52 protein-coding genes and 1 pseudogene (2 of these 53 only partly in view) are annotated in these 56,420 nt (G+C 65.3%); 33 read left to right on the top strand and 20 right to left on the bottom strand.

Translation table 11 applies throughout. The features are described 5' to 3' along the window. The 19 genes and pseudogenes from ftsL to recN form a co-directional block, all read left to right on the top strand. A protein-coding gene (gene ftsL, locus FBZ93_RS28865) for a cell division protein FtsL (RefSeq protein ID WP_074131547.1) crosses the window boundary here: on the top strand, positions 1-230 show its 3' portion. Its footprint begins 220 nt before the window's first position; 230 of the gene's 450 nt are visible here — the last part of the coding sequence; its start codon lies off the left edge, out of view; it ends in the stop codon at positions 228-230. Between the two features lie 11 nt (positions 231-241). Continuing rightward, positions 242-1,999, top strand: a complete 1,758-nt coding sequence (locus FBZ93_RS28860; protein WP_146990894.1) for a peptidoglycan D,D-transpeptidase FtsI family protein — start codon at positions 242-244, stop codon at positions 1,997-1,999. A gap of 123 nt (positions 2,000-2,122) precedes the next feature. Then, positions 2,123-3,592: a UDP-N-acetylmuramoyl-L-alanyl-D-glutamate--2,6-diaminopimelate ligase gene (locus FBZ93_RS28855; RefSeq protein ID WP_146990649.1), complete on the top strand. Its 1,470-nt coding sequence runs from the start codon at positions 2,123-2,125 to the stop codon at positions 3,590-3,592. Further along, the gene (locus tag FBZ93_RS28850; protein WP_146990647.1) at positions 3,589-5,022 is read left to right on the top strand and encodes a UDP-N-acetylmuramoylalanyl-D-glutamyl-2,6-diaminopimelate--D-alanyl-D-alanine ligase; all 1,434 of its coding nucleotides are present in this window, start codon (positions 3,589-3,591) and stop codon (positions 5,020-5,022) included. The genes FBZ93_RS28855 and FBZ93_RS28850 overlap by 4 nt, the downstream gene beginning before the upstream one ends. Before the next feature lie 10 nt (positions 5,023-5,032). Further along, on the top strand, positions 5,033-6,139 hold the full coding sequence (gene mraY / locus FBZ93_RS28845; protein ID WP_021077241.1) for a phospho-N-acetylmuramoyl-pentapeptide-transferase: 1,107 nt from the start codon (positions 5,033-5,035) through the stop codon (positions 6,137-6,139). Between the two features lie 8 nt (positions 6,140-6,147). Beyond that, positions 6,148-7,548, top strand: a complete 1,401-nt coding sequence (murD, locus tag FBZ93_RS28840; RefSeq protein WP_146990645.1) for a UDP-N-acetylmuramoyl-L-alanine--D-glutamate ligase — start codon at positions 6,148-6,150, stop codon at positions 7,546-7,548. A gap of 327 nt (positions 7,549-7,875) precedes the next feature. Beyond that, positions 7,876-9,027, top strand: a complete 1,152-nt coding sequence (gene ftsW, locus FBZ93_RS28835; RefSeq protein WP_074131542.1) for a putative lipid II flippase FtsW — start codon at positions 7,876-7,878, stop codon at positions 9,025-9,027. Positions 9,028-9,138: 111 nt separating this feature from the next. Beyond that, entirely contained in the window at positions 9,139-10,239 is a 1,101-nt protein-coding gene (gene murG / locus FBZ93_RS28830) for an undecaprenyldiphospho-muramoylpentapeptide beta-N-acetylglucosaminyltransferase (protein ID WP_146990643.1), read from the top strand. 37 nt (positions 10,240-10,276) lie between these two features. Beyond that, a complete protein-coding gene (locus tag FBZ93_RS28825) occupies positions 10,277-11,116 on the top strand; it encodes a class I SAM-dependent methyltransferase (protein WP_146990641.1) in 840 nt (279 codons plus the stop codon). Between the two features lie 229 nt (positions 11,117-11,345). Next, positions 11,346-12,749 carry a UDP-N-acetylmuramate--L-alanine ligase gene (gene murC, locus FBZ93_RS28820; RefSeq protein WP_146990639.1) on the top strand — a complete coding sequence of 468 codons (1,404 nt, stop codon included), beginning with the start codon at positions 11,346-11,348 and terminating at the stop codon, positions 12,747-12,749. Between the two features lie 271 nt (positions 12,750-13,020). Further along, complete coding sequence (murB, locus tag FBZ93_RS28810; RefSeq protein ID WP_146990637.1) at positions 13,021-13,938, top strand: UDP-N-acetylmuramate dehydrogenase; 918 nt, start codon at positions 13,021-13,023, stop codon at positions 13,936-13,938. Then, entirely contained in the window at positions 13,938-14,924 is a 987-nt protein-coding gene (locus tag FBZ93_RS28805; protein WP_146990636.1) for a D-alanine--D-alanine ligase family protein, read from the top strand. The genes murB and FBZ93_RS28805 overlap by 1 nt, the downstream gene beginning before the upstream one ends. Positions 14,925-14,995: 71 nt before the next feature. After that, positions 14,996-15,317: pseudogene (locus tag FBZ93_RS41430) on the top strand (D-alanine--D-alanine ligase); the annotation flags it as partial. Beyond that, positions 15,257-16,264, top strand: coding sequence for a cell division protein FtsQ/DivIB (locus tag FBZ93_RS28795; RefSeq protein WP_146990634.1), 1,008 nt, complete (start codon positions 15,257-15,259; stop codon positions 16,262-16,264). The pseudogene FBZ93_RS41430 and the gene FBZ93_RS28795, both read left to right, overlap by 61 nt. Then, positions 16,261-17,577 carry a cell division protein FtsA gene (ftsA, locus tag FBZ93_RS28790; protein ID WP_074131536.1) on the top strand — a complete coding sequence of 439 codons (1,317 nt, stop codon included), beginning with the start codon at positions 16,261-16,263 and terminating at the stop codon, positions 17,575-17,577. Before FBZ93_RS28795 ends, ftsA begins: the two co-directional genes overlap by 4 nt. An 89-nt stretch (positions 17,578-17,666) precedes the next feature. Further along, the gene (ftsZ, locus tag FBZ93_RS28785; RefSeq protein WP_146990632.1) at positions 17,667-19,457 is read left to right on the top strand and encodes a cell division protein FtsZ; all 1,791 of its coding nucleotides are present in this window, start codon (positions 17,667-17,669) and stop codon (positions 19,455-19,457) included. Between the two features lie 350 nt (positions 19,458-19,807). Continuing rightward, the gene (gene lpxC, locus FBZ93_RS28780; RefSeq protein WP_146990630.1) at positions 19,808-20,770 is read left to right on the top strand and encodes a UDP-3-O-acyl-N-acetylglucosamine deacetylase; all 963 of its coding nucleotides are present in this window, start codon (positions 19,808-19,810) and stop codon (positions 20,768-20,770) included. A gap of 258 nt (positions 20,771-21,028) precedes the next feature. Continuing rightward, positions 21,029-21,937 (top strand): outer membrane protein assembly factor BamD, encoded by a 909-nt coding sequence (locus FBZ93_RS28775; protein ID WP_050628362.1) that lies wholly within the window; start codon positions 21,029-21,031, stop codon positions 21,935-21,937. A gap of 13 nt (positions 21,938-21,950) precedes the next feature. Further along, the gene (gene recN / locus FBZ93_RS28770; protein WP_146990629.1) at positions 21,951-23,636 is read left to right on the top strand and encodes a DNA repair protein RecN; all 1,686 of its coding nucleotides are present in this window, start codon (positions 21,951-21,953) and stop codon (positions 23,634-23,636) included. Positions 23,637-23,728: 92 nt separating this feature from the next. Here the strand turns inward: recN and FBZ93_RS28765 are convergent, their stop codons facing one another. Then, a complete protein-coding gene (locus FBZ93_RS28765) occupies positions 23,729-24,016 on the bottom strand; it encodes a GIY-YIG nuclease family protein (RefSeq protein WP_146990627.1) in 288 nt (95 codons plus the stop codon). A 124-nt stretch (positions 24,017-24,140) separates the two neighbouring features. Between FBZ93_RS28765 and ligA the strand changes: the two genes are divergently transcribed. Next, positions 24,141-26,291: an NAD-dependent DNA ligase LigA gene (gene ligA / locus FBZ93_RS28760; protein ID WP_146990626.1), complete on the top strand. Its 2,151-nt coding sequence runs from the start codon at positions 24,141-24,143 to the stop codon at positions 26,289-26,291. Between the two features lie 95 nt (positions 26,292-26,386). Here the strand turns inward: ligA and FBZ93_RS28755 are convergent, their stop codons facing one another. Together FBZ93_RS28755 and FBZ93_RS28750 are read right to left on the bottom strand one after the other, a co-directional pair. Then, positions 26,387-27,664, bottom strand: coding sequence for a multidrug effflux MFS transporter (locus FBZ93_RS28755; protein WP_146990624.1), 1,278 nt, complete (start codon positions 27,662-27,664; stop codon positions 26,387-26,389). 302 nt (positions 27,665-27,966) lie between these two features. Beyond that, complete coding sequence (locus FBZ93_RS28750; RefSeq protein ID WP_146990622.1) at positions 27,967-29,796, bottom strand: aminopeptidase P family protein; 1,830 nt, start codon at positions 29,794-29,796, stop codon at positions 27,967-27,969. Between the two features lie 186 nt (positions 29,797-29,982). On the opposite strand from FBZ93_RS28750, the gene FBZ93_RS28745 reads away from it, so the two are divergent. Next, positions 29,983-30,168 carry a hypothetical protein gene (locus FBZ93_RS28745; RefSeq protein WP_146990621.1) on the top strand — a complete coding sequence of 62 codons (186 nt, stop codon included), beginning with the start codon at positions 29,983-29,985 and terminating at the stop codon, positions 30,166-30,168. A 17-nt stretch (positions 30,169-30,185) separates the two neighbouring features. Here the strand turns inward: FBZ93_RS28745 and FBZ93_RS28740 are convergent, their stop codons facing one another. Both FBZ93_RS28740 and FBZ93_RS28735 read right to left on the bottom strand, forming a co-directional pair. Next, the gene (locus tag FBZ93_RS28740; RefSeq protein ID WP_146990619.1) at positions 30,186-30,692 is read right to left on the bottom strand and encodes a hypothetical protein; all 507 of its coding nucleotides are present in this window, start codon (positions 30,690-30,692) and stop codon (positions 30,186-30,188) included. A 1-nt stretch (position 30,693) separates the two neighbouring features. Then, positions 30,694-31,578: a 50S ribosomal protein L11 methyltransferase gene (locus tag FBZ93_RS28735; RefSeq protein ID WP_146990617.1), complete on the bottom strand. Its 885-nt coding sequence runs from the start codon at positions 31,576-31,578 to the stop codon at positions 30,694-30,696. A gap of 171 nt (positions 31,579-31,749) precedes the next feature. Here FBZ93_RS28735 and FBZ93_RS28730 point away from each other — a divergent pair, with 171 nt between their 5' ends. Beyond that, on the top strand, positions 31,750-31,914 hold the full coding sequence (locus FBZ93_RS28730; protein ID WP_146990615.1) for a Flp family type IVb pilin: 165 nt from the start codon (positions 31,750-31,752) through the stop codon (positions 31,912-31,914). 276 nt (positions 31,915-32,190) lie between these two features. Here the strand turns inward: FBZ93_RS28730 and FBZ93_RS28725 are convergent, their stop codons facing one another. Then, positions 32,191-33,798 carry a phytoene desaturase family protein gene (locus tag FBZ93_RS28725; protein ID WP_146990614.1) on the bottom strand — a complete coding sequence of 536 codons (1,608 nt, stop codon included), beginning with the start codon at positions 33,796-33,798 and terminating at the stop codon, positions 32,191-32,193. Positions 33,799-33,968: 170 nt separating this feature from the next. On the opposite strand from FBZ93_RS28725, the gene FBZ93_RS28720 reads away from it, so the two are divergent. From FBZ93_RS28720 to FBZ93_RS28710, 3 genes are all read left to right on the top strand, one after another. Beyond that, entirely contained in the window at positions 33,969-34,688 is a 720-nt protein-coding gene (locus tag FBZ93_RS28720; RefSeq protein ID WP_146990612.1) for a hypothetical protein, read from the top strand. A 6-nt stretch (positions 34,689-34,694) separates the two neighbouring features. Next, the gene (locus FBZ93_RS28715; protein WP_146990610.1) at positions 34,695-35,090 is read left to right on the top strand and encodes a DUF6915 family protein; all 396 of its coding nucleotides are present in this window, start codon (positions 34,695-34,697) and stop codon (positions 35,088-35,090) included. A gap of 105 nt (positions 35,091-35,195) precedes the next feature. Then, complete coding sequence (locus FBZ93_RS28710) at positions 35,196-37,460, top strand: spermidine synthase (RefSeq protein ID WP_146990609.1); 2,265 nt, start codon at positions 35,196-35,198, stop codon at positions 37,458-37,460. Between the two features lie 22 nt (positions 37,461-37,482). On the opposite strand, the gene FBZ93_RS28705 is transcribed toward FBZ93_RS28710, so the two are convergent. Next, positions 37,483-38,070, bottom strand: a complete 588-nt coding sequence (locus FBZ93_RS28705) for a TetR/AcrR family transcriptional regulator (RefSeq protein ID WP_146990607.1) — start codon at positions 38,068-38,070, stop codon at positions 37,483-37,485. A gap of 135 nt (positions 38,071-38,205) precedes the next feature. On the opposite strand from FBZ93_RS28705, the gene FBZ93_RS28700 reads away from it, so the two are divergent. Beyond that, positions 38,206-38,763 (top strand): DUF308 domain-containing protein, encoded by a 558-nt coding sequence (locus tag FBZ93_RS28700; RefSeq protein ID WP_146990605.1) that lies wholly within the window; start codon positions 38,206-38,208, stop codon positions 38,761-38,763. A gap of 48 nt (positions 38,764-38,811) precedes the next feature. On the opposite strand, the gene FBZ93_RS28695 is transcribed toward FBZ93_RS28700, so the two are convergent. Next, on the bottom strand, positions 38,812-39,657 hold the full coding sequence (locus FBZ93_RS28695) for an alpha/beta hydrolase (RefSeq protein ID WP_246667690.1): 846 nt from the start codon (positions 39,655-39,657) through the stop codon (positions 38,812-38,814). Positions 39,658-39,916: 259 nt separating this feature from the next. Further along, positions 39,917-40,711, bottom strand: a complete 795-nt coding sequence (locus FBZ93_RS28690) for a L,D-transpeptidase (protein ID WP_146990603.1) — start codon at positions 40,709-40,711, stop codon at positions 39,917-39,919. 283 nt (positions 40,712-40,994) lie between these two features. On the opposite strand from FBZ93_RS28690, the gene FBZ93_RS28685 reads away from it, so the two are divergent. Next, positions 40,995-41,324, top strand: a complete 330-nt coding sequence (locus tag FBZ93_RS28685; protein WP_146990601.1) for a hypothetical protein — start codon at positions 40,995-40,997, stop codon at positions 41,322-41,324. Positions 41,325-41,435: 111 nt separating this feature from the next. On the opposite strand, the gene FBZ93_RS28680 is transcribed toward FBZ93_RS28685, so the two are convergent. The 7 genes from FBZ93_RS28680 to FBZ93_RS28650 all read right to left on the bottom strand — a co-directional run bounded on the left by FBZ93_RS28680 (position 41,436) and on the right by FBZ93_RS28650 (position 47,557). Then, on the bottom strand, positions 41,436-42,197 hold the full coding sequence (locus FBZ93_RS28680) for an ABC transporter permease (RefSeq protein ID WP_146990599.1): 762 nt from the start codon (positions 42,195-42,197) through the stop codon (positions 41,436-41,438). Next, entirely contained in the window at positions 42,194-43,117 is a 924-nt protein-coding gene (locus FBZ93_RS28675; RefSeq protein WP_146990597.1) for an ABC transporter ATP-binding protein, read from the bottom strand. The genes FBZ93_RS28680 and FBZ93_RS28675 overlap by 4 nt, the downstream gene beginning before the upstream one ends. Positions 43,118-43,238: 121 nt before the next feature. Continuing rightward, the gene (locus tag FBZ93_RS28670) at positions 43,239-43,529 is read right to left on the bottom strand and encodes a type II toxin-antitoxin system HicB family antitoxin (protein WP_146990595.1); all 291 of its coding nucleotides are present in this window, start codon (positions 43,527-43,529) and stop codon (positions 43,239-43,241) included. A gap of 7 nt (positions 43,530-43,536) precedes the next feature. Beyond that, complete coding sequence (locus tag FBZ93_RS28665) at positions 43,537-43,731, bottom strand: type II toxin-antitoxin system HicA family toxin (RefSeq protein ID WP_146990593.1); 195 nt, start codon at positions 43,729-43,731, stop codon at positions 43,537-43,539. A gap of 77 nt (positions 43,732-43,808) precedes the next feature. Further along, entirely contained in the window at positions 43,809-44,489 is a 681-nt protein-coding gene (locus FBZ93_RS28660; protein ID WP_146990591.1) for an OmpA family protein, read from the bottom strand. Continuing rightward, positions 44,486-44,899 (bottom strand): hypothetical protein, encoded by a 414-nt coding sequence (locus FBZ93_RS28655; protein ID WP_146990589.1) that lies wholly within the window; start codon positions 44,897-44,899, stop codon positions 44,486-44,488. Before FBZ93_RS28655 ends, FBZ93_RS28660 begins: the two co-directional genes overlap by 4 nt. A gap of 63 nt (positions 44,900-44,962) precedes the next feature. Continuing rightward, a complete protein-coding gene (locus FBZ93_RS28650; RefSeq protein WP_146990587.1) occupies positions 44,963-47,557 on the bottom strand; it encodes an ATP-dependent helicase in 2,595 nt (864 codons plus the stop codon). 284 nt (positions 47,558-47,841) lie between these two features. Between FBZ93_RS28650 and FBZ93_RS28645 the strand changes: the two genes are divergently transcribed. Further along, entirely contained in the window at positions 47,842-48,015 is a 174-nt protein-coding gene (locus FBZ93_RS28645) for a DUF1328 domain-containing protein (protein ID WP_074128779.1), read from the top strand. A gap of 11 nt (positions 48,016-48,026) precedes the next feature. Here the strand turns inward: FBZ93_RS28645 and FBZ93_RS28640 are convergent, their stop codons facing one another. Further along, positions 48,027-48,515, bottom strand: a complete 489-nt coding sequence (locus FBZ93_RS28640; protein ID WP_146990890.1) for a thioesterase family protein — start codon at positions 48,513-48,515, stop codon at positions 48,027-48,029. Positions 48,516-48,684: 169 nt separating this feature from the next. On the opposite strand from FBZ93_RS28640, the gene FBZ93_RS28635 reads away from it, so the two are divergent. Continuing rightward, entirely contained in the window at positions 48,685-50,100 is a 1,416-nt protein-coding gene (locus FBZ93_RS28635) for an FAD-binding oxidoreductase (protein ID WP_433995453.1), read from the top strand. A 32-nt stretch (positions 50,101-50,132) separates the two neighbouring features. Next, complete coding sequence (locus FBZ93_RS28630; protein WP_146990583.1) at positions 50,133-50,522, top strand: hypothetical protein; 390 nt, start codon at positions 50,133-50,135, stop codon at positions 50,520-50,522. A gap of 117 nt (positions 50,523-50,639) precedes the next feature. Here the strand turns inward: FBZ93_RS28630 and FBZ93_RS28625 are convergent, their stop codons facing one another. Together FBZ93_RS28625 and FBZ93_RS28620 are read right to left on the bottom strand one after the other, a co-directional pair. Then, on the bottom strand, positions 50,640-52,325 hold the full coding sequence (locus tag FBZ93_RS28625) for a SulP family inorganic anion transporter (protein WP_146990580.1): 1,686 nt from the start codon (positions 52,323-52,325) through the stop codon (positions 50,640-50,642). A gap of 247 nt (positions 52,326-52,572) precedes the next feature. After that, a complete protein-coding gene (locus FBZ93_RS28620) occupies positions 52,573-53,304 on the bottom strand; it encodes a cytochrome c biogenesis CcdA family protein (protein ID WP_146990579.1) in 732 nt (243 codons plus the stop codon). A gap of 222 nt (positions 53,305-53,526) precedes the next feature. Between FBZ93_RS28620 and FBZ93_RS28615 the strand changes: the two genes are divergently transcribed. Next, positions 53,527-53,811, top strand: coding sequence for a hypothetical protein (locus FBZ93_RS28615; protein ID WP_146990577.1), 285 nt, complete (start codon positions 53,527-53,529; stop codon positions 53,809-53,811). A 193-nt stretch (positions 53,812-54,004) separates the two neighbouring features. Here FBZ93_RS28615 and FBZ93_RS28610 read toward each other — a convergent pair whose 3' ends face one another. Further along, positions 54,005-54,751: a FadR/GntR family transcriptional regulator gene (locus tag FBZ93_RS28610; protein WP_246667689.1), complete on the bottom strand. Its 747-nt coding sequence runs from the start codon at positions 54,749-54,751 to the stop codon at positions 54,005-54,007. A 158-nt stretch (positions 54,752-54,909) separates the two neighbouring features. Here FBZ93_RS28610 and FBZ93_RS28605 point away from each other — a divergent pair, with 158 nt between their 5' ends. Beyond that, positions 54,910-55,941 (top strand): TRAP transporter substrate-binding protein, encoded by a 1,032-nt coding sequence (locus tag FBZ93_RS28605; protein ID WP_146990576.1) that lies wholly within the window; start codon positions 54,910-54,912, stop codon positions 55,939-55,941. Between the two features lie 9 nt (positions 55,942-55,950). After that, positions 55,951-56,420: the 5' portion of a TRAP transporter large permease gene (locus tag FBZ93_RS28600; RefSeq protein ID WP_146990574.1), read on the top strand. Its footprint extends 1,387 nt past the window's final position; only the first 470 of its 1,857 coding nucleotides appear in the window; the start codon lies at positions 55,951-55,953; its stop codon lies off the right edge, out of view.

The following is a 56,420-nucleotide window of genomic DNA, read 5'->3' as shown; positions in this document are numbered from 1 at the left end:
AGCCGCTCAACGCCAACCAGTACGATTCCCTGAAGAACCTGCCGGAGCGGCCGCCGAGCTTCACTCGGCCCGGTTCGCGCGATCCGATCGGCGCGATGATCGACACCATCGAGGCCGCCGCCGCGCCCGACAGCACGACCGGATCGATCGACAGGCCGGCGACCGACCAGCCTGCCGCCGACCAGCCCGTGTCCGACGATTCCGGACAGGGCGGGGGAGACCAGCAATGACGGGACCTGCCATGACCAATCCGGCGCCCGCCAACAAACCGACGGCGAAATCCGCCGAGCCGCTGCGCCAGCGGCTGATCCGCTCGCTGTTGTACGGAAGCAATGTCGACCGTGCCGCCAAGGCGCGTGCGCGCGTCGGTCTTGCGATCCTCGCCTTCGCCGCGGTCTACTGCGTGCTGGCCGGACGGCTCGTGCTGTTCGCCGTCGGCGCCGACAGCCATGGCGCGCGGCGCACCGCCTCGCAGGACGCGATCGCAACCGCAAGGCCCGACATCACCGACCGCAACGGCGAAATTCTCGCGACCGACGTCAAGGCGCCGAGCCTGTTCGCCGAGCCGCGCCGCCTGATCGACAAGGACGAGGCGATCGAGCTCTTGACCGGAGCCTTGCCCGATCTCGACACCTCAGAAGTGCGCGACCGTCTGTCGTCGCGCAAGGGCTTCGTCTGGCTGAAGCGCGAGATCACGCCGAAGCAGCAGAACGATATCCATCGTCTTGGTCTCCCCGGCGTCGGCTTCCTGCGCGAGAACAAGCGCGTCTACCCGACCGGCAACGAGGTCGCCCATTTGATCGGCCTGGTCAACATCGACAACCAGGGCATCGCCGGCATGGAGAAGTGGCTGGACAGTAACGGTCTGGCCGATCTGCATCGCGCAGGCTTCGCCACCGACCGGCTGCAGAAGCCGGTGGAATTGTCGGTCGACCTGCGCGTCGAGCACGCGCTGCGCGACGAGCTGATCAAGGCGAAAGAGAAGTTCAAGGCCAAGGCCGCCTCGGGCCTCGTCTCCAACGTGCGCACCGGCGAGATCGTGGCGATGGTGTCGCTGCCGGATTTCGATCCGAACAATCCGAAGGAAGCGCACGATCCCGATCGCATCAATCGCCTGACCACCGGCGTATACGAGATGGGCTCGACCTTCAAGGCGTTCACGCTGGCGATGGCGCTGGATAGCGGCAGGTTCGACCTCAATTCGATGTGGGATGCGCGCGGCCCGCTGCACTACGGCAAGTTCGCGATCCATGACGATCACAATCTGGGCCGCATGATCAACATGAAGGAGGTGTTCTACTATTCCTCCAACATCGGCGCCGGGCGCATTGCGCTGGCGATGGGCGTCGACGCGCACAAGGCCTTCCTGCGCAAGATGGGGCAGCTCGAGCGGCTGCGCACCGAACTGCCGGAAAGCGCCTCGCCGATCGTGCCGAAGAAGTGGGGCGAATTGAACACCGTCACGATCTCGTTCGGTCACGGCATCGCGGTGGCGCCGCTGCAGGCGGTGATGGGCATCGACGCGCTGGTCAATGGCGGCTACCTGATCCCGCCGACCTTCCTGAAGCGCACCGAGCAGGAGGCGATGGCGCTCGCGAAGCGCGTCATCAAGCCCGAGACCTCGGACAAGATGCGCTATCTGATGCGGCTCAACGCCGAGGTCGGCACCGCGAAGAAGGCCGACGTCAAGGGCTACTATATCGGCGGCAAGACCGGCACTGCGGAGAAGGTGATCAACGGCCGCTACGCCAAGAAGCGCGTGCTCAACGCCTTCACCGCGATCCTGCCCGCCGACAATCCGAAATACCAGCTGCTGATCATGCTCGACGAGCCGCAGCCGCTGAAGGAGACCTATGGTTTCATCACCTCGGGCTGGAATGCGGTGCCGACCGGCGGCAATGTGATCGCCCGAATTGCGCCGCTTTTGGGCGTCGAACCGCGATTCGACCTGCCGCCGTCCGACCGCCTTATTCTTGCGGCATCCAGAACAACCCAGTAAGGCGTATAGTCACAGCATGATCCGGACCGGAACGGCCGCGTTAGCGAAAAGTGCGAAGCGGTTTTCCGATCAGATCATGCTCAAATAGCGGCGCCAGAACGGCGCCGGCCAGACTGGAAGATCATGAGACTTCGCGACCTCTTCAGCGCCGATGCCACGATCGATCCAAGGATCGATCCAAGTGCCGACGCTGTCATGGTCGGTGGGCTTGCGGTCGACAGCCGTGTGGTGAAGCCGGGCGACCTGTTCTTCGCACTGTCGGGCAGCAAGACCGACGGCGCGCGCTTCATCGATGCGGCGATTGCCGCGGGCGCGGTTGCGATTGCCGGCGACCATCCGCCGCAGGTGCCGCTTCGCGTTCCGTTTGTCGCAACGCCAAATCCACGCCGCGCGCTGGCGCTTGCCGCGGCCAAATTCTTCTCCCGCCAGCCCGCGACGATCGCCGCGGTGACCGGCACCAGCGGCAAGACCTCGGTCGCCGCCTTCACGCGCCAGATCTGGCAGCGGCTCGGTCACTCCTCGGCGAGCATCGGCACCATCGGTCTCGTCTCCGACAAGCGCACCGTCTACGGTTCGCTGACGACGCCCGATCCGATCGCGCTGCATCGCCAGCTCGACGAGATCGCACGCGACGGTGTCACGAATCTGGCGTTCGAGGCCTCCTCGCATGGCCTCGACCAGTATCGGCTCGAAGGCGTGCGCATCGCGGCCGGCGGCTTCACCAATCTGTCGCGCGACCACATGGATTATCATCCCGACGTCGCGCATTACCTGAACGCCAAGCTGCGGCTGTTCCGCGATCTCGTCGCCGATGGCGGCGCTGCCGTAATCTCCGCCGATCATGACTGCTCGGCCGAGGTGATCGAGGCGGCGCGCGCGCGCGGACTGCGCATCATCACGGTCGGTCGCAACGCCGACGCATGCGAGGGCATCAAGCTCACGGACGCCGCCATCGAAGGTTTTGCGCAGAAGCTCGTGATCGAGCACTGCGGACGCAAATATGCGATCCGGCTGCCGCTGGTCGGCGAATTCCAGATCGAGAACGCACTGGTCGCGGCGGGCCTTGCGATCGGCACCGGCAGCGCGGCCGATGACGTGATCGGCTGCCTCCAACACCTTGAGGGGGCAAAAGGCCGGCTCGAGTTCGTCGGCGAGCACAACGGCGCGCCGATCTTCGTCGATTACGCGCACAAGCCCGATGCCCTCGCCAAGGCGCTGCAGGCGCTGCGGCCCTATGCGAAGCGCAATCTGGTTGTGATCTTCGGCGCCGGCGGCGATCGCGACGCCGGCAAGCGTCCGATCATGGGCGCGATCGCGGCCGAGAATGCCGATCAAATCATCGTCACCGACGACAATCCGCGCAGCGAGAAGCCCGAGGCGATCCGCGCCGCGATCATGGCGACCGCAAAGGGCGCGCGCGAGATCGGCGACCGCGCCGAGGCGATCCGCGCCGGCATCGCCGGCCTCGAGCCTGGCGATGCGCTGGTCGTGGCCGGCAAGGGCCACGAGGTCGGGCAGATCGTCGGCGGCACGACGTTGCCGTTCAGCGATCATGAAGCGGTCGCAAATGCATTGGCCGGGGAGGGCGCATGAGCACGCTGTTGTGGACCTCGGATGCGATGGCGACGGCGATGCGCGCCGCGACGCAAGGCACGCTGCCGGACGGCGTCACCGGTCTTTCGATCGACAGCCGCACCATCGCGCCGGGCGAAGCTTATTTCGCGATCAAGGGCGACGTCCATGACGGCCATGCCTTCGTCGCGGCGGCGCTGAAGGCAGGCGCCGGGCTTGCCGTGGTCGAGGCCGCGCAATGCGACAAGTTTCCCACTGATGCGCCGCTGCTGGTGGTCGACGACGTGCTCGCCGGCCTGGTCGAACTCGCGCATGCCTCGCGCGCGCGGCTCAATGCGAAGATCATCGCGGTGACCGGTTCGGTCGGCAAGACCTCGACCAAGGAGGCGCTGCGCCGCGTGCTGTCGGCGCAGGGCGAGACCCATGCCTCGGTCGCGTCGTTCAACAATCACTGGGGCGTGCCGCTGTCGCTGGCGCGTTGCCCCGCGAGCACGCGCTTTGCGGTGTTCGAGATCGGCATGAACCATGCCGGCGAGATCACGCCGCTGGTGAAGATGGTGCGGCCGCACGTCGCAATCATCACCACGATCGAGCCGGTGCATCTGGAATTCTTCGCCGGCATCGAGGCGATCGCCGACGCCAAGGCGGAGATCTTCGCAGGCCTCGAGCCCGATGGCGCGGCCGTGCTCAACCGCGACAACGGACAATTCGCGCGGCTGCAGAAGCAGGCGAAGAAGGCCGGCATCTCGCGCATCGTCTCGTTCGGTGCCGACAAGCGCGCCGAAGCGCGGCTGATCGATCTCTCGCTGCACGCGACCTGCTCGGCGGTGCATGCAGATATTCTGGATCACGACATCACCTACAAGATCGGCATGCCCGGCCGCCACATGGCGATGAACTCGCTTGCGGTGCTCGCGGGCGCCTCGCTGCTCGGCGCCGATATCGCGCGCGCGGCGCTGTCGCTGTCGCAGCTCGAGGCGCCGACCGGCCGCGGCTTCCGCCGCACGCTCGAGGTCGGCCATGGCGAGGCGACGCTGATCGACGAGAGCTACAACGCCAACCCGGCCTCGATGGGGGCCGCGCTCAATGTGCTCGGCCAGGCCTCGACCGGGGCGCATGGCCGGCGCATCGCCGTACTCGGCGACATGCTCGAACTCGGGCCGACCGGGCCCGAGCTGCACCGCGGTCTCAACGAGGCCGTGACCGCCAACCGCATCGACCTCGTATATTGTTGTGGTCCGCTGATGCGGAATTTATGGGATGCCCTTTCCACCGGCAAGCGGGGAGGCTATGCCGAGAGTTCGGCGGCGCTCGAGGCGCAGGCAGTCGCCGCGGTCCGTGCCGGTGACGTGATCATGGTGAAGGGCTCGCTGGGATCGAAGATGAAGCTCATTGTCAGCGCGCTGGAAAAGCGCTTCCCCGACAAGGCCGCGCACGAAGAAGCGGTATAGGACCCTTTGAATGTTCTACTGGTTGATCGAGCTGTCCAACACCGTTCCGGGGTTTGGGGCATTCCGTAGCGCCCTGAACGTGTTCCGCTACATCACCTTCCGCACCGGTGGCGCGATGGTGACCGGCGCGCTGTTCGTGTTCCTGTTCGGACCCTGGATCATCGATCATTTGAGGCTGCGGCAGGGCAAGGGTCAGCCGATCCGCACCGACGGTCCGCAGTCGCATCTGATCTCCAAGAAGGGCACGCCCACCATGGGCGGGCTGATGATCCTGTCCGGGCTCGTGGTGTCGACGCTGCTCTGGGCCAACCCGCTCAACCCCTATGTCTGGATCGTGCTCGCGGTCACGCTCGGCTTCGGCTTCGTCGGCTTCTATGACGATTATTTGAAGGTCACAAAGCAGTCACACAGCGGCTTCGCCGGCAAGCTCCGCCTGCTGATCGAGGCGGTGATCGGGCTCGCCGCCACCTACGCGCTGGTCCGGCTCGGGCGCGACGTGTCGTCGACCTCGCTCGTGATTCCCTTCTTCAAGGACCTCGTGATCAACTTCGGCTGGTTCTTCGTGATCTTCGGCGCCTTCGTCATGGTCGGCGCCGGCAATGCAGTGAACCTGACCGACGGCCTCGACGGTCTTGCCATCGTGCCGGTCATGATCGCGGCGGCGAGCTTCGGCATGATCTCCTATCTCACCGGCAACGCGGTGTTCTCGGAATATCTGCAGATCAATTACGTCGCCGGCACCGGCGAACTGGCGGTGCTGTGCGGCGCGGTGCTTGGCGCGGGCCTGGGCTTCCTCTGGTTCAACGCGCCGCCGGCCTCGATCTTCATGGGTGACACCGGCTCGCTCGCGCTCGGCGGCATGTTGGGGGCCACCGCGGTCGCGGTGAAGCACGAGATCGTGCTCGCGGTGATCGGCGGCCTGTTCGTGCTGGAGGCGGTCTCGGTCATCGTGCAGGTCACCTCGTTCAAGCTCACCGGCAAGCGCGTGTTCCGGATGGCGCCGCTGCACCATCATTTCGAGCAGAAGGGCTGGACCGAGCCGCAGATCGTGATCCGGTTCTGGATCATCTCGGTGATGCTGGCGCTGGCCGGCCTCTCCACCCTCAAGCTGCGCTGAGCGCCATCATGATCTCGGTCACCTCCTTCGCTGGCAAGACGGTCGCGGTGTTCGGGCTCGGCGGCTCGGGCCTTGCGAGTTGCCTCGCGCTGAAGGCCGGTGGCGCGGAGGTGATCGCGGCCGACGACAATGCGGACAACGTCGCCAAGGCGGCGCAGGCCGGCTTCACCACCGCTGACCTGCGTGCCGTGTCGTGGGCGAATTTCGCCGCGCTGATCCTGACCCCCGGCGCGCCGCTGACCCATCCGGCGCCGCACTGGAGCGTGCTGAAGGCGCGCGAGGCCGGCGTCGAGGTGATCGGCGACGTCGAATTGTTCTGCCGCGAGCGGCGGCGTCATGCGCCGAACGCGCCGTTCGTCGCCATCACCGGCACCAACGGCAAATCGACCACCACCGCGCTGATCGCGCATCTGATGAAGGTCGCCGGCTACGACACCCAGATGGGCGGCAATATCGGCACCGCGATCCTGTCGCTGGAGCCGCCGCGGATCGGCCGCGTCCACGTGATCGAGATGTCGTCCTACCAGATCGACCTCGCGCCGTCGCTCGATCCCTCGGTCGGCATCCTGATCAACATCAGCGAAGACCACATCGATCGCCACGGCACGCTGGAGCATTACGCCGCGGTCAAGGAGCGGCTGGTTGCCGGCGTGCAGCAGGGCGGCACCGCGATCACCGGCGTCGACGACATCTGGTGCCGCAACATCGCCGACCGGCTCGATCGCGCCGGCAAGCGCGTGGTGCGCATCTCGGTGAGGAACCCGCTGCCCGACGGCCTCTATGTCGAGCACGAGACCATCGTGCGCGCGTCGGGCGCGGCGCGCAGCGAGATCGCGCGGCTAGGGGGCATCGGCTCGCTGCGCGGCCTGCACAACGCGCAGAACGCCGCCTGTGCCTCGGCCTGCGCGCTGGCGATCGGCGTCGCCACCGACGCACTGCAGAACGGCTTGCGCAGCTTCCCGGGCCTGGCGCACCGCATGGAGCAGGTCGGCCGTCGCGGCAACGTGCTGTTCGTCAACGACTCCAAGGGCACCAACGCGGATGCGGCGGCGCATGCGCTGTCGTCCTTCGCCGACATCTACTGGATCGCCGGCGGCAAGCCGAAGGCCGGCGGCATCACCAGCCTGACCGAATACTTTCCGCGCATCCGCAAGGCCTATCTGATCGGCGAGGCGGCGGCCGAATTCTCCGGCACGCTCGGCGACCGCGTCGCGCACGAGATGTCCGGCACGCTCGACGTCGCGATATCAAGCGCCGCGCGCGATGCCGAGGCGTCGGGACTTGCCGAAGCGGTGGTGCTGCTGTCGCCGGCCTGCGCCTCGTTCGACCAGTACCGCAATTTCGAAATCCGCGGCACCGCCTTCCGCGACATCGTCCAGGCACTGCCCGGCGTCAAGTCGGTGGTGTGACGACCGCGAAATCCTAGGATGGGGTTTCGCTGCACTATCCATCCGCAGCCAAAACCGTGCCGCATTCTCAGCGTCGTCCCTGCGAAAGCAGGGACCCATAACCACGAATGGTTGTTGGTGAGCGATGCTGGGACGACGAGTCCCTTTCAACAATATCCGCCGCGGAGTATGGGTCCCTGCTTTCGCAGGGACGACGGCTGTGCGTGGAATCCGCAGCAGTGAGCAGGCTCCGCCATCCACCTCCCTCAAAAGTTACCCAAGCCGTTAACCCCTTGGAAACCATCCTGCGCCACGAATGGACGTTATCTCTGCCATCTGGGGACGCCCATGCTCGCCCGTGACCAACGCACCCCGTTCTCGGACTGGTGGTGGACCGTCGACAAGCTGCTGCTTGTCGCGATCGCCGCGTTGATGCTGGCCGGCGTGATCCTGTCGCTGGCGGCAAGCCCGCCGGTTGCGACCCGGATCGGGCTCGATCCGTTCCACTTCTTCAACCGCCACGTCATGTTTCTGGTGCCGTCGCTGATCGTGCTGATCGGGGTGTCGTTCATGACGCCGCGGCAGATCCGGCGCACCGCGCTGATCGTGTTCGCGGTGTCGATCGCGCTGATCGTGCTCACGCTCCTGGTCGGGCCCGAGGTCAAGGGCTCGCGGCGCTGGATCACGCTGCTCGGCGTCAACATCCAGGCCTCCGAGGCCGCCAAGCCCGCCTTCGTCATCGTTGCGGCCTGGCTGTTTGCGGAATCGACAAAGCGGCCGGAGATGCCGGCGACCTCGATGGCGCTGGTACTCTTGATGATGCTGGTTACGCTCTTGGTGATGGAGCCCGACTTCGGTCAGACCATGCTGATCCTCACGGTCTGGGGCGCACTGTTCTTCATCGCGGGCATGCGGATGATCTGGGTGTTCGGGCTCGCCGGCGCCGCCGGCGCGGGCCTGTTCGGCGCCTACCTGCTGGTGCCGCACGTCGCGGGCCGCATCAAGCGCTTCATGAATCCCGCCTCCGGCGACACCTTCCAGGTCGACACCGCGATGGAGGCATTCTGGAACGGCGGCTGGTTCGGGCTCGGGCCGGGCGAGGGCATCGCCAAGCGCAGCCTGCCGGACAGCCACACCGACTTCGTGTTCGCGGTGGCGGCGGAAGAATTCGGCATCATCCTCTGTTTGATGCTGGTCGCGCTGTTCGGCTTCATCGTGATCCGCACGCTGACGCGCGCCTATGCCACCGAGGACATGTTCTCGCGCTTTGCGGCATCGGGGCTTGCGATCCTGTTCGGCGTGCAGGCGACGATCAATATGGCGGTCAATCTGCAACTGATCCCGGCCAAGGGCATGACGCTGCCGTTCATCTCCTACGGCGGTTCCTCGTTCGTCTCGCTCGCCTATGGCGTCGGCATGATGCTGGCGCTGACGCGGCAGCGGCCGCGGACCGAGATCGAATCGATGGAGGGCGCCAGTGCGCAGCGCGCCTACGCGTAGGTGACCCTTGTTGTCATTGCGAGGAGCGAAGCGACGAAGCAATCCATCCATCCGTTTCGCGGCGCTATGGATTGCTTCGCTTCGCTCGCAATGACGATGTAAAAGGCGACCATGGACAACCCGCCCCTGATTCTGCTGGCGGCCGGCGGCACCGGCGGCCATCTGTTCCCGGCCGAAGCGCTCGCCGTGGAATTGATCAGGCGCGGCCTGCGGGTGCGGCTTGCGACCGACGGCCGCGCGTTGCGCTACTCCGGCCTGTTCGGCAGAGAGAGCATCGAGCTGGTGCCGAGCGCGACCGTGCGCAGCCGCAACCCGATCTCGCTGGCGCGGACCGTGCTGATGCTCGGCTACGGCACGCTGGTCGCCGCCAATGTGGTGCGCCGGCTGAAGCCTGCGGCGGTGGTCGGTTTCGGCGGCTACCCGACCTTGCCGCCGCTGGTGGCAGCGCGGATGCTCGGCGTTCCCGGGATCATCCACGATGCCAATGCGGTGCTCGGCCGCGCCAACCGCTTCCTCTCCGGCCGGGTCAACGCGATCGCGACCTCGCTGCCCGGCGTGCTCGATCGCGATCCCGCGCTCGCCGGCAAGGCCACCACCGTCGGCACGCCGATGCGCCCCGCCATCCTTGCGGCGGCTGCGGTGAAGTACGCGGCGCCCGAGGTGAACGGACCGCTGCGCCTGCTCGTCGTCGGCGGCAGCCAGGGCGCGCGGGTGATGAGCGACATCGTGCCGCCCGCGATCGAGCAGCTCGATCCCGCGCTGTGGAGCCGACTGATCATCACCCAGCAGGTGCGCGAAGAGGACATGGACCGGGTGCGCGCGGTCTACGACCGGCTCAAGATCAATGCCGAGCTCGCACCGTTCTTCCCGGACCTGCCGGCGCGCCTCGCCTCGAGCCAGCTCGTGATCTCGCGCTCCGGCGCCGGCACCGTCGCCGAGCTTGCCGCGATCGGCCGGCCCTCGATCCTGGTGCCGCTGCCGGGCGCGATCGACCAGGACCAGTTCGCCAATGCCGGCGTGCTGTCGCAGGCGGGCGGCGCGCTGCGCATCGCGCAGAGCGACTTCACGCCGGAACGGCTCGCCGCCGAGATCTCCGCCTACGCCGTCGAGCCCCAAAAATTGACCGCGATGGCGGAAGCCGCCCGCAGCGTCGGGCGGCTCGATGCCGCCGAGCGGCTGGCCGATCTGGTGGCCAAGGTGGCCGGGATTTGATGCGCCAATCCGGCAGCAGGCCGGGGGAGACTTGATGATGACGGGTCTTTTGATCCACTCCGTCTCGGAATTCTCGGATCTGATCCTCGAAGCGCTGCGCCTCGCGGATGCGCGCGATGTCGTCGAGATCGGCGCTGAATATGGCGGCATGTCGGCGCTGCTTGCCGATCACTGCCGGGCCCGCGGCGGTCAGCTCACCAGCGTCGATCCGGCGCCGAAGCGCGAATTCCTCGATTGGGTCAATGCCAATCCGGATGTGCGTCACGTCGCGAAGACCAGCCTCGATGCGTTCGGCAAACTGGATGCCGCCGACGCCTGGATCGTCGACGGCGACCACAACTGGTACACGGTCTATCACGAGCTGCGGCAGATCGAGGCGATCAGCCGCCGCGCCGGCAAACCCGTGCTGGCGTTTCTCCATGATGTCGGCTGGCCCTGCGGGCGGCGCGACATGTATTACGCGCCGGGCCAGATTCCTGCCGCGTACTGCCATCCGCACAGTTACCAGGCCGGCGCCACGCTGGATCGTCCGGCGCTGGTCGAAGGTCATGGATTTCGCGGCGCGGGCCTTGCCGCATTCGCGAATGTTGCCGGTGGCGCGCGCAACGGCGTGATGACCGCGATCGATGACTTCCTGGCGGAGGAGCTGGCGCAGGGCAGGGAGTTCGGCTTCGCCGAAATTCCCGCCGTGTTCGGCTTAGGGGTGCTGTTCGAGATGAATGCGGCCTGGAGCGCACAGCTCGCCGAGCTCGTGCTGCCCTATCACCAGAACAAGCTGCTGCGCGCGCTCGAGACCAACCGGCTGCGCAATTATCTTCGCGTGATCGAGATGCAGGACGAGATTGCCGCGCGCGCTGCGCGATCGGGAGCGGCGTAGCCCCCGGGGCCGACATGGAGATATCCGTGACGTCAGATCACCAGCACCGGCCGCTAGCTGACAACAGCGACATTTCCACGGCCGCGGAGTGGAAAAAGCCCTTGTCACGCAGGGGAAAAGCGGGGCATCCAGTGGTCTGCGCCAGCGATGTGGGGCGCATAGCGAAGCTAAATCAGCCGCCCCGCAGCGCAGTTCGCGCAGGGCGGATGACGATATCAGGAACCGGATCATGAGACTGCCGCGCGAGATCGGACCCATTCACTTCGTCGGGATCGGCGGCATCGGCATGAGCGGCATCGCCGAGGTGCTGATCAATCTCGGTTACACCGTGCAAGGCTCCGACGCGTCGGATAATTACAATCTCGATCGGTTGCGCAAGAAGGGTGCAAGAATCTCGGTCGGTCACACCGCCGAGAATGTCGACGGCGCCGATGTCGTCGTGGTCTCGACCGCGATCAAGCGCGACAATCCCGAATTGATGGCGGCGCGCGCGCGGCGCATTCCGGTGGTGCGGCGCGCCGAGATGCTGGCGGAATTGATGCGGCTGAAGAGCTGCGTCGCGATCGCCGGCACCCATGGCAAGACCACCACGACCACGATGGTGGCGACATTGCTCGACGCCGGCGGGCTCGATCCGACCGTCATCAATGGCGGCATCATCAATGCCTACGGCTCCAATGCGCGGCTGGGCGCCGGCGACTGGATGGTGGTCGAGGCCGACGAGAGCGACGGCACCTTCCTCAAGCTGCCGTCCGACGTCGTCATCGTCACCAACATCGATCCCGAGCATCTCGATCACTTCAAGACCTTCGAGGCGATCCAGGATGCGTTCCGCAATTTCGTCGAGAACGTTCCGTTCTACGGCTTTGCGGTGATGTGCACCGATCACCCCGTGGTGCAGAGCCTGGTCGGCAAGATCGAAGACCGCCGCATCATCACCTACGGGCAGAACCCGCAGGCCGATGCGCAGCTCCTGGACCTGACGCCGATGGGCGGCGGCTCGAAATTCAAGGTCGCGCTCCGCGATCGCAAGACAGGCGCGACGCACGAGATCGCCGACATCATGCTGCCGATGCCGGGACGCCATAACGCGTCGAACGCGACGGCGGCGATCGCGGTCGCGCATCAGCTCGGCGTATCCGACGACGTCATCCGCCAGGCGATGGCCGGCTTCGGCGGCGTCAAGCGGCGCTTCACCAAAACCGGCGAGACCAATGGCATCACCGTGATCGACGACTACGGCCATCATCCGGTCGAGATCGCAGCCGTGCTGAAGGCGGCGCGGGAATCCACCAACGGCAAGATCGTCGCCGTGGTGCAGCCGCATCGCTACACCCGCCTGCAATCCTTGTTCGAGGAATTCTGCACCTGCTTCAACGACGCCGATGCGGTCGTGGTTGCCGAGGTCTATCCGGCCGGCGAGACGCCGATCGCAGGCATCGACCGCGATCATTTCGCCGCCGGCCTGCGCGCCCACGGCCATCGCAACGTGGTCCCATTGCCGAACGCGGCTGAGCTCGCCAGGATCGTTCACGGCCTTGCCAAGTCCGGCGACCTCGTCGTCTGTCTCGGCGCCGGCAACATCACGCAGTGGGCCTACGCACTGCCCGGCGAATTGAAGGCGCTGGGGTGATGATGTTCGTCGCCCTTCACGAACAGCGCCCGTGCGGCTCACCCCTCTCCCTAACCCTCCCCCGCAAGGGGGGAGGGAACCCATCCGCCGGTGCCTTCCTGACTCGTGCAGCGAGTCAGAACGCGGTTGTTATGCCAAGTGAGGTGAGCACACCGGTCGGGCTCCCTCCTCCCTTGCGGGGGAGGGCTGGGGAGAGGGGTAAGCCCCGGGCGCCGGCGCAAAATGCAGTGCGACACGCTCTCAATCCTGCTCGTGCATCGATCGCCACGCCATGACCTTCCCCGACATCACGTCCGATCTGAAAGCCGCGATGCCGGAGCTGCGCGGGCGGCTGCTGGCCAACCAGTCGCTGGCCGAGCTGACCTGGTTTCGCGTCGGCGGCCCGGCGCAGGTGCTGTTCACACCGGCGGATGAAGACGATCTTGCTTACTTCCTGAAGCGGCTGCCGCAGGAGCTGCCGGTCTATGTCGTCGGCGTCGGCTCCAATCTGATCGTGCGCGACGGCGGCATGCCGGGTGTCGTGATCCGGCTGGCGCCGCGTGCGTTCGGCGAGACCAGCACAGCCGGTGATGTCGTCACCGCCGGCGCCGCGGCGCTCGACAAGCGCGTCGCCGAGACGGCAGCGGCTGCAAACATTGGCGGCATGGAATTCTTCTTCGGCATCCCCGGTACGGTCGGCGGCGCGCTGCGCATGAATGCCGGCGCCAACGGCGGCGAGACCAAGGATGTGCTGGTGGAGGCGACCGGCATCGGCCGCGACGGCACCAAGCACACGTTCGGCAATGCCGACATGAAGTTCGTCTATCGCAACAGCGGCGTCGATCCGTCCGTTATCTTCACCTCGGCGCGCTTCCGCGGCAGGATCACCGATGCGGATGCGATCCGCGCGCGCATGAATGAGGTGCAGACTCATCGCGAGACCGCGCAGCCGATCCGCGAAAAGACCGGCGGCTCGACCTTCAAGAATCCGCCCGGCAACAGCGCCTGGAAGCTGATCGACGCCGCAGGCTGCCGCGGCCTCAAGGTCGGCGGCGCGCAGGTCTCGGAGATGCACTGCAATTTCCTGATCAACACCGGCAACGCCACCGGCCATGACATCGAGAGCCTCGGTGAGACGGTGCGTGAAAGGGTGAAGCAGACCAGCGGAATTGAGCTGCACTGGGAAATCAAGCGGATCGGGAACAGCTGATGCAGGTGACCATTCTGTTCGGCGGCACCAACAAGGAGCGGTTGGTTTCGGTGGCGAGCGCGCAGGCGCTGCACCGCGCGTTGCCCGGCGCGGAGCTCTGGTTCTGGGACGTCGACGACACCGTGCATGCGGTGACGTCCGAACAGCTGCTCGGTCACGCGCGGCCGTTCGAGGTCGACTTCAAGCCTGATAGTCCCGGTATCGCGCTCGACCAGGCGCTCGACAAGGCAGGCGCCGAGCAGCGCGTGCTCGTGCTCGGTCTGCACGGCGGCCGCGCCGAGAATGGCGAATTGCAGGCGATGTGCGAGATGCGCGGCGTTGCTTTCACCGGCTCCGGCTCGGCGTCGTCGCATCTGGCCTTCGACAAGCCGTCGGCGAAGCGCTTCGCAGTGATCGCCGGCATCAACGCGCCGCAGGGCATCAGCGTCGAACAGATCGACGACGCCTTCGCAAAGTACGGCAAGCTGATCGCAAAGCCCGCCAAGGACGGATCGAGCTACGGGCTGATCTTCGTCAACGCCAAGCAGGACCTCATCGCCGTCCGCAATGCCGCGAAGCATGAAGACTATCTGATCGAGCCGTTCGTATCGGGCGTGGAGGCGACCTGCGGCGTGCTCGAGCAATCCGACGGCAGCGTGTTCGCGCTGCCGCCGATCGAGATCGTGCCGGCGGAGGGCGGATTCGACTACACAGCCAAATACCTTTTGAAGTCGACTCAGGAGATCTGTCCCGGCCGCTTCGCGCCCGAGGTCAGCGCCGCGATCATGGACCATGCGTTGCGGGCGCACCGCGCATTATCCTGCACCGGCTACTCGCGCAGCGATTTCATCGTGTCGGCCAATGGCCCGGTCTACCTCGAAACCAACACGCTGCCCGGGCTCACAGCAGCATCACTGTACCCTAAGGCCTTGAAAGCACAGGGCATCGCCTTTGCCGACTTCCTCAACGACCAGATCGAGCTCGGCCACCGCCGCGCCGGGCGTTAAGGCCGCCTGAGCGCGGAACCCGCCCGACTCGGCCGGATGGAACCCGGCGCTGTTGCTAAAATGCTAACGGGTTCGCGGCAAAGTACTCAAAGCGTTGATCAAAATACACTTCAGGCCGAACTCATTTACCGTTTGTTTACCAGGAAGCCCGAAGGTTAACGCTGGCGGCGCATGTAGCGCTTGGCTGCCGGGGCGTGAGCTGTCGCGGATTACCGCTTCGAGGATCGCAACCAGGGAACAGGGGGCCACTCTAATCCCACCGGTCTAGCCGAGACGTGATTTGTGCCGGGACCCGCAGGGTTTGCGGGCACAACATGTGACGAGCTCGTGCAATGGATGGTGCAGGACGCCTCACTCGATCGCTGCGATCGCTGGGGCCTCAAGCTGACCTGAGAGCAGCCGCTATTGGAGCGGCGGTGCTGCTGCGCGAGTATATCGGCGCCCATCTCGCTCGCCGCCGACGGCGTCCCGCCAGGCGGCCGCAGATGATCGATCGCGAGCCGCCGAACCGCTACATCCAGATGGTCGAACGCTATCTGCCGCGCCGCATCGGCCTGGTCGCGACGCTCGCGATCCTGTTCGGCAGCCTGGGCTTCGGCATCGTCCGGGGCGGCCATGTCGAGGAGTTCACCACCGCGCTCAGCGACACCCGCAACGCGCTGGCCAATTCCGCAGGCTTCCGCATCACCACCGTCGGCATCAACGGCCGCAAGCAGCTGAGCCAGGACGAGGTGCTCGCGATCGGCGGCGTCAATGGCCGCTCCTCGCTGCTGTTCCTCGATGCCGATACCGTGCGCGCCAAGCTGAAGGCCAATCCCTGGATCGCGGATGCCACGATCCTCAAGCTCTATCCGGGCCGGCTGCAGATCGACATCGTCGAGCGCACCGCCTTCGCGTTGTGGCAACAGAACGGCCGCCTGTCGGTGATCGCCTCCGACGGCGCGGTGCTCGAGCCTTACGTCACGCGCCGCTTCCTCAATCTGCCGCTGGTGGTGGGCAAGGGGGCTGATACGCGCGCCCAGGACTTCCTGGCGCTGCTCGACCGTTATCCGCAGGTGCGTTCGGTGACCAAGGCCGCGATCTTCGTCGGTGAGCGGCGCTGGAACCTGCGCCTCAAGGACGGCCTCGATGTCCGCCTGCCGGAGAACGATGTCGGCAACGCGCTCGCCGCGCTCTCCAAGCTCGACAAGGACGAGAAGCTGTTCTCGCGCGACATTGTCGCCGTCGACATGCGGCTGCCCGATCGGCTGATCGTGCAATTGTCCGAGGAAGCCGGCAAGGCGCGCGACGAGCTGTTCAAGGACAAGAAGTCCAAGAAGAAGCCGGGTGACTCCGCATGACCGGCCTCGATCGCAACCTGACCCCGAAGACCCGCCCGATGCAGAAGCGCACCGCGATGGTGGCTTCGCTCGACGTCGGCTCCAGCAAGATCGCCTGCATGATCGCGCGGCTCAAGCCGTCGCCGCCGAACGAGGCGCTGCGCGGCCGCACCCATGCGGTCGAACTGATCGGCTACAGCCAGATCCAGTCGCGCGGCGTCAAGGCCGGCTCCGTCGTCGATCTCGCCGAATGCGAGAAGGCGGTGCGCCATGCCGTCGCGCTGGCCGAGCGCATGGCCAAGGTCCGGGTCGAGTCCGTCCTGCTGTCGGTCTCCGGCGGCAGGCAGCATGGCCAGCTGGTCGAAGCCGCGGCCGATATCCGCGGCGGCTCGGTGACTGCGGACGACATCAGCCGCGTCACCTCGGCCGGCATGCGTCACGCCGCCGGCGCCGGCCGTACCGTGCTGCACGCGCTGCCGGTCGGCTACGCGCTCGATGGCGTCAAGGGCATCCGCGATCCCAGGGGCATGGTGGCGCGCCAGTTCGGCGTCGACATGAACGTGGTGACGTCGGACGCGACGGTTGCCAAGAACCTGATGCTGGTGGTCGAGCGCTGCCATCTCAACGTCGAAGCCATGGCGTCGAGCCCCTATGTCGCGGGCCTGTCGGTGCTGACCGATGACGAAGCCGACCTCGGCGCCGCCGTCGTCGAGATGGGCGCGGGCTCGACGACGATCGCGACCTATTCCGGCGGCCGCCTCGTGCACGCATCCGGGTTTGCGCTCGGCGGGCAACACATCACGATGGATCTTGCGCGCGGCATCGGCGCGTGCATTGCGGATGCCGAGCGAATCAAGACTTTATACGGCACGGTGCTGACCGGCGGTTCGGACTCGCGCGAGCTGATGTCCGTTCCCACTGCAGGCGATGATCGGGAGACCCCGCAAATCGTATCTCGCGCCACGATTGCGAACATTGTCCGGCATCGCGCCGAGGAGATTTTCGAAATGGTCCGTGACCGGCTCGCGGATTCCCCCTTTGCGGCAGAGCCGAGGGCGCGCGTCGTGCTCAGCGGCGGTGCGTCGCAGCTGACTGGGACCGTCGAGCTCGCCACCCGTATCCTGAACCGCCAGGTCCGCATCGGCCGCCCGCTCGGCTTCGGCCGGCTGCCGAACGAGGCGAAGGGCGCCTCGTTCTCGGTGCCGACGGGCCTCCTGGTCTATCCGCAATACGCTCATCTTGAACATGTCGAACCGCGGCGCACGCGGCAGCTCAGGACAGGGACAGACGGTTACTTCGGAAAGGTCGGACGATGGCTTCGCGAGGGCTTCTGATGACCGCACCCCGGCTCATTGCATTTTCACCAGCTCCTGCGGCCAGCGGCCGGGACGAACCAACGCGCGCATAATCGAGAGAGGCAACCATGGCACTCAATCTGACACCCCCTGACATCAGCGAGCTGAAACCGCGGATCACCGTCTTCGGCGTCGGCGGCGCGGGTGGTAATGCCGTCAACAACATGATCACCGCCGGGTTGCAGGGCGTCGACTTCGTCGTCGCCAACACCGACGCACAGGCGCTGACGATGTCGAAGGCGCAGCGCATCATCCAGATGGGCACCCAGGTCACCCAGGGCCTCGGCGCCGGTTCGCAGCCCGACGTCGGTGCCGCGGCCGCGCAGGAAGTCATGGACGAGCTTCGCGATCATCTCACCGGCGCCAACATGGTGTTCGTCACCGCCGGCATGGGCGGCGGCACCGGCACGGGCGCCGCGCCCGTGATCGCCAAGGCCGCGCGCGAGATGGGGATCCTCACCGTCGGTGTGGTGACGAAGCCGTTCCACTTCGAGGGGCAGCGCCGGATGCGCACCGCCGAGCACGGTATTTCCGAGCTCCACAAGGTGGTCGACACCCTCCTGATCATCCCGAACCAGAACCTGTTCCGGGTCGCCAACGAGAAGACCACCTTCGCCGACGCGTTCGCGATGGCCGACCAGGTGCTGTATTCGGGCGTCGCCTGCATCACCGACCTGATGGTCAAGGAAGGCCTGATCAACCTCGACTTCGCCGACGTCCGCGCGGTGATGCGTGAGATGGGCAAGGCGATGATGGGCACCGGCGAGGCAACCGGCGAGAAGCGCGCGCTGACCGCCGCCGAAGCTGCGATCGCCAACCCGCTGATCGACGATAGCTCGATGAAGGGCGCCCGCGGCCTGTTGATCTCGATCACGGGCGGCAAGGATCTCACCCTGTTCGAGGTCGACGAAGCCGCAACCCGCATCCGCGAGGAGGTCGATGCCGACGCCAACATCATCGTCGGCGCCACCTTCGACGAATCGCTCGACGGCATCATTCGCGTCTCGGTGGTCGCAACCGGCATCGAGCAGGCCGCGATCGCTTCCCGTGCCCAGGCTCCCGCGCAGCAGCCGGGCGGTTCGCCGGAGAGCCGGCTGGCCGACCTGACCGCTCGCCTGCGTGCCGACAACCAGCGCATGGCCGAGCGTGCCCAGAAGCTGGAGCCGCCGACCGGCGTGACGGTCGCTCCGATTGCCGCCCAGGCCGCGGCGCCCCAGCAGCGTCCGGCGGTCGAGCGCGCCGCGCTCGCGGCGATCGCCGCCGCGGTTGCCCCGGACAGCGCATCGGCCGCCCAGGCGCCGATGCAGCCGGCCTCTTACGGTGACGTCACGGTGCGGCCGATCGCCCAGAAGCCGACCTTGTTCCCGGATCACGAAGCAGCCCGGGCCGAGCAGCACGAGCCGATGCCGCCCGAGACCTTCATCCCGCAGGCCGCGGAGCGGTCGCCGGTCCGTGCTCCGCGGATGCCGAAGTTCGAGGATCTGCCGATGCCGGCGCAGGCCGAGATTCGCCAGGCCAGCGGCGATGGTGAGGCGGAACACCCGCAGAAGACCCGGCTGTCGCTGCTGCAACGGCTCGCCAATGTCGGCCTCGGCCGCCGCGACGAAGAGACCGAGCCGCCGATCGCGGCCCGTGCCTCGGGTCCTGCGATGCCGACGATGCCTCCGCTGCCCGAGCGCAAGCCGGCCCGCAGCGTCGCCCAGCAGATCTCGGCGAACGAGCAGCCGGTATCGGAATATGCAAAGCGCCCGGCCCCGCAGGGATTGGACGCGCATGGCCGTCAAGCCCCTGTTGCCCCGGCGCCACAGGGCGACGACCATCTTGATATCCCGGCCTTCCTGCGCCGGCAGGCAAACTGAAGTTTGTTACAACCTTGGCGATGAAGAAGGCCTCGGCGGGGGAACCGCCGGGGCCTTCTCCTTTTGGCGGGTAGGTGATTGCGCTCTGCAAACAAGCAACTGATTTTAAATGATTAATTATTGTTTCGGTGGTCAGATGGCCACGCGCCGAGGGCCGTTTTCGCTGCCGCAATTTGGTTAACCTTGGGCGTGAATGCGGCAGAGATGGGGTAACAATCGGTAAAGAAGCGTGAGTTGGCGCGGTTTAGGAAATCACTATGGTCTGCCGTGACTTGGGGAGCTCAAGCGAGTCGGCCTTGGGGAAGTTTGGCCACTTGAATTGAGCGAAGTCGGGTAGTGGGCATTATCGAATGAAGTTCAGCCGTCAAACAACGCTTCGGTCGCAAGCCACCGTGACTGGCGTAGGCGTTCATTCCGGTCTTCCTGTTAGTCTCACGCTGGGACCTGCACCTGTTGATGCGGGTTTTATTTTTGTCCGCACCGGTCTCGATGGTGCTGACCGCGAAGTCACCGCCACCGCCGACGCGGTGATCGCAACCGAGTTCGCGACGGTGCTGGGTGACCGCGAAGGACCGCTGGTTTCGACCGCGGAGCATGTTCTCGCAGCGCTACGCGGCATGGGCGTCGACAACGCCACCATCGAAATCGACGGATCTGAAGTGCCGATCATGGACGGCAGCGCAGCGGCGTTCGTCGCGGCCATCGACCAGGCCGGCATTGTGACCCAGCCCGCCGTCCGCCGTTTCATCCAGGTGCTGAAGCCGGTGCAGGTCAAGATCGGCGATGCGATGGGCGAGCTGCGCCCGTTCGCCGGCGGGTTCCGCGCCGAGGTCGAGATCGACTTCGCCAACAAGGTGATCGGCCACCAGACCTATTCCTTCGATCTTTCGCCCGAAGGCTTCCGCCGCGACGTCGCGCGGGCCCGCACCTTCGGCTGCATGAATGACGTGGCGCGGCTGTGGGGCGCAGGCTTCGCGCTCGGCGCCTCGTTCGACAACACCGTGGTGTTCGACGAAGCCCGCCTGCTCAATGTCGAGGGCCTGCGCTACGCCAACGAGTGCGCCCGTCACAAGGTGCTCGACGTGATCGGCGATCTCGCGCTGGCCGGCCTGCCGCTGCTCGGCAGCTACCGTTCGGTCCGGGGCGGTCACAAGCTCAACAATGCGGTGCTGAAGGCGCTGCTGGCCGACCGTAGCGCCTGGCGCGTGGTCGAATCGGAGACGGCCCGGAGGCCGGTCCGCGGCCATGTCGAAGCCGGTGCGGGCACCGTGGGCGGCCTCGTCGCCCCGGCCTACGGTCCGGACGTGTCCTGATCGCCCAAGTCCTGATCGCCAAGGCGGTCAGCCCTAATTTCCGTAGTAACCACAGCAGGCTGTGCGCTTCGCCGGGTCGCCTTATTCCCGGCGGATTGGCTCCCTATTCGGTTGGTCGACGGTCATTTTTCGGTTAAACAGGCCCGCGGTTGCCTGATACGGCGCCAACGGCACGAGAGATATTGCATCCATGACCGCGGTTCATGGGTGGAGTGGGGTCGCCGTTAACCGCATCAAAGGCGTCAGGTTTTACAATTCATGTCGGCAATGCGTATGGCGCTCGAACCACGCTCCTCTTCTGACGTCTCCGGCCTGACCAAGGCCGCGCGCACGCTGCGTTTTGCGGCGGGCCTGATCGTGCTGGCACTGCCGCTCTCAGGCTGCGGCACCGGCGCGCTGTGGGACAAGTTCATGTCCAAGGACGATACGTTCGTCGATGAGCCCGCGGACAAGCTCTACAATGAGGGCTTGTACATGATGAACGAGAAGAAGGACCTGAAGGCCGCCTCGAAGAAGTTCGAGGAAGTCGACCGTCAGCATCCGTATTCGGACTGGGCGCGCAAGTCGCTCCTGATGTCGGCCTATTCGTATTACCAGGCCGGCGACTACGACAGCTGCATCGGCTCTGCGACCCGCTACGTCACGCTGCATCCCGGCAGCCCGGACGCTGCCTACGCCCAGTACCTGATCGCAGCATCGCATTTCGATCAGATCCCGGACATCTCGCGTGACCAGGGCCGTACCGAGAAGGCGATCGCGGCGCTCGAAGAGGTGGTGCGCAAATATCCGACCTCGGAATATGCGACCCAGGCCAAGAACAAGATTCAGGCGGCGCGCGACCAGCTCGCCGGCAAGGAAATGGCGGTCGGGCGCTACTACATCGAGAAGCGCGACTTCACCGCCGCGATCAACCGCTTCAAGACCGTCGTCACCCAGTACCAGACCACGCGCCACGTCGAAGAGGCGCTCTACCGGCTCACCGAGGCCTATATGGCGATCGGCATCGTCGGCGAGGCGCAGACCGCAGCCGCAGTGCTCGGCCACAATTTTCCGGACAGCCGCTGGTACAAGGACGCGTATAATCTAGTAAAGTCCGGCGGTCTCGAGCCGAGCGAGAATCAGGGATCCTGGATCAGCAGGACCTTCAAGAAGATAGGTCTCGGCTAGGAATTGTCCTCGCATGCTGGCCCGTCTGTCGATCCGTGACATCGTCCTGATCGAACGGCTTGATATCGAATTTTCCCGTGGCCTGGCGGTGCTGACCGGCGAAACCGGCGCCGGCAAATCGATCCTGCTCGATGCCTTTGCGCTGGCGCTCGGCGGCCGCGGCGATGCCGGTCTCGTGCGCCATGGCGCCGAGCAGGGGCAGGTCACCGCGATGTTCGATGTCCCCAAGGGACATCCGGCGGCCAGGATCCTCGCCGAAAACGGCCTCGACGACACGAGTTCTGAACAAGGCTGCGAGATGATCCTGCGCCGCGTGCAGCTCGCCGACGGCCGCACCCGTGCCTTCATCAACGATCAGGCGATCAGCGTGCAGACCCTGAAGGCGGTCGGCGCCGTTCTGGTTGAAATCCACGGTCAGCACGACGAGCGCGCGCTGGTCGACGCCTCCACCCACCGCCAGTTGCTCGACGCCTTCGCCGGCCACGAGAAGGACGTCGCCGCGCTGGAAACGCTATGGGACATCAGGCGGACCGCCGGCACCGCGCTCGACGAGCATCGCGCCGGCATGGAGCGTGCCGCGCGCGAGGCCGACTATCTGCGCCATGCCTCGCAGGAATTGAAGACGCTGGCGCCGAAGGATGGCGAGGAGACCGAGCTTGCCAACCGCCGCACCACCATGATGCAGGGCGAGAAGGTCGCGACCGATCTGCGCGAGGCGCAGGAGGCAATCGGCGGCTCGCATTCACCGGTGTCGGCGCTGTCGGCCGCGGTACGCCGGCTGGAGCGGCGCGCCGCCAATGCGCCGGCGCTGATCGAACCGGCAGTGAAAGCGATCGACATTGCAATCAACGCGCTGGAAGAGGCCGACCAGCATCTCAACGCCGCTCTGGCGGCGACCGATTTCGATCCGGCCGAGCTCGAGCGCATCGAGGAGCGGCTGTTCGCGCTGCGCGCCGCCTCGCGCAAATATTCGACGCCGGTGGATTTGCTGGCCGCGCTGGCGACGCAATACGCTGGCGACGTCGCGCTGATCGATGCCGGCGCCGACCAGCTCAAGAAGCTGGAAGCGGCCGCCGCCGAAGCCGACCAACGCTATGCGGCTGCCGCCGCAAAACTGTCGGCGGCGCGCAGCAAGGCGGCCGAGAAGCTCAACAAGGCGGTCAATGCCGAGCTCGCGCCGCTCAAGCTCGAGCGCGCGAAATTCATGACCCAGGTCGAGGCCAATGCCGCCGCGCCGGGGCCAGAGGGTATCGACCGTGTCGAATTCTGGGTGCAGACCAATCCGGGCACCAAGCCGGGGCCGATGATGAAGGTCGCCTCCGGCGGCGAGCTGTCGCGCTTCCTGCTGGCGCTGAAGGTCGTGCTGGCCGATCGCGGTTCGGCGCCGACTTTGGTGTTCGACGAAATCGACACCGGTGTCGGCGGCGCGGTGGCGGACGCCATTGGTTCGCGGCTGGCGCGCCTCGCCGGCAAGGTGCAGGTGATGGCGGTGACGCATGCGCCGCAGGTCGCGGCCCGCGCCAGCCAGCATCTCCTGATCTCCAAGGACGCGCTCGACAAGGGCAAGCGGGTCGCCACCCGCGTCAACGCGCTCGCCGCCGACCATCGCCGCGAGGAGATCGCGCGCATGCTGGCCGGTGCCGAGATCACCGCCGAGGCGAGGGCCGCCGCGGAACGCCTGCTCAGGGCGGCGAGTTAATCTCTCATTGTCATTCCGGGGCGATGCGAAGCATCGAACCCGGAATCTCGAGATTCCGGGTCTGGTCTTCGGACCATCCCGGAATGACGACCTCAGACGCAGATCGACTCATACAAGTCATTCCATTCCGGGTTGGTCGCCTCGATTAACTGGGTCTTCCAGCCTCTCTTCCACTTCTTTAGCTCCTTCTCCCGAGAGATCGCGGAGATCGGATCGTCGTAGATTTCGAACCAAACGAGCTGCGTGATGTTGTATTTGGATGTAAAGCTTGGGACGGCCTTCATTCGATGTTCGTAGACCCGACGCACGAGATCGTTGGTGATCCCAACATAGATTGCTCCGTCTCGTCGACTTGCTAGAATGTAGACGTAGTACGACATGAGCCTCATTCCCTACATCGTCATTCCGAGGCGATGCGAAGCATCGAAGCCGGAATCTCGAGATTCCGGGTTCGGTCCTGACGGACCGCCCCGGAATGACGGAGAACTATAGCGCGCTCCTTGCATGGCCAAAGCAGCAAAAGAGAAATCACTTCCTGACGTCGACAAGCTCACCAAGGCCCAGGCCAAGGTCGAGTTGATGCGCCTTGCGCTCGAGCTCGAGGGCCACGACAAGCGCTACTACCAGGACGACGCGCCCAGCGTCACCGATGCCGAGTACGATGCGCTGCGGCAGCGCTACAACGGGATCGAGAAGCGCTTCCCCGAATTCGTCACCGCGGAATCGCCTTCGCAGAAGGTCGGCGCCGCGCCGTCCGGGCGCTTCAAAAAGGTCCGCCATTCGCTGCCGATGCTGTCGCTCGACAACGCGTTTGCGGAAGCCGACGTGATCGACTTCGTTGGACGCATCACGCGCTTTCTCAAGCTGCCGGACGACAAGATCGATTTCTCCGCCGAGCCGAAGATCGACGGGCTCTCGATGTCGCTGCGCTACGAGGGCGGCGAGCTCGTCACCGCGGCGACGCGCGGCGATGGCGCCGAGGGCGAGGACGTCACCGCCAACATTCGCACGCTCGAGGACGTGCCTCAGAAGCTCAAGGGCCGCAACGTGCCCGAGATCTGCGAGGTGCGCGGCGAGGTCTACATGACCAAGAAGGCGTTCCTGGCGCTCAATGAGCGGCAGAAGGCCGCGGGCGACACCATCTTCGCCAATCCGCGCAATTCGGCGGCCGGCTCGCTGCGGCAGAAGGATCCCGGTATCACCGCCTCGCGGCCGCTCGGCTTCTTTGCCTATGCCTGGGGCCAGATGAGTGCGATGCCGGAGGAGACCCAGACCGGCATGATCCACTGGTTCGAGCGCTGCGGCTTCAAGACCAATCCGCTGACCAAATTGTGCCACTCGGTCGAGGAGCTGATTGCCTTCCATCGCAAGATCGAGGAGCAGCGCGCCGAGCTCGACTACGACATCGACGGCGTCGTCTACAAGGTCGACCGCATCGACTGGCAGGAACGGCTCGGCTTCGTGTCGCGCACGCCGCGCTGGGCGATCGCGCACAAATTCCCGGCCGAGCGCGCCATGACCGTGCTGCGCGACATCGAGATCCAGGTCGGGCGCACCGGCTCGTTCACCCCGGTCGGCAAGCTCGAGCCGGTCGGCGTCGGCGGCGTGATCGTGCAGAACGTCACGCTGCACAACGAGGACTACATCAAGGGCATCGGCAACAAGGGCGAGGTGCTGCGCGAGGGGCGCGACATCAGGATCGGCGACACCGTCGTGATCCAGCGCGCCGGCGACGTGATCCCGCAGGTCGTCGACGTCGTGATCGATAAGCGGCCGAAGAGCGCCAAGGAATTCCATTTCCCGAAGAAGTGCCCGTGCCCGCTGCACACCGACGTGGTCCGCGAGGAGACCGCGACCGGCGAGGAGGGCTCGCGGCTACGCTGCAGCGGCGAGTTCGCCTGTCCGTTCCAGAAGATCGAGCACCTGATCCTGTTCGTGTCGCGACGCGCGTTCGACATCGACGGCCTCGGCGTGAAGCAGCTGCAATATTTCTTCGACGAGGGGTGGGTCAAGGAGCCCGCCGACATCTTCACGCTGCCGAAGCGCAACGCGAAGCTGAAGCTCGAGGACATCGAAGGCTATGGCGAAACCTCGGTGCGCAATCTGTTCGCCGCGATCGACAGCCGCCGCAGGATCGGGCTGGAGCGCTTCATCTATGCGCTCGGCATGCGCCATGTCGGCGAGACCACGGCGTTGGCGCTGGCGCGCGGCTACGGCTCGTGGGAGGCATTCCACGAGGCCTGCCTGAAGGTCGCCAAGGGCGACGAGGATGCCATCGCCGAGATGGACGCGCTCGACCAGATCGGCGATACCGTGATCAAGAGCATCGCGGACTATTTCGGCGAGAGCCATAACCGCGGCATCGTCGAGCGGCTGACCACGGAGCTCGACGAGATCGTCGACGCCGAGAAGCCGAAGAGCAATTCAGTGGTGGCCGGCAAAACCGTGGTGTTCACCGGTTCGCTCGAGAAGATGACGCGCGACGAGGCCAAGGCGACCGCCGAGCGGTTAGGGGCCAAGGCCGCGGGTTCGGTGTCGAAGAAGACCGACTATGTCGTCGCGGGGCCGGGCGCCGGCTCGAAGCTTGCCGAAGCGCAGAAGCACGGCGTCCAGGTGCTGACCGAAGACGAGTGGTTGAAGCTGATCGGAGAGTAATGAGCTTGTCATTCCGGGATGGTCCGAAGGACCAGACCCGGAATCTCGAGATTCCGGGTTCGATGCTTCGCATCGCCCCGGAATGACGAAGCAAGTCACATCATCCCCTGCTCATCCTCCTCGGCCTGCGTGATCAGCTCTTCGCTCACCACCACGTTCCGCCGCGGCACCACAAAGATCATGGTGCAGGCGCAGGCGATCGAGATTGCGAAGATCGCCGATGTCAGCGGCAATGTGGTGGTCGAATGGCCGCCGAGATAGGCGCCGAATTGTGAGATCAGCGAGCCGATGCCCTGCTGTAGGAAGCCCATCGCGCCCGAGGCGGTGCCGGCGGCTTCGGGGCGGATGCTGATGGCGCCGGCGGCCGAATTGGCCATCACGAAGGCATTGGCGACCATCACGATCATCTGGGTGCCGAACAGCCAGAGCGGCGCCTGGTTCAGCCCGGCAAAGCTCCAGATCAGGTTGAGCAGGCTGCCGCCGAGCTGCAGCGCGAGGCCGAACCAGATCAGCCGCTCCAGCGAGTGCCGCGGCGCGAAGCGCACGCACAAGAGATTGCCGATGAAGTAGCCGAACCCCGTCATCGCGAACCACGCGCCATATTCGGCGCTACTGCGGCCCATCTGGGTCACCACGATGTAGGGGCCGCCGCCGGCGAAGGCGAAGATGATCTGCGACGCCAGCACCTGGCACAAGAGATAGCCGACGAAGGCGCGGCTTCGGATCAGCTTGCCGAGGTCGCCGCGGAAGCTGGAGCTGTCGGTGCGGTCGCGGCGGGTTTCGGGCAGCGCCAGCGCGATGAAGATCGTGGTGATCAGCGACGCCGCGGTGATGAGATAGAGGATCGCGCGCCAGCCGAACGCGGTCTCCAGCAGACCGCCGGTCAGCGGGCTCACCATCTGCGCGATCATCAGCGCGGCGACCACGAGGCTGATCATGGCGCCGACCCGCTCGCGCGGATAGAGATCGCGGATGATGGCGCGGCTGATCACCATGCCGCTGGCGCCGCCGAGCGCCTGGAAGAAGCGCGCCGCGATCAGTTGCGGCAGGGTCTCTGCGAAGTCAGAGCCGATGCCGGCCACCACCATCAGGCCGAGCCCCGCGAGCAGCACCGGGCGGCGGCCGAACTTGTCGGACAGCGGTCCCATGATCAGCTGCGACAGCGCAATGCCGACCATGTAGAGCGACACGGTCATCTGCGCGATGGAAATGTCGCGGCCGAAGTCGGTTGCCAGCACCGGCAGCGCCGGAACCAGCATGTAGAGCGAGATCGGCGCGACGCCCGTCATCACGACGAGCATCAGCAGCATGACCTTCGATGTCGCGATGTTGTCTTTTGCCGCGCCGGGCGGCTTGCCCATCACGCCGTGCATTCAGGTCCGATCCAGCATTGTGGAAAGACTGTAGCGCGCCCGTTCGCGCGGAATACGGGTGTTTCGGCATAAGCCCATGCGATTTCGGGCGAGGCGTGACGAAATTTCGTCTCGCGCAACAAACACACTGTCGTCGGCCGCGCATTCCGCTGTCGTCCCGGCGAAGGCCGGGACCCATAACCACAGGCGCGCATTGTTGAACCGCGCTGTGGCCCCGGCGTCATGCAACGGCAGACAGCGGTGGCTATGGGTCCCGGCCTTCGCCGGGACGACATCGAATGTGTGGATGCCAGGGCGGCCGCCTACTTCAGCGCCGCCGTCGCCTCGTCGAGCCACAGCTTGGTGGCGTTGTCGTCGAGATGCGGGCGCACGGTGCGCGCGACACGGGCATGGTAGTCGTTGAGCCAGCTCAGCTCGTCCGCGCTCAGCATGCCCACCTCGATCAGGCGACGATCGATCGGCGCCAGCGTCAGCGTCTCGAATGCGTTGACCGGCTTCTCGGCGCCGACAATGTCGGTGCCGATCACGAGTTCGAGGTTCTCGATCCTTATGCCGTAGGCGTCGGTCTTGTAGTAGCCGGGCTCGTTGGACAGGATCATGCCGCGCTTCAGCGGCGTGGTGCCGAGCTTGGAGATCCGCGCCGGCCCTTCATGGACGCTGAGATAGCTGCCGACGCCGTGGCCGGTGCCGTGCTCGAAATCGATCCCGGCCTGCCAGAGATACTGCCGCGCGAAGCTGTCGAGCTGCGCGCCGGTGGTGCCGTCCGGGAAGATCGCGCGGGCGATACCGATATGGCCGCGAAGCACGCGGGTGAAGCGGTCGCGCATCTCTTCGGTCGGCATGCCGATCGCGATGGTGCGGGTGACGTCGGTGGTACCGTCTTCATACTGCGCGCCGGAATCGATCAGCAGCAGATCGCCGGGGCCGATGCGGCGGTTGCTCTTGCGCGTCACGCGATAATGCACGATGGCGCCGTTCGGCCCGGTGCCGGCGATGGTCGGGAACGAGACGTCTTTCAGCGCGCCGGTCTGGCGGCGGAACGTCTCCAGCGCCTCGACGGTGTCGATCTCGGTGAGGTGGCCTGAGGGCGCCTCGCGGTCGATCCAGGCGAGGAAGCGCGTCAGCGCCACCGCGTCGCGTTGATGCGCGGTGCGGGTGCCCTCGATCTCGGTGAGGTTCTTGACCGCCTTCAGCAGGCTGACCGGATCGTTGCCGCGCACCGGCTTGCCGCCGGCGCCCGCGATCAGGCGGCTGAGGGCATCCGCCGCGGTCGCGCTATCCAGCGCAATCGAGGCGCCGCGCTTGCCGAGCTCGGTGAGCTTCGCGGTCAGCGCCGCCGGTTCCTCGACATCGGCGGATTGCTCGAGATGGTCGCGCGCGGAGTTGGACAGCTTGCGGTGATCGATGAACACCAGCGGCCGGCCGTCCTTCGGCACCAGCGCGTAGGACAGCGGCAGCGGCGTGTGCGAGACGTCGGCGCCGCGGATGTTGAAGGTCCAGGCCACCGCGTGGCTGTCCGACAGCACCAGCGCATCGACGCCAAGCTTGTTGATCTCGAGCCGGATCCGCTTCAGCTTTTCGGCTTCGATCTCGCCAGAAAACTGCGCGCCGTGGATCGTGACCGGGCCGAGCGGCGGTGCCGGCCGCTCGTGCCAGATCGCGTCGACCGGGTTGCCGTCGACGGCGACCAGCTCGGCACCCGCCTTGGCGCAGGCCGCCGCCAGCCGTTCGGCTGCCGCAGAAGTGTGCAGCCAGGGGTCAAATCCTAGGCGGTCGCCGGCCGCGAGGTGCCGGGTCAGCCAGTGCTCCGGCGGTGGCTCGACCAGCGGCTCGACCTGCCAGGCCTTGGCGTCGACCTGCTTGGCGGCTTGCAGCGTGTAGCGCCCGTCGACGAACAGGGCGGCTTCCCGGCCCAGCACGATTGCGAGCCCGGCCGATCCGGTGAACCCGGTCAGCCAGGCAAGCCGCTCCTCGGATGCGGCAACATATTCATTCTGCTGCTGGTCGGCGCGCGGAACCACAAACCCGGTCAGCTTGCGCCGCGCCAGTTCCTCGCGCAGCGCGCTTAAGCGGGCGGCCAGCGCGACGCCGCCTTCGGGCTCTTCGAACGTCTGGAAATGGGCTTCGAACATCGGCTTCGCACTCTCTTCCGGTCGAGCATGACCTCCGCGCAAGCGCAGTCAAGCTGACCATATTTTTGGCATAACTTATGCTTGAATCGTGGCATAGTGGAAATGACCCGACGATGTCCACCGTCGTCGGTCAAGCGTGCGGGGAGTGTCCAGGAGTGTCTCAACTCAACGGTGAGGAGATGCACGATGCCTGCATTCACGTTTGAGAAGATCTCGCCGCCGGTGCCCCCCGGCCCGATCGCGCCGATCGAGCAGAAGCCGCGTGGCGTCATCGTCCAGATGCTCGATCGCTTCGTCGAGGCGCGTGCGCGGCGCGCTGCCGCTCAGGACAAGGTCGAGACGGCCGGCCGTGATTCCGTCGCGCCTAAGTAACCGCCCGCAATTCGCACTTACTGTTCGAGGTCGGAGGCCTTCGTCACGGTCGCGTTGACGACTCTTGTGCCGTCGAGCTCGCGCACGATCCGCTCATCGGGGCCGACGATACCGAGGTCGAATTCGCGCTCCGGCGTCAGCAGCGTCATGCGCTGGCCGACGATGACGACGACGGTCATGTCGAGCGTCTCGCCGGATATCGCCCATTCCCTGAGCTCGCCCCGAAACGGCTCCCTGCGCCAGGCGTCGGGGAAGCCCGGATCGCAGCGGACCTCGAGACCGTCTTCGGACGTGGTGAGCACAAGCTTCGATCGCGAGGGCTTCCAGTGCTCTTCCAGCAGCTCGTTGACCAGCCAGACGCAGCTGAACGAGCGGCATTCCGTTGGCCTGTTTGAATAGATGCGGCAGCCGCGCCCGGGCGCGCAATGCGGACACCATGCGCTGGCCGGCTTCGCCAGTTCCTCGATCGCCATCACCTTGCAGCAGAGCGTGCAGTCGCCGCACTGTCTGCCAGCGGCGGTCATTTCAGCTGACCGAGCGCAGCAGCAGGCTGCTCCAGCCCTCGATTTTCAGGTGCCGTAACGGCACCAGCCCGCGGGCACGATAGGCGGCAATCACCGCCGGCGCCTGATGCGTCAGCAGGCCCGAGAGGATGACCTGCGCGGACGATGCGAGGTGACGGGCCATCGGTCCTGCCAACTGGCGCAGCGGATTGGCGAGGATGTTGGCGAGCACCAGATCGAACGGCCCGTCCGCGGCAAAGCGCGGCGCGGCAAAGCCGGTGGCCCGGATCACGTCCACCAGATGTCCTGCGCCGTTGAGCCAGGCGTTTTCCTCGGCGACCCGCACCGAGGGCGGGTCGATGTCGCTCGCCAGCACCTTGCCATGCAGCGCCTTGGCGGCGGCAATCCCCAGCACGCCGGTCCCGGTGCCGAGATCGAGCACTCGGCGGGGCTGATACGCCTTCAGGACGTGGTCGAGCAGCAAGAGGCAGCCGCGCGTGGTGCCGTGATGGCCGGTGCCGAAGGCGAGCGCCGCCTCGATCTCGATTCCGAGCTTGTTCGGGGGGATCCTGTGCCGGTCATGCTGGCCGTGGACGACAAAGCGGCCGGCCGCGACCGGGACCAGGTCCTCCAGGCTCGCTTTGACCCAATCCTTGGCCTCGATGGTGTCAAATACCAAAGTCGATGCGACATCCTGCCGCACTACCTGGCCGATCAGCTCGCGCAGCAAGGCCTGGTCGGGCGGCTCGGCAAAATGGACGGTGACGTCCCAGCGGCCGTCCGGCCGCTCGAAGGCCGCAAAAGCCGCCTGATCCTCGAAGAACAGCTCGGAAAGCGCGTCGACCACGCGTTTTGCGGTCGTTTCGTCTGTGAGGGTGACGCTGGCGCGGTGCGTGGAGGGGGTCATCGGAGGCCGTTAGCGCGATTTTTGTTAAAATTCCAACCCGGATTCAATCGAATTTCGCGAGAATTGAGAGGTTCCCGATTCAGACAACCTTAGATACCGCCGTACTAGTACGGAGGCGGAACTGGGGAATTCCCTTCGTTCCAAGGCATCACAACCAAGGGCAGGGCTGCAATGAAGGCTTTTTTCGTTAGGTTTTTGCGGGATGAATCCGGCGCAACCGCAATCGAATACGGACTGATCGCGACCGGCATCGCCATCGCCATCATCGCCGCGGTGAACGGCGTCGGCACGAATCTGAGTGGGACGTTCAGCACGATCGCCGGCTCCCTCAAGTAATTTCGCCGACTGCGTTCTCAAGCAGGCACCGGGCAACGACGCCCGGTGTTTTCTTTTTGACTGGTTGTCCACAGAGCTCCGCGCAGCTTGTCAACCAGCGATCAAGCGCGTTGTCCCCGGGTTGTCGGCCTCTGCTCCACAGCCGGACCACTGGGATGTTCACCGGCTTTTCCCATGATGCGACACCAGGTCTGACCACGGTCGACCCACAGTTTCTCAACAGACCTGTCCACAGCTTGCCGCGCCCTGATCCTGGTGCCTGATGCGCGGTCCGCGTCAGGCGAACAGCGCGCGATGGTCGGCCAGGACGGCCCGCGCGGCGTTGTGGCCGGGCGCACCGGTGACGCCGCCGCCGGGATGGGCGCCGGAGCCGCAATGGTAGAGACCGCGGAGCGGTCCGCGGTAATCGGCATAGCCGAGCATGGGGCGCGCCGAGAATAACTGGTTCAGTGTCAGCGCACCGTGGAAGATGTCGCCGCCGAGGAGGCCGAACTGCCGCTCGAGATCGAGCGGCGACAGGATCTGGCGGCCGATCACGGAGCCCGCAAAGCCGGGCGCATAGCCGTCAACGGTTGCGATCATCAGATCGGCGACCTCGTCGCGATGGTCGTCCCACGATTTGCCGCCGGGCAGTTGCGGCGCGACGTGCTGGCAGAACAGGCTCGCGACATGCTGGCCCGGCGGGCTCAGGCTATCGTCGAGCGTCGAGGGGATCAGCACCTCGACCACGGGCGCGCGGCTCCAGCCGAAGTCGCGCGCATCGTGCCAGGCGCGATCCATATAGCCGAGGCTTGGCGCGATGATGATGCCCGCGGTGAGATGATCGCCGGGGCCCGGCCGCGCGGTGAACGAGGGCAGGGCGCTCAGCGCCACGTTCATCCTGAACGTGCCGGACCCGTTCTGCCATCGCGAGATGCGCGTGCGGAATTCGTCCGCCAATGCGCCCGCCGGCACCAGGCGCGTGTAGAGCAGCTTCGGGTTGACGTTGGAGACGACATATTTGGCGCGGACCGTCGCGCCATTGTCGAGGATGATGCCAGTGGCGCGATCCTTCTCGACGATCACCTCGCGGACGGGCGCATCGGTTTCGATCTCGACGCCATGGCTGCGCGCAGCACGCGCCATCGCCTGGGTGATCGCGCCCATGCCGCCGATCGCGTGGCCCCAGACACCCTTCTTGCCGTTCACCTCGCCGAACGCATGATGCAGCATCACATAGGCCGAGCCGGCCGCGTAGGGGCTCGCATAGTTGCCGACGATGGCGTCGAAGCCGAACAGCGCCTTGACGAGATCGTTTTCGAAACGCTCGTCGAGCATCTCGCCGGCCGAGCGCGTGAACAGATCGAGCAGATTGCGCTGCTGCTCGAGCGACAACCGCCGCAGGATGTTGGCGGAGCCAAGTGCGTTGAAGGCTTCGCTGATTGCGCCGATACCAAAGCCCTCGACGAGGTTCGGCGGCGCGCGCAGCACGAATTGCCGCAGCACGTCGGCGATGGCTTCGAGTTCCCTTGAGAACTCGCCGATGGTGGCCGCGTCCCGCTGGCTGAGCTTTGCGACCGACTGCTGGGTGCGGCCTTCGCCGGTCAAGAGATAGCTCCCGTCGGGCGCGGGAAGGAAGTTCTGTGCGCGGCGCTCGACGATCTCAAGGCCGTGATCGGCAAGTTTCAGGTCTGCGATGATCTGCGGGTTGAGCAGGCTCACCGTGTAGGCGGCGACCGAATTGCGGAAGCCCGGACAAAACTCTTCGGTGACGGCGGCGCCGCCGACCACCTTGCGGCGCTCGACGATCCTGACCTTCAATCCGGCTATTGCGAGATAGGCCGCACAAGTGAGGCCGTTGTGCCCCGCGCCGATGATAACGGCATCATATTCATGATTGGACATGGCGCTTCTATAGGCCGAATGTCCGCATCTCACCACTGCCGGCCGCGGCGGGTCACAAATCCGTACCGATCCCGATACGATAGTCCGGGCGCGATTGTGCGGGCCGTGAGCCGCCAGCAGGACGGGGAGAGCGTCTCGTTGGTTGGTGCCGCCAAGCAGTGGAGTGCAAAATGCCGTTTGTCTTTGATCAAACTGAAATCGAGTGGCCCGACGACGAGTCCGATCCGCCGTCGCCGCGCGCAAATCAGTTCGTTTACCTGCCGCCGCCCGAATTCGGCGGAGCGCGGGAGCCGGTCCATTTCACACTCGACATTCCGCCCGAGCCGCCGGTGCCCGGACCGGTCACGCCGGCGATCACGCGGCCGAGCCTTTGGGATCGCTTGTGGGGCCGGCGACTGCCAACCGCGCAGGTGACGCCGGCAGTCAAAACCGCCGCGGAGGCGTGGGCTGCCCGCGAGGTGTTCACCCGCCAGCGGATGATCGCGATAACCGTACCGGCACTGCGTGAGCTCGGCGTGCAGCGGCTCTATTGTCGCTATGACGGTGGTAACGACGAGGGATTTTCCTGGCTCGACAGCGCGACGCTCCACGATGGCACGCGCGTCGACGCTGATGCGCTCGCACAGCGGCTGACCGAGCAACGATTTCTTGACCGGCTGGTTGCCGGGGGCGTGATGAACCGGATCGACGGTACCAGCGAACGTGACCAGATCGCATCCTTTGTCCGCGACTGGATGTGTACGGAATGGGCGACCTTGCTGCTTGGCCGCGGCTACGGCACCGGCGAGTACGTCATGTACGGCGCCTTCGTCGTCGATCTCGACGCGTGCAGTGTGGTCGACGATCCCAGGGCCGACCCGGTTACGAGCAATATCGAGATCGCGAGGTAGCCTGCGATGGCGCATCCCTATCATCATGCGGTCCGTTCCGCGCGCCTGTTCGGCGGAACGCCCGAAGACTATCTCGCGATCCACGACTGGTTCGACGAGAGCAAGGCCCATCTCGCCGACGTACGTCACCGCGCGCTGCGCCACCACAGCGAAGGTATCTTCCTGTGCGAGGCGATCTTCGGCGCGACGCTGACGAACAGCGCCGGCAAGCAGGTGCCGGTGCGGACGGTCGGTGAGCAGCACGTCAAGGACGATCTCGGCTGGATCCCCTCGGTCAAGGATTGGTTGCAGCACATCGAGCTGCAGCCATGGATGGGGCGGACGCCGTTCCGGCCACAAATGGAAACATCCGCATCGGCCGCGAGTGCGGAACACGAGGCCGGTGACATCAGGATGACGTGAACGGTTCAGGCAACCCGGTGCGCGTGTTGCCCGCTGCCTGGCGCTATGATTCAATGCAATGCGTGTGCCCGGTGTTGATCTGCCGGATCGTGACCGGGAGTATTCATGACGTCTGAGCCGTCCGCATCGCGAAACCGGCTGGTGCTGGTTGTCTACACCGCGGCGATCTTCGTCAGCGCCCTGTTGCTGTTCTCGGTGCAGCCGCTGTTCACCAAGATGGTGCTGCCGCGGCTCGGCGGCTCGCCGGCGGTGTGGTCGGTGGCGATGGTGTTCTTCCAGTCGCTGCTGCTCGGCGGCTACGCCTATGCACATCTGTTGATGAAGCTGAACAGCCGCGTCGTTCCGGTCGCGGTGCATCTGGTGCTGCTCGTCGTCGCGCTGCTGACCTTGCCGCTGACGATCAGGAGCGGCTGGGGCGAGCCGCCGATCTCGGGCTATGCGGTCTGGCTGCTCGGCCTGTTCGCGGTCTCGATCGGCCTGCCGTTCTTCGCGCTCGCCGCCAACAATCCGCTGCTGCAGGCCTGGTTCGTGCGCACCGGCCACCCAAGCGGGCCCGACCCGTACTTCCTCTACGCGTCCTCGAACATCGGCAGCTTCCTGGCGCTGCTGTCCTATCCGGTGCTGCTCGAACCGATGCTCACATTGCGCACCCAGAACCTGATCTGGACCTGTGGCTATGGCCTGCTGATCGTTCTGATCGCGGGTTGCGGCGTGTTGCTGCTGCGGTCCCCGGCCGGCGCCGCCGCACTCAATATGCCGGTCGACGATGCCAACGCGCCGACACCGTCCTGGGGCTTGCGGGCGCGCTGGATCTTCCTGGCCGCGGTGCCGTCCGGCCTTTTGATCGCGGTGACGGCGCATATCTCGACCGACGTCGCGGCCGCTCCCTTGCTGTGGGTGCTGCCGCTGTCGCTGTATCTGTTGACCTGGGTGCTGGTGTTCCAGTCGCGGCCGCTGCTGCCGCACAAATGGATGCTGCTGGCGCAGCCGCTGGCGATTGCCGGCGTCGTGATCCTGCTCGCGTTTGGCGGCGAGCAGAACCTGCTGCTGACGCTCGGCGGCCATCAGTTCTGCTTCTTCATCATCGCGATGGCCTGTCATGGCGAGCTCGCGCGCACCCGCCCAGCCGCGAAATACCTCACCGGCTTCTACGTCGCGCTGTCGTTCGGCGGCATGGTCGGCGGCCTGTTTGCGGGCCTGATCGCGCCGTTCACCTTCTCATGGATCGCCGAATATCCGATCCTGCTGGCGCTCGCGGCGCTTTGCCGTCCGCCCGGCGGCGCGGAGCGGCTGCCGCGCTGGAGCGCCTGGTACTGGCCGTTCCTTGCGGTGCTGGCGGTGGCGCTGGTCGCGCCGAGCTATTCGGCCGGCGACATCTTCAACTGGTTCGACGACCACCGGGTGTGGGTGATCGGCGCCGTCGGCGTGCTCTCGGCGCTGCTCGCGCTCGCACTGAATGCCGATCGCTGGAAGATCTTCGCCACCGTCGTCGTCGCGCTGGTGGTGCTGCGTGCCTATCCGTCCGACGATGGCCGGGTCGAGACCGTGCGCAGCTTCTTCGGCGTGCACAAGATCGTGGTGACACCGAACGGGCAGTATCACGTGCTGATGCACGGCACCACGATCCATGGCGCCGAGAAGTTCAAGAACGACGACGGCACCCCGGTCACCGGAAAGCCCGAGCCGATCAGCTACTATTACAGGGACGGCGGCATCGGGCGGGCAATCACCGCAATCCGCGCGCGCAAGGGTGCACCGCTGAAAGTCGCTGTCATCGGCCTCGGCTCGGGGACGCTGACCTGCGCCTCAGTGCCGGGCGAGGATTGGCGATTCTTCGAGATCGACCAGTCGATGGTCGATACCGCGCGCGATCCGAAATATTTCACCTACATCCAGAGCTGCGAGCCGAACCTGAAGCCTGTGATCGGCGACGCGCGGCTGACCTTCGCCAAGGAGCCGGACGGCGCCTATGATCTCATCATCGTCGACGCCTATTCGTCGGATGCGATCCCGATCCATCTCGCGACCGAGGAGGCGATGGCGATCTACAAGGAGAAGCTGGCGCCGCAGGGCGCGGTCGTGATGCACGTCTCCAACCGGCATCTCGAATTGGCCAGCGTCGTGGTCGGCATTGCGGACGCCAACGACATGAAGAGCTGGGTCTACAGCGAGGACTCCGGCCGCGACAACGAGTACATCTTCTCAACCTCGGTCGTGGTTTCCGCGCGCGAGGACGCCGACGTCGGCAAGCTCGCGTCATCAGACGTCTGGATCGAGACCGATGCCAACGAGAAGCAGCGGGTCTGGACCGACGATTATTCGAATGTGCTGGGGGCGGTCTACCGGCGCCTGCGCGACGGCGAGCAGTAGGTCTGATCGCCCGACAATATTTCTAGCTGTCCACTACCAGCAGCTTCGCGATCTGCGGCATGACGATTGCGGCAAACACCGCGGGATCGTCGAACGCCCTCGCAGAGAGCATCGCTCCATGAACCGATGCCATCAGCATCTGGGCCTCGGCTTCCGGCTGCTTGTCCAGCCGGAACAGGCGCTGTTCTGCGCCGGCCCGCAGCACCGACGTGAGCCATCCCGCAAGCTGATGGAAATGGGCGCGGACGCGCGATGCAACCTGTTCCGGCAGCATCGGCATCTCGCCGGCAAGCATCGCACAGACGCAGAAGGGCAGTGACCCATCCCGAATGCACGCCTGCCAGAAGTTCACGTAGGACTGTAACTGGTCGGCCGGGCTCGCGGACCGCTCTCGAAGCGACTTCAGGCCCTGCTCAGTCTGCTGCCTGTAGCGATCAACCAGCGCCGAAACCAGCTCGGCCTTGGTCGGGAAGTGATGATGGATGCTCGCTTTCCTGATGCCGATCGCATCCGAGATGTCGGCATAGCTGAACCCGTTATAGCCTCCCGCGACGATGAGAGACTGCGCGACATCGAGAATTTTTTCAGAGGTTGAAATCATCACATTCATGTCAGGCCTACCTTCAAGTAGGTAAATTACCGAAACATTTCAAGGCTTTCGCTTCGCACGGGGACATGTCGGAGCGCCGATTGACTCGGTTTTGCTATCTACCTACTAGTAGGAAGGCAAACAAGGAGCCTGTCAATGCAAAGCCACCTCTGGACCCAATCCGCATGGTTGCGATCCTACTATTTCGGGCGCGCGATCTTCTCGATCGCCTGGGTTGCCGCCGCCGTTCTCTTCAGCGGGCAAGCCGGCCTCGCGGCGATTCTGCTCGTGCTCTACCCGGCATGGGACGCCGTCGCCAATCTGGCGGACGCCCGGGTCAATGGCGGGTTGATAGCCAACCCATCCCAGACATTGAATGTCGCGGTCAGCGCAATGACCGCGCTCGCCGCGATCGTCGCGGTCGGCCACAGCAGCTATGCCGTCCTCGCCGTGTTCGGGGTTTGGGCGATCCTGTCTGGCGTGCTGCAATTGGTCACCGGCGTCCGGCGCTGGCGTGACTATGGCGCGCAATGGGCGATGATCCTGAGCGGCGCACAGTCGGCGCTGGCCGGCGGCTACATGATCAGCCGATCGATAGGCACCGTGGCGCCGACGATTCTGGACGTCGCTCCCTATGCAGGCTTCGGCGCGTTCTATTTCCTGCTTTCGGCGATCTGGCTCGTTGCCAGGGCCCGTCGCAGCGCGCGTGCCTAAGTGCTGCCCGGCAGCACCGGAGAACGCGCGTCGGCGTCTACGCGATCGCTATTTCTTCTCCGGTGTCGCCGCCGCGGAAGCGGGTGTCGAGGCGGCGAGCAGCGGCATGGTCGGCGTGCTGTCGCCGGCGTCCTCGTCGAGGAATTGCTCGACGCCCGCCTGGATCGACGACTTCGCGCTCTCGGGACCGCGATCGCTGAGGTCGTTGTGGTGGAATTCGGTTCTGACCACCTTGATGCCGAGCCGGGCGCAGGTCTCCTCGTCAGGCACGACGCCCGGATCGGCCTTGAACACGGGGTCCCTTGAACGGAACGAGAGGATCTTGATCTTGCTGTCGGTGATGAAGGGGACGCGCAGATTGTCCAGCGTCACGACCTTCTTGACCAGGTCGGGATGCTGCTTGGCGAAGAACATCGAGATGTCGCCGCCGTTGGAATGACCGATCAGCGTCAGCGCGCGATAGTTTGCGTTCGGATAGAGCTTCTTGAGCTCGTCGATCGCATACATGATGTTGAAGACGCCGCGATTGTACTGCATGCGGCGCCCGACATATTCCTCGCCGACCTTGGTCACCATCGGCGCATCGGTGTCGAGATCGTGCTGAATGCTGACCACGAGGTAGCCGCGTGATGCGAACACGTTGGTGAGGAACGAGTACTCGGTGTTCCTGACGGTGTTGCCGTGGCTCAGGATCGCGACCGGCAGCTCGATCATCTCGGCCATGGCCTGCATTTGCCGGTCGCGGCGGACCGCCACCTCGACCGTGACGTTGCGGTCGTCGCGCAGCACGTCATGGAATGTCAGCGTGGTGTGGCTGATGGCCCATCGGTCCGTCGTGAAATAGCCGGCCATCGCGACGATGCACAGGCAAAGGACAACGAAGCCCCGTTTCATTATGACCTCTGATACCGCCTACGTGACCCGCGCTTATCGCCCTGATTTCACCGGGCATTCCGCTTGAATCGGCCGTCCGGGGCCAAGGCGGGCGCTATTGCCGCCGAATATCGGGCTAATTTTACAATCAGATGACGGCGCGACGACGGGCCACGGCGCATGGCGTCGCGTGCCCTTCGAGGCGGTCACAAGCGGGTGAGGAGGCTTCGGGACCTGGCGGCGCGTGGTAACGGCGCCGCCGGCGGCTCAGGCGCGCGTCTCAGTCCTGATAGTTGTTGCCGTAGAAGTCGCGCTGCCGCGGGTAGTACGGCCGCGGCTGATAATAGCCTTGAGGCGCCGCCGCGTAGCCCTGGTTGCCGTAGTACTGCTGCTGACCATAGGCCTGCGCGTCGTAGACGCGGCGGCTTGACGGCGGCGCCGGGTAGCGCTGCTCGGTCGAGCTGCCATCGGCCGGATAGATGTAGCCGTCGTCGGCGCGGGCCTGCGCCGGATACTCGCGCGGCTGCGGTGTCAGGACGACAGGGTCTCCGGCAGCGGCGGTGCCATACTGCCCGTCATATTGCTGTGGCGCAGAGCGGGCGACAGCGGTGCCGTTGCGCCCGCGCGGATTGCGCGCCAGCGCGACCTGGGACGAGCCGGTCAGCGTCACGGTGGTGTTGAGCACGCCTTCCTTCTGGACCAGCGCGTAGAGCGTCGTTGCGTTGTCACGCGACAGCCGCACGCAACCATGCGAGGCCGGCGTGCCCAAGCGGTTCACCGAGTCGGTGCCATGAATCGCGTGCCCGATCTTGGTGAAGAAGATCGAATGCGGCATCGGCGCATCGTCGAATTCCTTGGAGTAGTGATCCTCTTCCATCCGGAAGGCGCGGAAGCTGCCGTTCGGCGTTTCGCGCGACGGGATCCCGGTCGAGACCGGCCAGTGATAGCGCGCGACGCCGTCGACCGCGACGGTCATCTGCTGGTTGTCCTTGTCGATGGTGATATCGACCTTGGCCTGCGCGGCGCCGGCCGTGAAAAGCATCACGGAAGTGAAAGCAATGAGGAACGAACGCATTTTACCTTTGGCCTCCAGGTCTGTCGCAGTAGCGGCTCTCCGTCCCCGCAACCAATATGCACGGAATCCGAATTTGGTTCCAGTCGCGGATCCGACGCATCGTTAATCCCGCGCGCGGCGCAAACAAGGCCGAAGCCGGGCCGGCCCGTCACGGCCTGCTGACTTTTTCGCGAGCAGGGCGCGACAACAACTCCGATGAAGCGCCAACGCAACCATTTGGCCGCATGGGCGTTTCACAATCCCGCCCCGGCGACGCGACCGCGTCGCGCATCAAGGTACCCAGATGAACAACACCAAGGTTAAGACTGCGGCCGTCCTCCCAGCCGGCCCTTCCGCGCGGCTGCTGCTTGCGGCCGGTGGCCTCACTTTGGCGCTATTGGCTGTTCCCCATTCCGGTCATGCCCAGGGCATCGTCCGCGGGGCGCATGAAGGCGCCTATGAAGGCAACCGGGTCGCCGGTCCGGTGGGCGGCGTCGTTGGTGGTGCCGTCGGCGCCGGTGTCGGTGGCGCCATGGGCGCGGTCAAGGGCGTGTTCGGTATCCCGGATCACGGCTACCGCCGTGGGCACCGCTGCCGCGGTTATTATCGCCACGGCCATTTCCATTGCTATTGATGAGGAAAGAACCTGTAGCCCGGATGGAGCGAAGCGAAATCCGGGTTCTGCAGGTCTGGCGATAAAGGTCCCGGATTTTCGCTTCGCTCCATCCGGGCTACTGAAGTCTATTCAGTTTTTCAGCCGGTAGCCGGTCCTGAAGATCCAGGCCACGATCACCATGCAGGCGACCAGAAAGGCCGCAGTCATGCCGAGGCTGAGCCCGACGCTGACGTCGGCGATCTCGTAGAAGCTCCAGCGGAAGCCGGAGATCAGATAGACCACCGGGTTGAACAGCGTGATGGTGCGCCAGCCCGACGGCAGCATGTTCACCGAGTAGAAGCTGCCGCCGAGGAAGGTGAGCGGCGTCACCACCAGCATCGGGATCATCTGCAGCTTCTCGAAGCCGTCGGCCCAGATTCCGATGATGAAGCCGAACAGGCTGAAGGTGACCGCCGTCAGCACCAGAAAGGTCAGCATCCACACAGGATGCTGGATGTGCAGAGGCACAAAAAGTCCGGCCGTCGCAAGGATGATCAGGCCGAGGATGATCGACTTGGTGGCGGCGGCGCCGACATAGCCGATGACGATCTCGAGATAGGAGATCGGCGCCGACAGGATCTCGTAGATCGTGCCGGCGAATTTCGGGAAGTAGATGCCGAACGAGGCATTCGAGATGCTCTGGGTCAGCACCGACAGCATCACGAGACCCGGCACGATGAAGGTGCCGTAGCTGACGCCTTCGACCTCGGTGATGCGCGAGCCGATCGCGGCACCGAACACCACGAAATACAGCGAGGTCGAGACGACAGGCGAGACGATGCTCTGCAGCAGCGTGCGCCAGGTGCGTGCCATTTCGAACAGATAGATGGCCTGGATTGCGCGGTAGTTCATGGCGCCCTCACGAGGCTGACGAAGATGTCCTCAAGCGAGCTCTGATTCGTGTCGAGATCGGATATCCGTATTCCGGCATTGCGCAGATCGTTGAGCAGGCTGGTGATCCCTGTGCGATCGCCCTTGGTGTCGTAGTCGTAGGTCACCGCATGGCCGTCGTCGGATAGTTCGAGACTGTAGGCGGCAAGCGCCGGCGGAACGGCATCGAGCTTGTTCTGCAATTGCAGCGTCAGCTGCTTCTTGCCGAGCTTCTGCATCAAGGTCGCCTTGTCCTCGATCAGGATGATCTCGCCCTTGTTGATGACACCGATGCGGTCGGCCATCTCCTCGGCTTCCTCGATGTAGTGCGTGGTCAGGATGATGGTGACGCCGGACGCCTGCAGCGTGCGGACCACTTCCCACATGCCCTTGCGCAACTCGACGTCGACGCCGGCAGTGGGTTCGTCGAGGAACAGGATCTGCGGCTCGTGCGACAGCGCTTTCGCGATCATCACGCGGCGCTTCATGCCGCCGGACAGGGTGATGATCTTGTTGTCCTTCTTGTCCCACAGCGACAGGTCCTTCAGCACCTTCTCGATGTGATCGGGGTTCTTCGGCTTGCCGAACAGGCCGCGGCTGAAGCTGACGGTCGCCCAGACCGACTCGAACGCGTCGGTGTGCAGTTCCTGCGGAACCAGTCCGATCATCGACCGCGCCGCGCGATAATCCCTGATGATGTCGTGTCCGCCGATCGAAATGCGGCCCTCGCTCGGATTGGCGATGCCGCAGATGATGCTGATCAGCGTGGTCTTGCCGGCGCCGTTCGGTCCGAGCAGCGCGAAAATCTCGCCTTTGACGATATCGAGATTGATGCCCTTCAGCGCCTTGAAGCCGGAGCCATAGGTCTTTGAAAGATTGGATACGGAAATGATCGGCGACATCGGGGATCGGAAGCGTGAGGGAAGGGCGCGCGCGGATTGGAGCCCGGGCGAGGGCGTGATGCGGGTTCAGCCCAGATAAGAACGCATATTCCGTTCTGCAATCACCCGCCGGGGCAGAAATTTATTCCGCAGCGTGCGCTCTGGCGGGCAGCTCGACCAAGGCGACCATGTAGGTTTTCAGGTCGTCAGCAACATCGGGGTCGGCCTTCAGTTCGGTCAGTGTCCGGGGACGGGGCAGTTCCTGTCCATCGTCCCTCAGGCCCTCGGCATAGAGCTCCAGCGCCTCGGGGGCATTGCGCAAAGCCTCATCGATATCATCGCCCGCAGACGTGCAGCCGGGCAGGTCCGGAAACCAGACGCCTACGGCGTAGTCCGGTCCAGCGTCCTCGATGATGGCGACGTAGTGGGTCAAGGTTGCCTCAATCGGGTTTCCAGCCCGCCCCCTTATAAATGGCACGCACCAAGCCTTTTCCCAAGTCCTTCTTGGGGTGCGGAACGACCAGCGTTTCTCCCGACCGCGGGCTCTTGAAGACGTGGTGAGAACCGGCAATCCGGACGAGGCTCCATCCCTCCCGCTCCAGGCGCCGAATGATGTCGCGGCTGTTGGTCAACATGACGATTTCCCAGAACCGAGCAATCCGGCACCACGGCCCAGATCGTACCGCGTTAAGTGATCGGGATCAGGCTTGCGCTAATGCCGCTTCGCCGGTTTTGCCGGCTTCTTGGCGGCCGCGGCCGGGGCGGGGTGTGCGGGCGGCTCGTCGGCGACCTTCGCGACCAGCAGGATCTGCACCTGGTTGTTGGTCGGCGCGTTGGGGCGGGCGGGGTCGAGCAACTGCTCTTCGCCGAGCCCGACGGATTGCAGGCGCTTGGGCGCGATCTTGAAGGTGTTGACCAGGATGTCGCGGATCGCGTCGGCCCGCCGCTGGCTCAGGATCACGTTGTTCTCGCGCCGGCCGGTCGATTCGATGTGGCCGACGATCAGGAAGGTGTACGGCAACAGCGAGGAGTGGGTCAGCGCATCGGCGATGCGCCCGACGGTCTGGTAGGAGTCCGGCAGCACGATCGGCGTGTCGACGTCGAACTGAATGTCGGCATTGAACGCCGGCAGGTTGTTCAGGTCGGGTGCGATCGGCGGCCGCTTCGAGGGCGGCGGCTCGTTCTTCGATCGCGACCGCGATCGTTCGAGCACCTGCTGGCGCAACGCCGGGACGTCGATTTCGGCGGCAGTCTCGAAGTGGTTCAACTTGACGATGACGTCATCGCGCGTGATCGCGGTCTGCGCATGCGCCGTCGCGAGCGGCATCGCCAGCAAGACCAGCGTGCCCAGCAGGCCGAGATCGCGCAAACCCCATAGCGACGCGCGCATCATTGATACCCCGCGTCGTTGATCGCCTGGGCGCAATTGCGGCTGAGACCCTTGGCGCTGACGAGGCAGGGCACCGATTTGCTGGTCTCCTTGGTCGAGCCGCCGCACACCTTGACGATCTCGCGGGTGCATGCATTGGCGACGGTCACGCGCGCCGCGATCCGCTTCTGGATCGCATCGAGGGTGGAGAAGTAGCTCTCCTTGCACTGCGGCGAGATCACGTCGCGGTTGCGCGACAGGCACTCCTTGAGGCGATTGGAGTCGAGGTTGACGCCGCGGCAGTTGGCGGTGATGTCGGCGCCGCAGGCCTTGGCGAGTGCGGCTGCCGAATCACCAAAGCTGATCGTCTCCGCGGTCGCCAGAGACGGCGCAGTGAGCGCGACGACAAAAAGGAAAAACCCACCCCGGACCATGGAGCCATCTCAACCCATGAATTCAACTGGGGTCAAGGGCTACGAACAGAGAAGACCGTTCTGTCACGCCCGCTCCACAAAGCTGTCGACCACCTTCTTCTCGCCTGCCTTTTCGAAGGCGATGGTCAGCTTGTTGCCGTCGATCTTCACCACATGGCCGTAGCCGAATTTCTGGTGAAACACCCGATCGTCCAGCGAAAATTCCGATGTCGTGCCCGTGGACTTCGCCACCAGCTCGCCCTCGATCACCATGGGACCGCGCTTGGTGCGACCGAAGCCTTCGGAGGAATAGGAGGATTGCCGCTCCTCGAAGCCGCTGCCGCCGCTACGGCCCCCGCCACCGCGGCCGCGATTGGCCTGGGCGCGCTGCCAGCCCGGGGTCGAATAGCTCGAGCCGAATGATTCGAGGTTGTCGAAGCGCGAAGCGCCATAGCCGCCGCTGCCGCCCCAGCCCGATCCGCCCTTGGATTCGGTGATCTCGACATTATGCGCCGGCAGCTCGTCGAGGAAGCGCGACGGGATCGTGGTCGACCAGGTGCCATGGATGCGACGGTTGGTCGCGAAATAGATCTTGGCGCGGCGGCGGGCACGGGTCAGCCCGACGTGGGCGAGGCGGCGCTCCTCCTCGAGTCCGGCGCGGCCCTGTTCGTCGAGCGTGCGCTGGCTCGGGAACAGGCCTTCCTCCCAGCCCGGCAGGAATACGTTGTCGAATTCGAGGCCCTTGGCCGAATGCAGCGTCATCAGCGACACGGCTTCGTCGCCGGCCTCGCCGTCGCGGTCCATCACCAGCGAGATATGTTCGAGGAACCCTTGCAGGTTCTCGAATTCCTCCATCGACCGTACCAGTTCCTTGAGGTTGTCGAGCCGGCCCGCAGCATCAGCCGAGCGGTCCTTCTGCCACATCTCGGTGTAGCCGCTCTCGTCGAGCACGATCTCGGCGAGCTCGGTGTGAGACGTGACCTCGCGCTGGGCGCGCCAACGGTCGAACTGCATGACGAGGTCGCGCAAGCTCCCGCGCGCCTTCGGCTTCAGCTCGTCGGTCTCGACCACGGCGCGCGCCGCCTCGAACAGCGGAATGCGGCGCTTGCGGGCATGGTCGTGCAGCAGCTGCACGGTGGCATCGCCGAGGCCACGTTTCGGCACATTGACGATGCGCTCGAAGGCGAGATCGTCGGCCGGCGAATTGATGGTGCGCAAGTACGCCAGCGCATCGCGGATTTCGGCGCGCTCATAGAATCGGGGGCCGCCGATCACGCGGTAGGGCAGGCCGAGCGTGACGAAGCGGTCTTCGAACTCGCGCATCTGGAACGAGGCGCGGACCAGGATGGCGACGTCGTTGAGGTTCTCGCCGGCGCGCTGCAGCTCCTCGAGCTCCTCGCCGATCGCGCGCGCTTCCTCCTCCGAATCCCAGGAGCCGGTGACGGTGACCTTCTCGCCGTCGATATCCTCGGTGCGCAGCGTCTTGCCGAGCCGACCTTCATTGTGCGCGATCAGGTGCGAGGCCGCGGCCAGGATGTGGCCGGTGGAGCGGTAATTGCGTTCGAGGCGGATCACCTTGGCGCCGGGAAAATCGTGCTCGAAGCGCAGGATGTTGTCGACCTCGGCGCCGCGCCAGCCATAGATCGACTGGTCGTCGTCGCCGACGCAGCAGATGTTTTTCAGCGGCGCCGCCTGCTCCCTCGCCCCGCTTGCGGGGAGAGGGTCGGGGTGAGGGGGAGTCTCCACGAGTTCGGTGCGCGGAGGGTCCCCCTCACCCGACGCACTATGTGCGTCGACCTCTCCCCGCAAGCGGGGCGAGGTAAGGTCGCCCGGAATCACATCGGAGAGCGCGCGGCCCGGCCGCGACGGCGCCTGCGACAAAAGCCGCAGCCACAGATACTGCGCGACGTTGGTGTCCTGATATTCGTCGACCAGGATGAACTTGAAGCGGTTCTGGTATTGCCGCAGCACGTCGGGGTTCTCGCGGAACAGCCGGATGTTCTCAAGCAGCAGGTCGCCGAAATCGGCGGCGTTGAGGATCTTCAGCCGCTCCTGATAGGTCGCGTAGATCTTGCCACCCTTGCCGTTGCCGAACGAGGCGGCCTCGCCCGCGGGCACCTGCGACGGCGACAGCCCGCGGTTCTTCCAGCTGTCGATCAGTCCGGCCAGCATCCGCGCCGGCCAGCGCTTGTCGTCGATGTTCTCGGCCTGCAGCAATTGCTTCAAGAGCCGCACCTGGTCGTCGACGTCGAGCACCGTGAAATTGGATTTGAGCTGCACCAGCTCGGCATGGATGCGCAGGATGCGGCCGCCGATCGAGTGGAAGGTGCCGAGCCACGGCATGCCCTCGACCGCCTGTCCCAGCATCTGGCCGAGCCGCAGTTTCATCTCGCGCGCCGCCTTGTTGGTGAAGGTCACCGACAGGATTTCCTGCGGCCGCGCGCGGCCCTGGCTCAGGATATGCGCGATGCGCGTGGTCAGCACGCGCGTCTTGCCGGTGCCGGCACCGGCGAGCACCAGCACGGGACCATCGAGCGTCTCGACCGCCTCGCGCTGCTCCGGATTGAGGCCGTTGAGATATTGCGGACCGGCGGCCGCCCGCGCACGCGCGGCGATGCCGCCAGCCACCGGCTGGTGCTCGGGAACGCCATGATGGGGCAATTTGCTCGGCTCGGTCATTGGCGAATCGTCTCGGCCCCACGATGGCACCGTGGGACGGTGAAGGGGAGCCTTCTTAACAGGGATTGAAGGCCATATAGGGCCTGATCGGCCGTTTTGACAGGTTTTATCCCGCGCGGCGGGAACGGTTTTGGCAGCAGTCTACCGAGAGCTTGGTTCCTGAAATCGGCGAAAATTTCGCGGTTTCGGGCTCAGGAACCAGCGTTTCGCTGCTGGTTTGTTTCCTCAAGCTATGGCGCCGGGCGAGGAGAGGCGGCGCGAGGAAACCAAGCAGAGGTTGGATCATGTTGAGCTGGGTCGTCACATTCCTGGTCATCGCCCTGATCGCGGGCATTTTGGGCTTTGGCGGCATCGCCGGCGCGTCGATCGAAATCGCCAAGGCGATCTTCTTCATCGCCGTTATCCTGTTCCTGGTGACGGCTGTGCTCGGATTGGTGCGCGGCCGCACAAGGGTCTAGCGGACAGCTGGTTACTTCTTCGAGGGCATCGCCACGTTGCGGCCGATGCCCTCGGGACGCGGCACGCCCGCATAGCTCTCCACGATGGCGCGGGTGCGGGCGCGGATGTCGGGCGGAAACGGCGCCACCTTGCGCGCCTCCATATCGATGTGCAGCGTGAGGTTCTCCGAGGTCGCGGACAGCCAGCCCTCAGTGGCATGGCGGAGCTCCTCGAATGTGTGCAGCCGCTTCTCGTCGGCGCCGAGCAGAAACACCGAGACCTGCACGGGATCGCCGAGGTGAATTTCCCGCAAGTAGCGGACGTGGCACTCGGCAGTAAAGGTCGAGCAGTGCCGCGCCTTCATGTAGGCGGGCCCGATGCCGAGTTGCAGCCACATCTCGTCGATGGCGCGGTCAAACATCACATTGTAGTAGGCCATGTTGAGGTGGCCGTTGTAATCGATCCATTGCGGGTCGATCTGCATCACGGAAGATTTGAACGGGGCTGGTGGAAGCGGCATCTCGTTCGTGGCAGTTACTGACGTCATCTTCCATCCCCGGTTCGTTGGCGTGCGAGCATGAACTTTTCTGCGACTCCCGCGACCACTTTTTCAAGTCAGGCTCTCTTGACCCCTTATACAAGCTTTGCCACGGTCGGCTAAAGCCGGGAGGAAAATTGACGTGGCGACAATGATTTCGAGCAATGTGACGCGACCTGAGCCGCAGGCCCTGAAGCGCGCGATCGACGCGCTGGCGGCACGGTTCGGCAACCGGCTCGTCACGTCGCAGGCGGTGCGCGAACAGCACGCCCATACCACCACATGGCTGCCGAACCAGCCGCCGGACGCGGTCGTGATGGCGCAGGAAACCGCCGATATCCAGGACGTGGTGCGGATCTGCGCCGCCAACCGCGTGCCCGTCATCGCCTTCGGCACCGGAACCTCGCTGGAAGGGCAGGTCAACGCGCCAGCGGGCGGCGTCTGCATCGATCTGCGCGACATGAACAAGGTGCTGGAGGTGCATGCCGAGGACCTCGACTGTGTGATCCAGCCCGGCGTGACCCGGAAGGCGCTGAACGAGCATCTGCGCGACCAGGGCCTGTTCTTCCCGATCGATCCCGGCGCGGATGCCTCGCTCGGCGGCATGACCTCGACCCGCGCTTCCGGCACCAATGCGGTGCGCTACGGCACTATGCGCGAGAACGTGCTGGCGCTGAAGGTGGTGCGCGGCGACGGCGAGATCATCACCACCGGCACGCGTGCCAAGAAGTCGTCGGCCGGCTACGACCTGACGCATCTGTTCGTCGGCGCCGAAGGCACGCTCGGCATCATTTCCGAGCTGACCATCCGCCTGCGCGGCATTCCCGACACGATCGCGGCCGCCGCCTGTTCGTTCGAGACGGTGCGCGGCGCCTGCCAGGCCACCATCCTCGCGATCCAGACCGGCATCCCGGTCGCCCGGATCGAGCTGCTCAATGCCGCGCAGGTGAAAGCCTGCAACAGCTATTCCAAGCTGTCGCTGCCGGAGACGCCGCTGCTGCTGCTGGAATTCCACGGCAGCGAGGTCGAGGTCGCCGAGCAGTCGAAGAACTTCCGCGACATCGCGGCCGAATGCGGTGGCGGCGACTTCACCTGGACCACCAAGCCGGAGGACCGCACCAAGCTGTGGCAGGCCCGGCATGACGCCTACTGGTCCGTCAAGGCGCTGCGTCCCGGCGACAGCATCGGCGTTGTCGCCACCGACGTCTGCGTGCCGATCTCGCGGCTGGCCGATTGCGTCACCGAGACCGAAGAGGATTTGAAACGGCTCAATCTGCTGTCGCCGATCGTCGGCCATGTCGGCGATGGCAATTTCCACTGCTCGATGCTCTGCGACGTCAACGACAAGGACGAGATGGCGCGCGGCGAGGAGTTCATGCACCGCCTGGTCGAGCGTGCGCAATCGATGGACGGCACCTGCACCGGCGAGCACGGTATCGGCCAGGGCAAACAGAAATATCTGAAGGCCGAGCTCGGCCCCGAAGCGCTCGACGCGATGCGGGCGCTCAAGCTGGCGCTCGATCCGCAGAATATTTTCAATCCCGGAAAGATCGTTCCTGCCGCCTAACCGATCGGATCATTCCTCCGCAGGACGTTGCGATGTGGTTGTTCAACAAGACCAGGCGGAAGGATATCTGGGACGATCCGGTCGCGCCGCTCGGCGACATCGAAGCGGCGCAAAGGATCCGTGCGATCTGCCGCGATGCTGCCGGCTGCGCCGAGGCGATCGGCTCACCCGACAAGCGTTCACCGAAGAACCAGCAGATCGAGCGCGATCGCTACGAGCGCGCCGCCAAGGTCGCGATGGAGACCGCGATGAAGATCTCCGACGAGTTGGTGCGCGATTCCGCGGTGCGCGAGATCGTCGGTCTGTGCATGAAGGCCAACAACATCAAGACGGGCCGGGCACTGTTTCGCGCCATCCACGCGGGCTCGATCAAGGCGGAGGTCTTGAAAGAGCACCCGACGCTGCAGGACGAGCAGGGATGAGGGGTCTGTAGCCCGGATGGAGCGCAGCGCAATCCGGGGTTCTATCGCGTGTTGATAAACTGTCCCGGATTACGCTTCGCTTCATCCGGGCTACGCAACTGCTGATCTCATCAGTCTCTAGCCTTGGCCCAGCGTGCGGACGGCTTCATCGACGCTGCGGAAGACGTGGTCCCTCTGCAGGACATCGTAGAGATCAAACCGCTCGAATGCGTCCTGCGCGCGGGAGGATTCGAGCCGCGCCACCGCCACCGTCACGCCGTCATCGCGGCATTCGCGAAACAGGTCGCGGAGCGCCTGCGCCGCCGTGAAATCGATCTCGATCATGCCGCTGGCCTCGATCACCAGCAGCTTCGGCTTGGGCGTTGCGTGGCCGATGGTCTTGAGCACGCCGCCGTGAAAACCTTCTGCGTTGAGGAACGACAACGGCGCCTGCAGGCCGACGACGGCAATGCCGGGCTTGCGCTCGCCGGTGACGTGCGGGCCCGCCGGCCACCAGATCGTGGTGCCGGGCACATGGACGAATTCCGCCAGCTGACCCTGCGTCGTGGTCCAGATGCCGTGTAGCAGCGACAGCGCGATGCCGACGGCGACGCCTTGCTCGATCGGCAGCACGATGATCGCGGCTGCCGTCGCTACCACCAGCAGGAACTCATAGAATGACTGGCGGAAGATCGTGATGATCTGCTTCACGCGGATGATGCGCAGCGCCACGAACAACAGCACGCCGCCGAGCGCCGCGTCGGGCACGTGCTGCAGCAGCGTCGCACCGAAGGCGAGCAGCGCGAGTACGATAGCCGCAGCAAACAGCCCCGAGAGCTGGGTGCGTCCGCCGGTCTCGGACACGATGCCGGTCCGCGGCGGGCTGGCATTGACGGGGAAGGCGCCGAACAGGCCGGCGAGCAGGCTGCCGGCCCCGGCGCCGAGGAAGTCGCGATCGACATCGGCCGGCTTGTCCGGATCGGACAGGAACGAGCGCGTCGTTGCCGCGGTCTGCACCATGACGACGATGGCGATCAGGATCGCCAGCGACAGCAATTTGATCCATCGCTCCGGCGCGATGTCCGGAAACGATGGCTTTGGCAGCGACCCGGGCACGATGCCGACCACCTTGACGCCCTTGCTTTCGAGATGGCCGGCGATGACAGCGATGGTGGCCACGACAAGACCGATCAATGCACCCGGAATCCGCGCGCTGATCTTCTCCGATCCGGCAACCAGCGCCAGCACGCCGAGGCCGATCGCCAGTGTGTAGGCATTGGTCTGGCCGATGTTTTCGGCGAGGACCCCGAGCTTGTAGAGCGTCGGCCCGTCCGGCGTGGTCAGGCCGAGCACGCCGGGCAATTGCGAGACCAGGATGTGGACCGAAATGCCGGCGAGGAAGCCGACCGTGACCGGCGTCGACAGCAGATTGGCAATCCAGCCGAGTTTGAACAGGCCGCCGGCGATCATGATCGCGCCGACCATCAGCGCCAGGGCCATCGCCAACGACTGATAGTCGGGCGAGCCTGCGGTCGCCATCAGGGCCAGGCCGGCCGCGAAGATCGGCGTGATCGTGGAATCGGCGCCGCAGGACAGGAAGCGGTTGGCACCGAGCATCGCAAAGCCGAGCGAGCCGGCCATGAAGGCGAAGAAGCCGATCTGCGGCGAGAAGCCGCCGAGCCGCGCAGTCGCCATCTGCTCGGGGATCGCGATCGCGGCGAGGGTCAGCCCTGCTATCAAATCTCCGGGCAAGTTGCTCGGCTGAAAGCCGGCCAGCGAACGGAAGATCGGCCAGCTGGCGCGTGTCGCGGGGGGTTGGGCCATCGGTCTCCGACTCATCTGGCGGCGAAGGGACGGCAAGTGTCCGCCATCGCGTGGTCAAAAGCCAGCGGTGTTGGGTCTGCGTGCATCTGCGAAGTGGACGGCGTTATGCGCTGCCGTCATTGCGAGCGAAGCGAAGCAATCCATGGAGTCGCGTCCACGGAAGCATGGATTGCTTCGTCGCTACAGCGCAAAATTGCTTTGCAATTTTGTCGCGAGCTCCTCGCAATGACGGAGATAACGCCGGCGCCTAGCCGATATTCTGCAGCGCCGGGAAGGTCTCCAGCAGCCAGACGCTGACGCCGGACACCGCGCCGGTCAGGAAGCCGATGCCGGTGACCACCATCAGCACGCCCATCACGCGCTCGACCGTGTCGAGATGGCGCTTCATCCGCGCGAACAGCGAGGAGAACTGCTTGACCATGAAGGCGGCGAGCAGGAAGGGGATGCCGAGCCCGGCGGAATAGACCGCGAGCAGGCCGGCGCCCTTGGTCACGGTGGCCTGCGAGGCGGCGATCGAGAGGATCGCGGCGAGGATCGGCCCGATGCACGGCGTCCAGCCGAAGGCGAACGCCAGGCCCATGACATAGGCGCCCCACAGCCCGACCGGCTTGGGTGCGGTGAGTCGTCCCTCGCGCATCAGCAGGCCGATCCGGGTGACGCCGAGGAAGTGCAGGCCCATGATGATGATGACGATGCCGGCGAGGATCGAGAGTTCGGCCGACCAGGCACGCACCAGCCCTCCGACAAACGACGCACTGGCGCCGAGCGCGACGAACACGGTGGAGAAGCCGAGCACGAACATCAGCGCCGCCGTCATCACCGCGCGCTTGGAGGCGGCGGTGTCGCCGTCCTGGTTGACCTGCTCGATGGTCGCCCCGGTCAAATAGATCAGATAGGGCGGCACCAGCGGCAGCACGCAGGGCGACAGGAAGCTGACTAGGCCGGCGATCAAGGCGGCCGGGATCGAGACGTCGTGCATCAAGGGACCTTCGCAGAATAACCGTTCTGTCTTGGCGTCTACGCAGCCAACAATCCAGAAGTTTCGCCGCTAAAGTCTTCAACTATGGTCACAGGCCCGTGTCCGGCGCGCTGGCGGGAACGGCAAGACGGCGCCGCGCGCGAAATGCGGCCAAGGTTTGCCAGCTCGCGGAAAATGGCGCTATCGTTCGCGGATTGCGCGGCCGATCCACGGGAGAGCGGCATGAACGAGCACGATTTCGAAAGGCAATTGAAGACCGACGGTTTCCAGGAAATCGAGTATCAGAAGCTTGATCCGCGCCCCGGCAAGGGGCGGCACCGGCACCATTTCGAGATCCGCGGCCTGGTGATCTCCGGAACCTTTGTCGTCAGGCAAACCGGCGAACCCGTTGTCTATCGTTCCGGGCAAGTTTTTTCCGTTGCCGAGGGCGAATTGCACGATGAGTGGATCGAGGCCGAGGGCGCACACGTCCTGGTCGGCCGGAAGTTCTCTGGGGGCAGGTCCTGAAGAGCTAATGACGCGGTCCAGTGTGAAGCTCCGTCCACACCACAGCCGTCGTCCCGGCGCAGGCCGGGACCCATAACCACGAATGCTGCTAGTTGCGCGATGCTGGAACGACGAGTCCCTCCGGCAACATCCGCCACGGCGTATGGGTCCCGGCTTTCGCCGGGACGACGTTGTGGAGAGACGCGTGCGTTCACTACCGCTTGCGGCCGGGACGCTCCGATGTCGTCTCGAACTCCCGCCCCCGAATCCGCACCAGATCGTGGGCGGAATGCGCCAGCAGCACCACCGTCGCTGCGCGCGCCGCCTCCGCATCGCCGGCGACGATCGCATCCAGCACCGCGCGGTGCTCGATCAGCGCGCGCGGGCGGTGCGAGCCGGTTGCGGCGATCGTAAAACTCTGGCGCAGGGTGATCTCGAACATCTGGGCGATCGGCCAGAAGAACTCGTTGCGGGTCGCGAAATAGATCGCCTGGTGGAACGCGATGTCGGCGGCGACGAAGTCCTCATTGGTCTTGGCCGCGTCCATGCCGTCGCATCCGGCGCGGATGCGGGCGATGTCGTCTTCCGCGGCATGGGTCGCTGCCAGCGCCGCGGCTGCGGGCTCGACCGCGGAGCGCAGCTGGAACAGTTTGGCCAGATAGCGATCGATCTCCGCGCTCTCGAGGTGCCAGCGCAGCACGTCGGGATCGAGCTGGTTCCATTGCTCCGGCGGCCGCACCCGTGTGCCGCTCTTCGGCCGCGACTCGATCAGGCCCTTGCCGGTGAGGGTGCGGATCGCCTCGCGCACCACCGTGCGGCTGACGTCCATCATCTCGCAGATCTGCATCTCCGGCGGTAGCGTCTCGCCGACGCCGATCTCGCCGCGCACGATGCTGCTGCCGACCCGGTCGGTGACCTGGCTGTGCACGCTCCGGCGCAATGCGTTGGATGTCTGGAACATCGGATGCCTCGCTGGGGTTGCTGTCTGCGCCGCCGCGGAGCCGCGCTCTTGCGCAACCGCATTTCATTTGTCATACATTATGACAAATGGTCTGCCAAGCTCGCGCCAGCCAGCGTCGCGGCCACAACAACGATCCGTTCCTGGAGAGGAGCGCCACCATGACGTCGATGCGCGTGAGCCGCCGTATTGCATTGCGGTCGTCGGCCGCTGCCGCAGCGTGGCTCGCCGCCGCGCCGGCCATCATCGGCCGCGCCGAGGCCGCGGCCATGAAGATGCGGTGCTCGTCGTCGCTTCCGAACGACCCCAAATACGCCAACGGCCGGGTCTACTACGACAACCTGGTCAAGAGCCTGAAGGCGAACGGGCTCGGCGAGCAGATCGAGGTCACCTTCTTCCCCGACAACCAGCTCGGTCAGGAGATCGACGTCATCAACTCGGTGAAGCTCGGGGTGATCGACCTGATGGTCTCGGGCTCGTCGATCTCTGCCAACCTCGTGCCGCTGGTCGGAACGTTCGACCTCGGCTACCTCTTCACCAGTTACCAGCAGCAAACCAAGGCGTTCGACGCCGGCGCGGCGAAGCCGATCGAGGATGCGCTGCTCAAGGGCGCCGGCATCCACATCATCGCCTGGGCCTATAATTTCGGCGCACGCAGCGTGCTGGCGAAGAAGCCGGTGAAGACGCCGGAGGATCTCGCCGGTCTGAAGATCCGCACGCTGCCGAATCCGATCATCACCGAATGCCTGCGGCTGATGGGGGCCGCGGCGACGCCGCTGGCATTCGGCGAGATCTACACGGCGCTGCAGGCCGGCGTGCTCGACGGCCTCGAGCACGATCCGCCGACCATCATGGCCAGCAAGTTCTACGAGACCGCGAAGCACTACGCGCTGACCCAGCATATCTTCTCGCCGCTCGCGGTCTATTTCAGCGACACCACCTTCAATCGCATGGCCCCCAAGCTGCGCGACGGCTTCCTTGATGCGGCGAAGACGGCCGCGACCGACACCCGCGCGCATGGGCTCGCGGTGGAGAAGGAGGCATTGGCGAGCTTGGTGGAGAAGGGCATCACGGTGGTCGAGTGCGACAAGGAGGCGTTCCGCAAGCGCGTGCTGCCGCAGACCGACAATTTCATCAAGGCGCGGCCCGAGGCCAAGGCCGTCGTCGATCTGATCCGCGCCACCCAGGCCTGAGGTCGGCGCATGTCGGTCGCCGCGATTGCGACGAGAAGCAGCACGGATCGGATCACGGCGCCGCTGCTCGCCATCAGTGATGCGATCGCCGCGATCCTGCTCGCCGCGGACCTCGTGGTGGTCTGCGTCTCGGTGCTGGCCCGCTTCCTGTTCAATGCGCCGGTCGAATGGTCCGACGACGTCGCCCGCGGCCTGATGGTCGGGTCGAGCTTCTTCGGCGCCGCGAGCGCGCTCGCACGCAGCGAGAATCTCGGCGTCGCCTTCTTCGTCAACATGCTGCCGCCGGGCGTGCGGCGGGTTGTCGACGCGGTCGGCGCGCTGCTCGTTACCATCATTGCCGGCACCGTCGCGTTCAACGCCATCAAGATGGGCTGGCTGACCACCGGGCAGACTTCGGGCTCCGGCCTGCCGCTGGAGTGGACGTTCTATCCGATGGGCGTCGGCGCGACGTTCATGACGATCTTCGCCTTCGAGACATT

The sequence above is a fragment of the Bradyrhizobium macuxiense genome (assembly GCF_007993935.1).
GTDB classification, from domain to species: Bacteria; Pseudomonadota; Alphaproteobacteria; order Rhizobiales; family Xanthobacteraceae; genus Bradyrhizobium; species Bradyrhizobium macuxiense_A.
The sequence above is the reverse complement of the archived record's forward strand: the minus strand, read 5'-3'. Positions and strand labels throughout refer to the sequence as shown.

Bases quoted from the DNA above. Each gene is read 5' to 3' on its own strand.
- FBZ93_RS28860 (WP_146990894.1), top strand. From the start codon at position 242: ATGACCAATCCGGCGCCCGCCAACAAACCGACGGCGAAATCCGCCGAG.
- FBZ93_RS28855 (WP_146990649.1), top strand. From the start codon at position 2,123: ATGAGACTTCGCGACCTCTTCAGCGCCGATGCCACGATCGATCCAAGG.
- FBZ93_RS28850 (WP_146990647.1), top strand. From the start codon at position 3,589: ATGAGCACGCTGTTGTGGACCTCGGATGCGATGGCGACGGCGATGCGC.
- mraY (WP_021077241.1), top strand. From the start codon at position 5,033: ATGTTCTACTGGTTGATCGAGCTGTCCAACACCGTTCCGGGGTTTGGG.
- murD (WP_146990645.1), top strand. From the start codon at position 6,148: ATGATCTCGGTCACCTCCTTCGCTGGCAAGACGGTCGCGGTGTTCGGG.
- ftsW (WP_074131542.1), top strand. From the start codon at position 7,876: ATGCTCGCCCGTGACCAACGCACCCCGTTCTCGGACTGGTGGTGGACC.
- murG (WP_146990643.1), top strand. From the start codon at position 9,139: ATGGACAACCCGCCCCTGATTCTGCTGGCGGCCGGCGGCACCGGCGGC.
- FBZ93_RS28825 (WP_146990641.1), top strand. From the start codon at position 10,277: ATGACGGGTCTTTTGATCCACTCCGTCTCGGAATTCTCGGATCTGATC.
- murC (WP_146990639.1), top strand. From the start codon at position 11,346: ATGAGACTGCCGCGCGAGATCGGACCCATTCACTTCGTCGGGATCGGC.
- murB (WP_146990637.1), top strand. From the start codon at position 13,021: ATGACCTTCCCCGACATCACGTCCGATCTGAAAGCCGCGATGCCGGAG.
- FBZ93_RS28805 (WP_146990636.1), top strand. From the start codon at position 13,938: ATGCAGGTGACCATTCTGTTCGGCGGCACCAACAAGGAGCGGTTGGTT.
- FBZ93_RS28795 (WP_146990634.1), top strand. From the start codon at position 15,257: ATGGATGGTGCAGGACGCCTCACTCGATCGCTGCGATCGCTGGGGCCT.
- ftsA (WP_074131536.1), top strand. From the start codon at position 16,261: ATGACCGGCCTCGATCGCAACCTGACCCCGAAGACCCGCCCGATGCAG.
- ftsZ (WP_146990632.1), top strand. From the start codon at position 17,667: ATGGCACTCAATCTGACACCCCCTGACATCAGCGAGCTGAAACCGCGG.
- lpxC (WP_146990630.1), top strand. From the start codon at position 19,808: ATGAAGTTCAGCCGTCAAACAACGCTTCGGTCGCAAGCCACCGTGACT.
- FBZ93_RS28775 (WP_050628362.1), top strand. From the start codon at position 21,029: ATGTCGGCAATGCGTATGGCGCTCGAACCACGCTCCTCTTCTGACGTC.
- recN (WP_146990629.1), top strand. From the start codon at position 21,951: ATGCTGGCCCGTCTGTCGATCCGTGACATCGTCCTGATCGAACGGCTT.
- FBZ93_RS28765 (WP_146990627.1), bottom strand. From the start codon at position 24,016: ATGTCGTACTACGTCTACATTCTAGCAAGTCGACGAGACGGAGCAATC.
- ligA (WP_146990626.1), top strand. From the start codon at position 24,141: ATGGCCAAAGCAGCAAAAGAGAAATCACTTCCTGACGTCGACAAGCTC.
- FBZ93_RS28755 (WP_146990624.1), bottom strand. From the start codon at position 27,664: ATGCACGGCGTGATGGGCAAGCCGCCCGGCGCGGCAAAAGACAACATC.
- FBZ93_RS28750 (WP_146990622.1), bottom strand. From the start codon at position 29,796: ATGTTCGAAGCCCATTTCCAGACGTTCGAAGAGCCCGAAGGCGGCGTC.
- FBZ93_RS28745 (WP_146990621.1), top strand. From the start codon at position 29,983: ATGCCTGCATTCACGTTTGAGAAGATCTCGCCGCCGGTGCCCCCCGGC.
- FBZ93_RS28740 (WP_146990619.1), bottom strand. From the start codon at position 30,692: ATGACCGCCGCTGGCAGACAGTGCGGCGACTGCACGCTCTGCTGCAAG.
- FBZ93_RS28735 (WP_146990617.1), bottom strand. From the start codon at position 31,578: ATGACCCCCTCCACGCACCGCGCCAGCGTCACCCTCACAGACGAAACG.
- FBZ93_RS28730 (WP_146990615.1), top strand. From the start codon at position 31,750: ATGAAGGCTTTTTTCGTTAGGTTTTTGCGGGATGAATCCGGCGCAACC.
- FBZ93_RS28725 (WP_146990614.1), bottom strand. From the start codon at position 33,798: ATGTCCAATCATGAATATGATGCCGTTATCATCGGCGCGGGGCACAAC.
- FBZ93_RS28720 (WP_146990612.1), top strand. From the start codon at position 33,969: ATGCCGTTTGTCTTTGATCAAACTGAAATCGAGTGGCCCGACGACGAG.
- FBZ93_RS28715 (WP_146990610.1), top strand. From the start codon at position 34,695: ATGGCGCATCCCTATCATCATGCGGTCCGTTCCGCGCGCCTGTTCGGC.
- FBZ93_RS28710 (WP_146990609.1), top strand. From the start codon at position 35,196: ATGACGTCTGAGCCGTCCGCATCGCGAAACCGGCTGGTGCTGGTTGTC.
- FBZ93_RS28705 (WP_146990607.1), bottom strand. From the start codon at position 38,070: ATGAATGTGATGATTTCAACCTCTGAAAAAATTCTCGATGTCGCGCAG.
- FBZ93_RS28700 (WP_146990605.1), top strand. From the start codon at position 38,206: ATGCAAAGCCACCTCTGGACCCAATCCGCATGGTTGCGATCCTACTAT.
- FBZ93_RS28695 (WP_246667690.1), bottom strand. From the start codon at position 39,657: ATGAAACGGGGCTTCGTTGTCCTTTGCCTGTGCATCGTCGCGATGGCC.
- FBZ93_RS28690 (WP_146990603.1), bottom strand. From the start codon at position 40,711: ATGCGTTCGTTCCTCATTGCTTTCACTTCCGTGATGCTTTTCACGGCC.
- FBZ93_RS28685 (WP_146990601.1), top strand. From the start codon at position 40,995: ATGAACAACACCAAGGTTAAGACTGCGGCCGTCCTCCCAGCCGGCCCT.
- FBZ93_RS28680 (WP_146990599.1), bottom strand. From the start codon at position 42,197: ATGAACTACCGCGCAATCCAGGCCATCTATCTGTTCGAAATGGCACGC.
- FBZ93_RS28675 (WP_146990597.1), bottom strand. From the start codon at position 43,117: ATGTCGCCGATCATTTCCGTATCCAATCTTTCAAAGACCTATGGCTCC.
- FBZ93_RS28665 (WP_146990593.1), bottom strand. From the start codon at position 43,731: ATGTTGACCAACAGCCGCGACATCATTCGGCGCCTGGAGCGGGAGGGA.
- FBZ93_RS28660 (WP_146990591.1), bottom strand. From the start codon at position 44,489: ATGATGCGCGCGTCGCTATGGGGTTTGCGCGATCTCGGCCTGCTGGGC.
- FBZ93_RS28655 (WP_146990589.1), bottom strand. From the start codon at position 44,899: ATGGTCCGGGGTGGGTTTTTCCTTTTTGTCGTCGCGCTCACTGCGCCG.
- FBZ93_RS28650 (WP_146990587.1), bottom strand. From the start codon at position 47,557: ATGACCGAGCCGAGCAAATTGCCCCATCATGGCGTTCCCGAGCACCAG.
- FBZ93_RS28645 (WP_074128779.1), top strand. From the start codon at position 47,842: ATGTTGAGCTGGGTCGTCACATTCCTGGTCATCGCCCTGATCGCGGGC.
- FBZ93_RS28640 (WP_146990890.1), bottom strand. From the start codon at position 48,515: ATGCCGCTTCCACCAGCCCCGTTCAAATCTTCCGTGATGCAGATCGAC.
- FBZ93_RS28635 (WP_433995453.1), top strand. From the start codon at position 48,685: ATGATTTCGAGCAATGTGACGCGACCTGAGCCGCAGGCCCTGAAGCGC.
- FBZ93_RS28630 (WP_146990583.1), top strand. From the start codon at position 50,133: ATGTGGTTGTTCAACAAGACCAGGCGGAAGGATATCTGGGACGATCCG.
- FBZ93_RS28625 (WP_146990580.1), bottom strand. From the start codon at position 52,325: ATGGCCCAACCCCCCGCGACACGCGCCAGCTGGCCGATCTTCCGTTCG.
- FBZ93_RS28620 (WP_146990579.1), bottom strand. From the start codon at position 53,304: ATGCACGACGTCTCGATCCCGGCCGCCTTGATCGCCGGCCTAGTCAGC.
- FBZ93_RS28615 (WP_146990577.1), top strand. From the start codon at position 53,527: ATGAACGAGCACGATTTCGAAAGGCAATTGAAGACCGACGGTTTCCAG.
- FBZ93_RS28610 (WP_246667689.1), bottom strand. From the start codon at position 54,751: ATGTTCCAGACATCCAACGCATTGCGCCGGAGCGTGCACAGCCAGGTC.
- FBZ93_RS28605 (WP_146990576.1), top strand. From the start codon at position 54,910: ATGACGTCGATGCGCGTGAGCCGCCGTATTGCATTGCGGTCGTCGGCC.